The 57671-nt window shown below is 60.5% G+C and carries 53 protein-coding genes (2 of these 53 running past the window's edge); 22 read left to right on the top strand and 31 right to left on the bottom strand.

What is annotated here, in order from left to right; genetic code table 11:
• The 5 genes from FCS96_RS07775 to FCS96_RS07755 form a co-directional block, all read right to left on the bottom strand.
• Positions 1-418 carry the 5' portion of a TRAP transporter large permease gene (locus tag FCS96_RS07775; protein WP_138439796.1) on the bottom strand. The gene continues 947 nt to the left of window position 1, outside the view, so 418 of the gene's 1365 nt are visible here — the first part of the coding sequence; the start codon lies at positions 416-418; its stop codon lies beyond the left edge, outside the window.
• Positions 418-1056, bottom strand: a complete 639-nt coding sequence (locus tag FCS96_RS07770; protein WP_138439795.1) for a TRAP transporter small permease subunit — start codon at positions 1054-1056, stop codon at positions 418-420. Before FCS96_RS07770 ends, FCS96_RS07775 begins: the two co-directional genes overlap by 1 nt.
• Before the next feature lie 116 nt (positions 1057-1172).
• Positions 1173-2225, bottom strand: coding sequence for a TRAP transporter substrate-binding protein (locus tag FCS96_RS07765; protein WP_138439794.1), 1053 nt, complete (start codon positions 2223-2225; stop codon positions 1173-1175).
• Positions 2226-2554: 329 nt separating this feature from the next.
• On the bottom strand, positions 2555-4003 hold the full coding sequence (locus tag FCS96_RS07760) for a sigma-54 interaction domain-containing protein (protein WP_273429339.1): 1449 nt from the start codon (positions 4001-4003) through the stop codon (positions 2555-2557).
• A 113-nt stretch (positions 4004-4116) separates the two neighbouring features.
• A complete protein-coding gene (locus tag FCS96_RS07755; RefSeq protein ID WP_138439793.1) occupies positions 4117-6222 on the bottom strand; it encodes a 3-hydroxybutyrate oligomer hydrolase family protein in 2106 nt (701 codons plus the stop codon).
• A 360-nt stretch (positions 6223-6582) separates the two neighbouring features.
• On the opposite strand from FCS96_RS07755, the gene FCS96_RS07750 reads away from it, so the two are divergent.
• Positions 6583-7485: an alpha/beta hydrolase gene (locus FCS96_RS07750; RefSeq protein ID WP_138439792.1), complete on the top strand. Its 903-nt coding sequence runs from the start codon at positions 6583-6585 to the stop codon at positions 7483-7485.
• A 6-nt stretch (positions 7486-7491) separates the two neighbouring features.
• On the opposite strand, the gene FCS96_RS07745 is transcribed toward FCS96_RS07750, so the two are convergent.
• Complete coding sequence (locus tag FCS96_RS07745) at positions 7492-7854, bottom strand: DUF6164 family protein (RefSeq protein WP_138439791.1); 363 nt, start codon at positions 7852-7854, stop codon at positions 7492-7494.
• Between the two features lie 87 nt (positions 7855-7941).
• Between FCS96_RS07745 and FCS96_RS07740 the strand changes: the two genes are divergently transcribed.
• The 4 genes from FCS96_RS07740 to FCS96_RS07725 are packed head-to-tail and all read left to right on the top strand — an operon-like array spanning position 7942 to position 12475.
• A complete protein-coding gene (locus tag FCS96_RS07740) occupies positions 7942-9390 on the top strand; it encodes a DUF2868 domain-containing protein (RefSeq protein ID WP_138439790.1) in 1449 nt (482 codons plus the stop codon).
• Positions 9387-10817 (top strand): GTPase/DUF3482 domain-containing protein, encoded by a 1431-nt coding sequence (locus FCS96_RS07735; protein WP_138439789.1) that lies wholly within the window; start codon positions 9387-9389, stop codon positions 10815-10817. Before FCS96_RS07740 ends, FCS96_RS07735 begins: the two co-directional genes overlap by 4 nt.
• Positions 10818-10867: 50 nt before the next feature.
• Positions 10868-11263 carry an ectoine synthase gene (locus FCS96_RS07730; protein WP_138439788.1) on the top strand — a complete coding sequence of 132 codons (396 nt, stop codon included), beginning with the start codon at positions 10868-10870 and terminating at the stop codon, positions 11261-11263.
• Positions 11264-11272: 9 nt separating this feature from the next.
• On the top strand, positions 11273-12475 hold the full coding sequence (locus FCS96_RS07725; RefSeq protein WP_138439787.1) for an MFS transporter: 1203 nt from the start codon (positions 11273-11275) through the stop codon (positions 12473-12475).
• Between the two features lie 169 nt (positions 12476-12644).
• Here FCS96_RS07725 and FCS96_RS07720 read toward each other — a convergent pair whose 3' ends face one another.
• Both FCS96_RS07720 and FCS96_RS07715 read right to left on the bottom strand, forming a co-directional pair.
• On the bottom strand, positions 12645-13820 hold the full coding sequence (locus FCS96_RS07720) for a type III PLP-dependent enzyme (protein WP_138439786.1): 1176 nt from the start codon (positions 13818-13820) through the stop codon (positions 12645-12647).
• Positions 13821-14081: 261 nt separating this feature from the next.
• Positions 14082-14900, bottom strand: a complete 819-nt coding sequence (locus tag FCS96_RS07715) for an ATP-grasp domain-containing protein (RefSeq protein ID WP_138439785.1) — start codon at positions 14898-14900, stop codon at positions 14082-14084.
• Positions 14901-15051: 151 nt separating this feature from the next.
• On the opposite strand from FCS96_RS07715, the gene FCS96_RS07710 reads away from it, so the two are divergent.
• Entirely contained in the window at positions 15052-15897 is an 846-nt protein-coding gene (locus tag FCS96_RS07710) for a translation initiation factor eIF-2B (protein ID WP_138439784.1), read from the top strand.
• Here FCS96_RS07710 and hrpB read toward each other — a convergent pair.
• The 6 genes from hrpB to FCS96_RS07680 form a co-directional block, all read right to left on the bottom strand.
• The gene (gene hrpB, locus FCS96_RS07705) at positions 15860-18370 is read right to left on the bottom strand and encodes an ATP-dependent helicase HrpB (protein ID WP_138439783.1); all 2511 of its coding nucleotides are present in this window, start codon (positions 18368-18370) and stop codon (positions 15860-15862) included. The genes FCS96_RS07710 and hrpB overlap by 38 nt on opposite strands.
• Positions 18371-18539: 169 nt before the next feature.
• Positions 18540-19205 carry an SCO family protein gene (locus FCS96_RS07700; RefSeq protein WP_138439782.1) on the bottom strand — a complete coding sequence of 222 codons (666 nt, stop codon included), beginning with the start codon at positions 19203-19205 and terminating at the stop codon, positions 18540-18542.
• 148 nt (positions 19206-19353) lie between these two features.
• Positions 19354-20265, bottom strand: a complete 912-nt coding sequence (gene cyoE, locus FCS96_RS07695) for a heme o synthase (protein ID WP_138439781.1) — start codon at positions 20263-20265, stop codon at positions 19354-19356.
• Positions 20262-21293: a COX15/CtaA family protein gene (locus FCS96_RS07690; protein WP_407658088.1), complete on the bottom strand. Its 1032-nt coding sequence runs from the start codon at positions 21291-21293 to the stop codon at positions 20262-20264. Before FCS96_RS07690 ends, cyoE begins: the two co-directional genes overlap by 4 nt.
• A gap of 112 nt (positions 21294-21405) precedes the next feature.
• Positions 21406-22050: a hypothetical protein gene (locus tag FCS96_RS07685; protein ID WP_228264051.1), complete on the bottom strand. Its 645-nt coding sequence runs from the start codon at positions 22048-22050 to the stop codon at positions 21406-21408.
• The gene (locus FCS96_RS07680) at positions 22031-22768 is read right to left on the bottom strand and encodes an SURF1 family protein (RefSeq protein WP_138439779.1); all 738 of its coding nucleotides are present in this window, start codon (positions 22766-22768) and stop codon (positions 22031-22033) included. Before FCS96_RS07680 ends, FCS96_RS07685 begins: the two co-directional genes overlap by 20 nt.
• 80 nt (positions 22769-22848) lie before the next feature.
• Between FCS96_RS07680 and FCS96_RS07675 the strand changes: the two genes are divergently transcribed.
• Entirely contained in the window at positions 22849-23055 is a 207-nt protein-coding gene (locus tag FCS96_RS07675) for a twin transmembrane helix small protein (protein WP_138439778.1), read from the top strand.
• A 6-nt stretch (positions 23056-23061) separates the two neighbouring features.
• Here the strand turns inward: FCS96_RS07675 and FCS96_RS07670 are convergent, their stop codons facing one another.
• From FCS96_RS07670 to coxB, 4 genes are read right to left on the bottom strand one after another with little or no spacing between them, the layout of a single operon-like run.
• A complete protein-coding gene (locus tag FCS96_RS07670) occupies positions 23062-23949 on the bottom strand; it encodes a cytochrome c oxidase subunit 3 (protein ID WP_138439777.1) in 888 nt (295 codons plus the stop codon).
• Positions 23950-23965: 16 nt separating this feature from the next.
• Complete coding sequence (locus FCS96_RS07665) at positions 23966-24568, bottom strand: cytochrome c oxidase assembly protein (protein ID WP_138439776.1); 603 nt, start codon at positions 24566-24568, stop codon at positions 23966-23968.
• 12 nt (positions 24569-24580) lie between these two features.
• A complete protein-coding gene (gene ctaD / locus FCS96_RS07660; protein WP_138439775.1) occupies positions 24581-26164 on the bottom strand; it encodes a cytochrome c oxidase subunit I in 1584 nt (527 codons plus the stop codon).
• Between the two features lie 57 nt (positions 26165-26221).
• Positions 26222-27346 carry a cytochrome c oxidase subunit II gene (coxB, locus tag FCS96_RS07655; protein WP_138439774.1) on the bottom strand — a complete coding sequence of 375 codons (1125 nt, stop codon included), beginning with the start codon at positions 27344-27346 and terminating at the stop codon, positions 26222-26224.
• Positions 27347-27551: 205 nt separating this feature from the next.
• On the opposite strand from coxB, the gene FCS96_RS07650 reads away from it, so the two are divergent.
• The 7 genes from FCS96_RS07650 to FCS96_RS07620 all read left to right on the top strand — a co-directional run bounded on the left by FCS96_RS07650 (position 27552) and on the right by FCS96_RS07620 (position 34562).
• Positions 27552-28877 (top strand): MATE family efflux transporter, encoded by a 1326-nt coding sequence (locus FCS96_RS07650; RefSeq protein WP_138439773.1) that lies wholly within the window; start codon positions 27552-27554, stop codon positions 28875-28877.
• A gap of 199 nt (positions 28878-29076) precedes the next feature.
• Positions 29077-29727: a hypothetical protein gene (locus FCS96_RS07645; RefSeq protein ID WP_138439772.1), complete on the top strand. Its 651-nt coding sequence runs from the start codon at positions 29077-29079 to the stop codon at positions 29725-29727.
• Positions 29728-29743: 16 nt separating this feature from the next.
• Positions 29744-30379, top strand: coding sequence for a methylamine utilization protein (locus FCS96_RS07640; protein ID WP_138439771.1), 636 nt, complete (start codon positions 29744-29746; stop codon positions 30377-30379).
• Positions 30379-32733: a putative bifunctional diguanylate cyclase/phosphodiesterase gene (locus FCS96_RS07635; protein WP_138439770.1), complete on the top strand. Its 2355-nt coding sequence runs from the start codon at positions 30379-30381 to the stop codon at positions 32731-32733. The genes FCS96_RS07640 and FCS96_RS07635 overlap by 1 nt, the downstream gene beginning before the upstream one ends.
• A complete protein-coding gene (locus FCS96_RS07630) occupies positions 32733-33608 on the top strand; it encodes a DUF3034 family protein (protein ID WP_138439769.1) in 876 nt (291 codons plus the stop codon). The genes FCS96_RS07635 and FCS96_RS07630 overlap by 1 nt, the downstream gene beginning before the upstream one ends.
• Before the next feature lies 1 nt (position 33609).
• Positions 33610-34113: a group I truncated hemoglobin gene (locus FCS96_RS07625; protein WP_138439768.1), complete on the top strand. Its 504-nt coding sequence runs from the start codon at positions 33610-33612 to the stop codon at positions 34111-34113.
• A gap of 62 nt (positions 34114-34175) precedes the next feature.
• The gene (locus FCS96_RS07620; RefSeq protein ID WP_138439767.1) at positions 34176-34562 is read left to right on the top strand and encodes a DoxX family protein; all 387 of its coding nucleotides are present in this window, start codon (positions 34176-34178) and stop codon (positions 34560-34562) included.
• Between the two features lie 5 nt (positions 34563-34567).
• Here FCS96_RS07620 and FCS96_RS07615 read toward each other — a convergent pair whose 3' ends face one another.
• The gene (locus FCS96_RS07615; RefSeq protein ID WP_138439766.1) at positions 34568-36367 is read right to left on the bottom strand and encodes a sensor domain-containing diguanylate cyclase; all 1800 of its coding nucleotides are present in this window, start codon (positions 36365-36367) and stop codon (positions 34568-34570) included.
• Between the two features lie 162 nt (positions 36368-36529).
• On the opposite strand from FCS96_RS07615, the gene FCS96_RS07610 reads away from it, so the two are divergent.
• Entirely contained in the window at positions 36530-36760 is a 231-nt protein-coding gene (locus FCS96_RS07610) for a DUF1653 domain-containing protein (RefSeq protein ID WP_138439765.1), read from the top strand.
• Positions 36761-36874: 114 nt separating this feature from the next.
• Positions 36875-38197: a Na+/H+ antiporter family protein gene (locus tag FCS96_RS07605; protein ID WP_138439764.1), complete on the top strand. Its 1323-nt coding sequence runs from the start codon at positions 36875-36877 to the stop codon at positions 38195-38197.
• Positions 38198-38564: 367 nt separating this feature from the next.
• Here FCS96_RS07605 and FCS96_RS07600 read toward each other — a convergent pair whose 3' ends face one another.
• Together FCS96_RS07600 and prlC are read right to left on the bottom strand one after the other, a co-directional pair.
• Positions 38565-38819, bottom strand: a complete 255-nt coding sequence (locus tag FCS96_RS07600; RefSeq protein WP_138439763.1) for a YheV family putative zinc ribbon protein — start codon at positions 38817-38819, stop codon at positions 38565-38567.
• 57 nt (positions 38820-38876) lie between these two features.
• Positions 38877-40922 carry an oligopeptidase A gene (gene prlC / locus FCS96_RS07595; RefSeq protein ID WP_138439762.1) on the bottom strand — a complete coding sequence of 682 codons (2046 nt, stop codon included), beginning with the start codon at positions 40920-40922 and terminating at the stop codon, positions 38877-38879.
• 206 nt (positions 40923-41128) lie between these two features.
• On the opposite strand from prlC, the gene FCS96_RS07590 reads away from it, so the two are divergent.
• Both FCS96_RS07590 and FCS96_RS07585 read left to right on the top strand, forming a co-directional pair.
• Positions 41129-41671: a gamma carbonic anhydrase family protein gene (locus tag FCS96_RS07590; RefSeq protein WP_138439761.1), complete on the top strand. Its 543-nt coding sequence runs from the start codon at positions 41129-41131 to the stop codon at positions 41669-41671.
• Positions 41672-41847: 176 nt separating this feature from the next.
• Positions 41848-42300, top strand: a complete 453-nt coding sequence (locus FCS96_RS07585) for an Hsp20/alpha crystallin family protein (protein WP_138439760.1) — start codon at positions 41848-41850, stop codon at positions 42298-42300.
• A 33-nt stretch (positions 42301-42333) separates the two neighbouring features.
• On the opposite strand, the gene FCS96_RS07580 is transcribed toward FCS96_RS07585, so the two are convergent.
• Complete coding sequence (locus FCS96_RS07580; protein ID WP_138439759.1) at positions 42334-42651, bottom strand: PA4642 family protein; 318 nt, start codon at positions 42649-42651, stop codon at positions 42334-42336.
• Positions 42652-42892: 241 nt separating this feature from the next.
• Here FCS96_RS07580 and FCS96_RS07575 point away from each other — a divergent pair, with 241 nt between their 5' ends.
• Genes FCS96_RS07575 through FCS96_RS07565 form a run of 3 tightly spaced genes read left to right on the top strand, consistent with a single transcriptional unit; the run spans position 42893 to position 46851 of the window.
• A complete protein-coding gene (locus FCS96_RS07575; protein ID WP_138439758.1) occupies positions 42893-44254 on the top strand; it encodes a glycine cleavage T C-terminal barrel domain-containing protein in 1362 nt (453 codons plus the stop codon).
• Positions 44226-45110 (top strand): methylenetetrahydrofolate reductase, encoded by an 885-nt coding sequence (locus FCS96_RS07570; protein ID WP_228264050.1) that lies wholly within the window; start codon positions 44226-44228, stop codon positions 45108-45110. Before FCS96_RS07575 ends, FCS96_RS07570 begins: the two co-directional genes overlap by 29 nt.
• Positions 45111-45114: 4 nt before the next feature.
• Positions 45115-46851: a formate--tetrahydrofolate ligase gene (locus tag FCS96_RS07565; RefSeq protein ID WP_138439756.1), complete on the top strand. Its 1737-nt coding sequence runs from the start codon at positions 45115-45117 to the stop codon at positions 46849-46851.
• Here the strand turns inward: FCS96_RS07565 and gbdR are convergent.
• The 9 genes from gbdR to FCS96_RS07520 all read right to left on the bottom strand — a co-directional run bounded on the left by gbdR (position 46843) and on the right by FCS96_RS07520 (position 57071).
• Positions 46843-47958: a choline metabolism transcriptional regulator GbdR gene (gbdR, locus tag FCS96_RS07560; RefSeq protein WP_228264049.1), complete on the bottom strand. Its 1116-nt coding sequence runs from the start codon at positions 47956-47958 to the stop codon at positions 46843-46845. The genes FCS96_RS07565 and gbdR overlap by 9 nt on opposite strands.
• 84 nt (positions 47959-48042) lie before the next feature.
• Entirely contained in the window at positions 48043-50613 is a 2571-nt protein-coding gene (locus tag FCS96_RS07555; protein ID WP_138439754.1) for a GcvT family protein, read from the bottom strand.
• Between the two features lie 109 nt (positions 50614-50722).
• Entirely contained in the window at positions 50723-51568 is an 846-nt protein-coding gene (locus tag FCS96_RS07550) for a flagellar motor protein MotB (RefSeq protein ID WP_138439753.1), read from the bottom strand.
• Between the two features lie 4 nt (positions 51569-51572).
• Positions 51573-52346, bottom strand: a complete 774-nt coding sequence (locus FCS96_RS07545) for a motility protein A (RefSeq protein WP_138439752.1) — start codon at positions 52344-52346, stop codon at positions 51573-51575.
• Between the two features lie 54 nt (positions 52347-52400).
• Positions 52401-53228, bottom strand: coding sequence for a shikimate dehydrogenase (gene aroE, locus FCS96_RS07540; protein WP_138439751.1), 828 nt, complete (start codon positions 53226-53228; stop codon positions 52401-52403).
• The gene (hemF, locus tag FCS96_RS07535) at positions 53218-54147 is read right to left on the bottom strand and encodes an oxygen-dependent coproporphyrinogen oxidase (RefSeq protein WP_138439750.1); all 930 of its coding nucleotides are present in this window, start codon (positions 54145-54147) and stop codon (positions 53218-53220) included. Before hemF ends, aroE begins: the two co-directional genes overlap by 11 nt.
• An 8-nt stretch (positions 54148-54155) precedes the next feature.
• A complete protein-coding gene (locus FCS96_RS07530) occupies positions 54156-54728 on the bottom strand; it encodes an L-threonylcarbamoyladenylate synthase (RefSeq protein ID WP_138439749.1) in 573 nt (190 codons plus the stop codon).
• 45 nt (positions 54729-54773) lie between these two features.
• On the bottom strand, positions 54774-55970 hold the full coding sequence (dprA, locus tag FCS96_RS07525; RefSeq protein WP_228264048.1) for a DNA-processing protein DprA: 1197 nt from the start codon (positions 55968-55970) through the stop codon (positions 54774-54776).
• Positions 55971-56054: 84 nt separating this feature from the next.
• Positions 56055-57071 carry a LysM peptidoglycan-binding domain-containing protein gene (locus FCS96_RS07520; protein WP_138439747.1) on the bottom strand — a complete coding sequence of 339 codons (1017 nt, stop codon included), beginning with the start codon at positions 57069-57071 and terminating at the stop codon, positions 56055-56057.
• A 434-nt stretch (positions 57072-57505) separates the two neighbouring features.
• On the opposite strand from FCS96_RS07520, the gene def reads away from it, so the two are divergent.
• Positions 57506-57671: the start of a peptide deformylase gene (def, locus tag FCS96_RS07515; protein ID WP_041339780.1), read on the top strand. The gene runs 338 nt beyond the window's last position; the window shows 166 of its 504 coding nt (coding positions 1-166); it begins with the start codon at positions 57506-57508; its stop codon lies off the right edge, out of view.

Here is a 57671-nt window from a genome sequence, read left to right as displayed (position 1 = left end):
GCATGCCAAGCAACACGACGGACGCACCGATGATACCTGTGGTCGCTGCCAACAGTACGCCGATAACAATGACGGTAACCGCATAACCGCCGCGAACAGCTCCAAACAGCTTGACCATGCTGTTCATCAGTCGCTCCGCGACTCCGGACTGGTCAAGCATGATGCCCATGAAGATAAACATGGGCAGAGCAACAAGGGTCTCGCTGTTGACAACCTTCCATATCCTCTCAGGCACAAGCCCCATGGAGGAGGAATAATCAAACCACAGGTTCGCACCAAAATTCTCGACGGCGATGACACCGACGACTGTCCAGATAACCGCGGTGCCACCCAACACCCACGCAACCGGAAAACCGGTCATCAACAATGCCCCGAACGTCAGGAACATGCCGATCACAAAAAGGGTTTCAAGCTCCATCAGGACGCATCCTCTTTCTTATTGTCCCCGGACTCGATCCGGATTGGCTTTGGAAAACCGAACAGCAAAGCCGTTACCTTCAGCAGACGGGATAACGCAGCCAGAATCAGCAGAATAAAAGACACGGCCAGAATGCTCTTTAGAATCCAGCGGTAGGGAAGCCCGGCAGGCGCCTGGCTGGTCTCGCCCTGTTCCCAGGAACTGAAGGCGTAAGGAATCATTTCGTAAACTGCCAGCCCCAGAAACGGTAACAGCAGCAATAACAAGCCAAGCAGTTCAATCCAGGCCTGGCCTTTGAGAGACAGGCGCTCATGGATAACGTCCACCCTGACATGATCATCGGTTACCAGGGTATAGCCCAGGCCCAACAGCCAACCTGCACCAGCGAGATGCCACTGGACTTCTTCCAGCGTCACCGACCCGGCGCCAAAGGCGTAGCGGCCCACCACTGCATAGATGATCACACCGGTGACCACTACCCAAAGCCAGGAAGCGCTCTTGCCTATCGCAGAAATCACACCATCCATAAACTGGCTGAGCCAGGTGGTCGGAAACTCGGTGTGATGATGAATAAATTGACCGGCGTCCGACACCGATACATGCACATCGGGCGGTGCGCCTTTATCAGACACTGTCATACAACAGTTCCTCGTTCAGAAAGCCTGCCGTGAAACAAGGATGGCCCCGTAGGGCCATCCAGACTATGTGCGAGAGCACCGGAAATGTGCCCGGTGCTCTGGGTCAGCCCCGAACCTTAAAGGTCCGCTGGAACATAGGCGCGGGTATCCCACACCTTGTAAGTTTCCATGAACTCCTGCTGACTCTCGTAAACACGCTTGAAGTCAGCATCCTTGGACGCTTCTTCTTCGAGCACTTCATTAGTCACGTCTCGCAGCTTGAGCAGAACGTCGCGGGGAATCTGGTCAGCCTGAACACCCTTGTCCTGGAACTCGGCCAGAACCTTACCGTTCTTGTACTCGCCTTCGGCCAGGCCGCGGGTTGTGGCGGCGGTGCAGGAAGCTTCAACCAGTGCCTTCTGGGCATCGGTAGTCTTGGCCCACTCATCCTGGTTGATCAGCATGTACTGAGCGGTGAACTGCTGGTGCCAGCCCGGGAACAGGTTGTACTTGACTACCTGATTGAAGCCCAGAATCTGGTCGATGGCGGGCATCGAGAACTCAGTGGCATCAATCGTGCCTTTTTCCAGGGCCTGGTAGAGTTCGCCGCCGGGCATCATGGTGACGGAAGCGCCCAGTTTCTCGAGTACCTTGCCACCCAGACCCGCGAAGCGAATCTTCAAGCCTTGATAATCCTCAAGCGATTCGATGGGCTTGGAATACCAGCCTGCTGTTTCGGGCCCGATAATGCCGCAAAGCTGTGCATGCACCTTGAAGCCCTTGTTGGCGTAGGTTTCCTGCAGCATTTCATGGCCGCCACCGTAGTAATACCAGCCAATATACGCCCAGGGCTTCATGCCAAAGGGGACAGCGGCGAACAGAGGAATCGCAGGGACTTTGCCCTGATCGTAGCCGATCCAGGTGTAACCGGCTGAGACTTTGCCGTCAGAAACCGATTGCAGAATGTCGAAGGGAGGAACCAGCTTGCCTGGCTCATAAACGCGAACCTGAATGCTGCCGTCTGAAGCGGTGGTGAGATTATCGGCAACCCAGGCAGCCGGTGAACCGAGACCGGGCAGGTTGGTGGCGAAGGCAACAGGCATCTTCCATCGTAGATCGTCTGCTACCGCGGAACCCGTCGTCAGGGCAATCGCACCGGCGATCCCGGTGATGGCCTTCAAGAGTTTCATTGGCAAGTCTCCTAGCATTGTTATTTTGGCTGGCCTGCCGGGTATAACCCCGGACAGGCCTAGTCTGAGTATAGCCAGACATCGCAGGAAACAGACGGACACGGGTAATTTGGGGTCCAACGAAAGGCGTCAATCTTGTTTTCTGCGTTGTTCTGACGTCCTGCACGTCAGCCTTTGCAGACAACATGCCAAAGGCTAATTTATTATATTTTTCAGATAGTTAACTTCGATATGGGGAAATTGTTCGGGATGATTTTGTCCGGAAAACCGGACAAAATTAGACATCAGTCGTAGGGGTTTGTACGGATGTCGGGACACATGTCCGGAAATCAGGACAGCTTCGCCAGCTTTTCGTACAGCACTGACCGGGAGATTCCCAGCAATTTAGCAGCACGCGTGCGATTGCCACGGCTGGCCACCAACGCCTCTTCGATGGCCTGGGCTTCGGCGTCTGCCAATGTTTGGGCCAGCGGGCGCACCGGTTGGGGGGTCAGGGAAGAAATCGGCCGGGCGCTGCTACGGGGAAGCACCTTGAACACCGCATCGGCGTCCAGTATTCCGCCTTCTTCGCCCATGGTCATGGCCCGTTCCAGGACATTGCGCAGTTCCCGGATGTTGCCCGGCCAGTCATAGCTACCCAGGGCCGACACGCCGGCGTCGGTGATCTCGCCGCGAAATTCAAGGCCTTCGCAGATCTCGCCTAACAGCGCCTCGCACAGCACGCCCAGATCGGCCAACCGGTCCCGCAGCGGCGGAATCGGGATCTCCAGCACATTGAGCCGGTAGTACAGATCCGAGCGAAAGCTGCCCTCGGCAATCATCGCTTCCAGATTGCGGCTGGTGGCGGCGATGACCCGCACATCCACCCGCTCGACCTTGTTCGAGCCCAGGGGCTCGATCTCGCCTTCCTGCAGGGCGCGCAGCAACTTGGCCTGCAGCGGCAGGGGCATGTCACCGACCTCATCCAGGAACAGGGTGCCGCCATTAGCGAGCTGAAACTTGCCGTCCCGGGTACGGCGATCGGCCCCAGTGTAGGCGCCCGGGGCGACCCCGAAAAACTCCGCCTCCAGCAGATTGTCCGGAATAGCAGCGACGTTGACTCCGACAAAGGGCTTATCGGCGCGGGCAGACACGGTGTGAATCGCTTGGGCCAACACTTCCTTGCCGGTGCCGGTTTCACCCAACAGCAGTACCGGCATCTCGCGACCAGCAGCCAGACGGGCCCGGCGCTTGACCTCCAGGGCCGCGGGACTGGCGCCGACAAAATCACCCAGGCTGTAGCGGGTACCACGCACCTTCTTGGCCAATGCCTTGCGGGCGGCGGCCAGATCCTGGTGCAGGCGGCGGTATTTGGAAACCAGTGGGGTCAGGGGCTGCAAGTCGTCATACAACACAAACGCCACCGCACCCACAATGCGGCCAGATTCGTCGTAATAAGGCAGTCGGGTCACCACCAGCTGCTGCTGGTTGTGCTCCATGATATCGAGCAGCAACGGCTTACCCGACTCAACCACCTCCGGCATCCGGGTATGCGGGATCAGTTGGCGTACCGGCTTGCCGATCACCCGGGCCGGATCGCCCAGGCCAAGCAGGTGCGAATAACTGCTGTTGATCCAGGTGATGCGACTTTCACCGTCCACCGCAATGGCACCGGCGCTGGCTTCCTCGAACATCGGGAACAGGGCTTCAATCAGGTCACGGGTCAGTCCGTTTTTGTTCTTTTCAGAAAACAGCTCTGTCATGTACCGCGCACCATCACCGGCTTGAATGTCATTCATCGTGAAAAACCCCAGCATCCGGCGGCCCGGATGCAATCAGGAAGTATATGGGGCCCCTTCGGTGGGGGCAAACTAAGCCGCTCCGAAACCAGCCGGAGCGGCTGAGCGCCGGTTTAATCCGGGATCCGCAGCTGGTTGCCCACAAACTGGATGCGATCGGAATCAGCCGGATCCGGGTTAATGGCCGGTAAGTTCAGCTCGGACAGCGGTGTGCCGATGTCACCGCGGGGCTGGGTTCGAACCACCTGGCTCGGAGGCAGGGGCTGACGGTACTTCAGCTTCGCCCACACCAGATCCAAAGCCTGGAAGTAGTAGTGATGCAAGGGCACGTAGCGGTCGGCGAAACCAGGGAAGCCATTCAGCACATCCAGATGATGGGCATTCAGGATCTCGTAGTAGCGCAGGTTACTCCGGCGGCCCTCAACCTTCTGGTTCAGGCCCACGTACGGCCGTGACGTGTGGTTGATAGGCAGGATGGCATCGGCACGGCCGGTGACGAACACCGCGGGTTTACGGCGCAGGTTGCCAGAGGCCCGAACCCGGGCAATACCCTTGGCAATGGCATCGGCCTGCGCGCCAGCGTCGCCGCCCAGTTCACTGCCGGTAACGGCGTCACGGCCCTCGGCAAGGCTGCGCAGACACAGCAGGGCATCCAGGCCATAGTCCTGCTGACTGGAACTGGGGGAGGCGCTGACCGCCAGGTTGGTGGGTTGTCCCGCTGCTCCGTCGTAAACCAGATTCACCCCGGCGGTTGGCGGAATACCGTTACTGACGGAGAACAGCGCCGCTTCTGTGGCCGGCGCCAGCGGTGTCACCGCACCGGCGACATCGGTCGCGGCCAGGCTGAGATCACAGAGCCGGTCCTCAACCCCGGCCCGGGCGTAGGCATTGGCGTAGGTCATGGAAATTCCCTGGGCTACCGCGAGACCAAAGTGCACCGGTGCCAACAGGTTCTGCTCCGGCTGAATGCCAAAGTCCTCGTTGAGAATCCGCAACGCATCGGTGGCACGCTCGTCCAGGGTGGCGCCCGAGACCAGGCCTTTGTTCGCCAGGGCATGGCAGATGTTCTCGCCAATGCCCGGCGGGTTGAACACCGCGTTCAAGGGAGCGCTATCGCGGACCGCCGGTGCCTGGTTGGCACAACCCTGGTACACCGCCAGGGCGGTGGTGTAGTCCAGCAGGCTGCGGCTGTGTTCGGTGATCACCGGCCCGTCACCCTGGCGAATGGTGAAGCGCCGATCCACCTGCGGGTTCACATTGGGCTCGGACACCGCAACGCCATCAATGAGGCCCCACCAGTCCTGTTCTGCGGCACGCACCGAAGCACCGCCACCGTTGGAGACACTGGAGGCAATCACCAGGGTGTTTCTCGGTTTGAGGGTAATCAGGGTTTTGCCGTTACGCAGCGGGCGGCCAAATTTTTCATTCAGCACGTAGAAGCCGAAGCGGATGGACTGGAGCACGTGTAGCCCCCAGCGCTCTTCCGGATTGGCTTTGGAGTGGGCGTGCTTGAACGCCATCCGGTCGGGCCAGAGGGCGCTGAAATCCGCCCGCGCCGAATCGGACAGATCGGCCCGGAACTGCACCGGCTGCCCGGTCTCGGTCAGGGTGCCATTCAATTGCTGGGCCGCGTTGGTCTCCAGGTTATGAGAGCCGGTGCCGGTGCCCTTGTCGGTGTAGACCACGGCACAACCCTTTTTCAGGCCCCACTCACCGGCGGTGCCAATGGCGCCATAGATACCCCGGGACCCGGACGACGGTGCGGTGATCATGCAGGCGTTGCGCGGATCAAAACTGGCCGGTACCTGAACCATCACCGTCACGGGCACATCGGTGCCGCGAACTTTCATGAAGGCGCGGTATTCGTCACCGGCAATCAACCCCTCACCGGCGGCATCGACACCGGGGCCAAAAAACACCCCGTAGCCACCACCAGGGGCGGTATCCACCAGGGCCCGGTAGTTGTTGTAAATGGCCAATCGGCGCAGTTCCGCCGGTGTCGGTGCCAGCGGATCATCGAATGCCGGCGCGGGTCCGGCCAGCCCGGATGCGCCGAGACCGGCGGTGAGCAGGTCATCGGTGACACCATCGAAAGAGGTCTGCTCAACGTCACCCTGAATAAATCTGGGCAAGGTGTTGAACGGGAAGTAGCCTTTGGCCCAGGCACTAGAGGCAAACACGGAGGCACCGAGCACGATGCCCAGCAGGATTCGTTTCATTGTCGTTCCTTGTTTGTTGTTGTTAACGAACGGGTCATGCCCGTGGGCTCCAGCCCAACAAGGGTTATGCGTATCCTGTGCCAACCGTTCAACTCGCTGTTTTTAAGTAATAAATTCGGTCTGACCCTGAAGTCAGGCAGGAAAAAAGCGAAAACAATCCGGAAATCCGGACAATTACAGACCAACCGGGGCTCGCGAAAGCCCCGGCCAGGGCGGCAAGGCGCACTGTCCTGGATTCCGGACACCGTATGGATATTCGGACAGTGGGGTGCCATCAACGAGAAAAGAACGCTGGCCGCATCCGGTCGACAGCCAAAGTCGTACTATTGATCATTGACCATTAGGGACGAGAGGCAAACGATGATTCAGAACCGATCCAGGCTGGCCCGCCGGATGCTGACCGGGCTGCTGGGCAGTGTGGCGCTATTGGCCGGCTGTTCAACCCACACCAACGCGCCCGGCACCGAGGTGGCCCTTGACGAAACCGGCTACACCGTGGAGCGGGATCTACGCTTCTCCCCCGACGGTTGGCCCCAGGCCCTGTACGCCGACCTGTACCTGCCGGAACAATCGACACCGAGACCGGTAGTGCTGATGGTGCACGGCGGCGGCTGGGAACGCCGGTCCCGGGAGGACATGGACTGGATCGCCGAGGAGCTGGCCGGTCATGGCTTCGCGGTGCTGAACATCGACTACCGTTTTGCTCCCGACTTTACCTTCCCGGCCCAGTTGCATGATTTGCAGGTGGCTCGGACCTGGTTGAACCAAGCCGCCGACCGCTACCGTCTGGACACCTCGAAGGTCAGTGGCTTTGGTTTTTCCTCCGGCGCGCATCTGGTGGCGTTGCTGGCCGTGGTTGCCAGTACCGACAGTGAACTGAACCAGCCCTATGGCGGGCCGGACACTGCGCTGGAAGCGGTGGCGGTGGGCGGGCTGCCTTCTGATCTGATGGCATTCGGCTCGGGCCGTTTGATCCGCCAGTTCCTGGGTGGCAGAGCACAGGACATTCCGGAGACGTACCGCAAGGCGTCTCCTATCGCCCATATCTCGCGCCACGCGCCGCCATTCTTCCTGTTCCACGGCACCATGGATTCACTGGTGCCGATCCGGCAAGCAGAATCCTTTCGCGACACCCTGGCCGAACACAGCGTCGACACCGAACTGTTCCGGATGCACCTGCGCGGCCACATCACCAGCTTTCTCACTGCCGGTGATGCCGTGGACGCGGCTATCCGTTTCCTGGCTCGGAAAGGCGATAGCTAACCTGGATCAGCCCAGGCGCACGAAAGGCAGCAGGCTGACCCCGGCAATCACCACGATGGCAACCACCGCCGCCAGGGTGCGGACCGGGCGCCGTCGGATCATCGCCCAGATGCCCCCGGTTTCACCGGCGGCCAGACTGGCCTCATAGGCTTGTCGCTGGGTCTGCAGACGCTGGCGCTGGTATTCGTCCAACAGCGCCCGGGCGCGGGCAGCCTCGTCGTCATCATGGACCCAGAAGCCCCCCATGCTGATGCCCCACTTGCTCGGCGGAGTCTCGTAGTAGCGAATCTCGTGGTCTTCAAACAGCGCCCGGATTTCGTCGGCCTCGTCGTCGGGCACGTGACGCAGGTTCATCAGGTGATGGGGCATGGCAGCTCGTTAATTGGTATCGGTGGCCGGAATCCCTATATCCTAACATCAACGGATAAGACACCGAATTCACCACCGGGATACTGCATGACGGACAGCCCCCTCCGACTGCTGCTGGATTTCGACGCCCGCAGCCAGCGAGACCAGAATCAGCCACCGGCATTCCTGCACCGCCGCGATCGCAAATTCGCCCTGACCTGCGCGGAGCAGGACCAGGCCCCGAATGCCCGGCGCTGGCTCGAGCACATGGCGCGTCTGAGCGGCCCCGGCAGCAAAGCCAGCGCCGGCCAGAAAACCCTGCGTATCTGGCGCCGGATCAATACCGGCTTTGCCCTCGGGGGTGCGGTGTTCGGCTGCCTGACCATGCTCGGACTGCTGTTCTACGAGGGCGGCCAGCGCATCAATATCACCGTCATTCTGGCGTTTGTCGGGCTCCAGTTGCTGCTGGCCCTGTTTACCACCGCCCAGTCCCTGGCCGGCTGGCAGCCCTGGCGCTGGCTGGTGCGTCGGCTAGCATCAGAGCGCAATTCCGGAACGGCTGCCCGACTGCAGCCGCTGCTGATGGCCCGGGCTGCCCACCTGGGCGGCATAAGCTTCGCGGTGGCGGGCGTACTGACCCTGGTACTGATGGTGGTGGTTCAGGACCTGGCCTTTGGCTGGAGCACCACGCTCGACACCGGCGCCAGCGGCTACCATCAACTGCTGACCACCCTGGCTGCGCCCTGGGCGGCATTCTGGCCTGCCGCGGTGCCGGATCTGGCCCTGGTGGAGGCAACCCGGTTCTTTCGGGCCGAGGCTGGCACCGGTGCCATTGCACCTGAACGCTGGGGCCACTGGTGGCCCTTTGTCACCATGCTGTGGATTAGCTGGGTGCTGGTTCCGAGACTGCTGCTGTTCCTGGCCTCAATCCTGTTGCTGCGGCGCAAGGCACGCCAACTCCTGGCCAACCATCCGGCCATGCACGCGCTGCTGTACCGGATGGAAACGCCAACCCTGGATACCGGCAACCACCACAACGATGCCGACGACCTGCCCGACACCGACACCCACATAAGCCTGCAGCCGCTGCCCGATAGCAATCTGCTGTTGTGCTGGGCCGGCGCCGGCGAACCGGCGCTGCCGCAAACCCTGGTCGGCGAGTACACCCAACTGTTCCCGGCCGGGGGCCGGGCCAGCCTGGCCGAGGACCAGGCGGCACTGGCCAACATTGCCAATCAACTGGCCACAAGTCCGAAACCGGCAGTGATTGTAATAACCCGCAGCTGGGAGCCGCCCACCGGTGAACTGGAGGACTTTCTTGCCAGCGCCCGCGAGCTCTGGCCCACCGGAACCCGGGTCGCACTGGTGCCCCTGAGCCTGGACAGCGAACGGGAACCAGAGCCGCACCAGCTCAGCCAATGGCTGCGCTTTGCCGATCGGCTGGGCCCGGGCTTTGTCAGTGTCAGTGCGCCGCGCCTGCACTGGCGCGATCCGCACGCCGACCTGCTCCCCGAACCGGGCTTCGAGCCAGGTACAGAATCGAGGAAGCTGCCGTGACTGCCGCCCCGGTCTTTGCCGTCGTCGGCCACCCCAACAAGGGCAAATCCAGTGTCGTGGCCACCCTGTCCCAGAACGATGCCATCGCTATCGCTCTTGAGCCAGGCACCACCCGCCAGCGCCAGGCCTACCCATTGAGCGTCGACGGCCACACCCTGTATACCCTCGTGGACACTCCAGGCTTCCAGCGCCCACGCCGGGTCCTGGAATGGCTGCAGGCCCACAGCGTGTCGGCTTCCGATCATGCCCAGACCGTGCAGGCCTTTGTGACCCAGCACCAGGGCGATGGCCGGTTTACCGACGAATGCGAGCTGCTGGCGCCATTGATAGACGGCGCCGGTATTATCTACGTGGTCGATGGCTCGGTGCCCTACAGCGCCGAGCACGAGGCCGAAATGACCATCCTGCGCTGGACCGGTCGCCCCAGCCTGGCGCTGATCAACAGTATCGGAAGCGACGACTACAGTGGCACCTGGCAGGCTGCGCTCGGCCAATTCTTCCAGGTCGTCCGGAAATTCGACGCTGTTCGCGCTCCTTTCGAGCAACATCTCGGACTTTTACGCGCGTTCGGGCAATTGGAGCCGGACTGGGAAGTGCCCCTTGAGCAGGCCACGGATTTCCTCTCAGACCAGCGCCTGAAACGCCGCAATCAGTCGGCGGCGATCATCGCCCGGGCGCTGGAAGACCTGATGGCGTACCAGGAGAAACGCACCCTGACCCAGAACCAGAGCGCCGGTACCAGTGATGACACCCTGGCCGAACAACTCCGCCAACGCTGGTACCGGCACCAACGGCAACGGGAACAAAGTCTGCGCATCGACATTGAGCACCTGTACCAGCATCAGTGCATCCAGCGCCAGGAAGCGGAACTGGAATGGCACAACGAGCACGACCTGTTTTCCGAGGACAGCCGCCGGGCCTGGTCGGTGAGCAAACGCTACCTGGCTACCGCCGGCTTCGGTGCCGGCGCGGTTGGTGGGGCCGGCCTCGACGCCCTGACTCTGGGCCACTCCCTCGGGGCCGGGGCCTTGGTCGGAGGGCTGATCGGTGCCGCCGGCAGTTATTTCTACGGCGACCGGCTGATGCTGCCGGCCGTGCACATCGGGGTACTGCAGAATGGCCTGCGAACCGCCACCTTCGGACCTGTACAGGACAGTCAGTTCGGCTATGTTGTATTGGGTAGGGCGGTGGATCACTGGTGGCACATCAGCCAGCGCAACCACGCCGGACGAGAGCTTCTGGATCTGGAACCGGCGGACCATCACTGGCTCGAACAGCTCGACAGGAGCAGCCGTCAGATCATTCAGCAGGTCTTCGACAAACGCCGAAAACTGCGGCCACTGGACGACCGACAGCGACAGAAATTCATCACTGCCATCGAGCAGAGCATGACCGCCTACGACCACTGGCGGTTGAATCGGACGTAACAGGGATGTTTATACTGTTAGGCTGTTCCATCACACAATGGGGAATGTGAATGAAAATTGTACGAGTGCAAGACATCATTGGTACCGAACGCGAAGTCACCGGCCCAGGCTGGACCAGCCGCCGGATGCTGTTGAAAAAAGACGGCATGGGTTTCTCATTCCACGAGACCATCATTCCCGCCGGTGCCGTACTGAACCTCTGGTACAAGCACCACCTGGAAGCCGTTTACTGCGTTGCTGGCAACGGCAAGATCCTGGACAAAGCCACCGGTGAGACCCACGAGATCACCGACGGCACTCTGTACGCACTCGACAAGCACGATCAGCACACCCTGTACGGCGGCACCGAAGACATGCGCCTGATCTGCTCCTTCAACCCGCCGGTTACCGGCCGCGAAGTGCACGACGAAGACGGCGCCTACCTGCCGGATACCAGCGAAGACTGATCTTTAACTGTGGCTGAACCACGCGCCACAACCACACCGCCACCGCCAGCGCGACTGCTGCCGGTGGCGGTGTTGCTTTGGTTGGCCGGGGTTTACCTGCGCGTTCCGGTGCTGGTGGCGCCGCCGCTGGCACCGTTCATCAGCGACGAACTGGCCCTGTCCCAGGCTCTGACCGGCGCCCTGACCACCCTGCCAATCCTGATGCTGGCCGTCGGCTCCATGCCCGGCTCCCTCTCCATCGCCCGCATCGGCCCCCGCAACACCCTGGCGCTGGCCATGGTAATCATGGTGATCGGCTCCGCCGGCCGAGGCCTGGTGCCCGACACCCTGAGCCTGATGATTGCCAGCGCGGTGATGGGATTCGGAGTGTCCATGATGCAACCGGCACTGCCGGCACTGCTGCCGCGCTGGCTGGAACCGCACCACCTGGCGCTGGGCTCGGCGATCTACATGAACGGCATGCTGATGGGCGAGTTCATCGGCGCCGGCATTACCCTGCCGGTACTGATGCCCCTGCTCGACAACAGCTGGCGCGCCACCCTTGTGGCCTGGTCGTTACCGGCCCTGCTGGTGGCCGCCGCCCTGTTCCTGCCCAAACGGGACCGCGCCCGACCGGTGCGCAAACCCGCCTGGCTACCGGACTGGCACAACCCGCTCACGCTCCGGCTGGGCCTGCTACTGGGCCTGTCCGGCACCCTGTTCTTCGGCCTCAACGCCTACATGGCCAACCTGCTGGAATCCCAGGGCCAACTCGACAAACTGCCCGAAGCCCTGTTCTGGTACAACCTGGCCCAAGTGGCAGCGTCCCTGATCATGCTCAAAATGGCCCGGCGCTGGGTCGGCCGCAGTGAAGTCATCGCCACCCTGGCCAGCATCGCCATCATCGGCGCCATCGTTGCAGTCGTCGCCAGCGGCTGGTGGTCCATCATCAGCGCCACCCTCATGAGCCTCGTCGCCGGCATGCTGCTGATCCTACTGGTGGCCATCCCGCCACTGGTCGTCTCCGCCTCTGAAACCGGCCGCCTGTCCGCCGGCACCTTCCTGGTCGGCTACACCGTCGCCTTCGTTGTCCCCATGACCGGCGGCCTCGTTGCCGACTGGACCGGCGACGCTCGCCACGCCCTGCTGATAATGATCGGCTATGGCCTACTGGTGCTGCCCCTGGCCTTCACCCTCGACCTGGAACGAAAAAAGGGCCAGCCCGAAAGCTGACCCTTTCAAAAGAACGCCCCACCCAAGCCAAAAAGCCGTGGGGTGGGGGTTCATTTCCCGCCAGAAATGGATGTCTGAGCGCAGCGAGTTCCATTTCCAAGGGAAATTAACCCCCGCCCCGCGGCCCTCTCTGTATTGGAAGGCCACTCCAGCCCGAGCGACTACCGCCTCAGATGTAGTAATCCTTCAACGGAGGAAACCCATTGAACTCCACCGCACTGTAAGTCGTGGTGTAGGCACCAGTCGACAACCAGTACATCCGGTCACCAATCGCCAAGTTTAACGGCAGCGGGTACTTGTGATGCTCGTACATGATGTCCGCACTATCGCAAGTCGGCCCCGCAATCACACAGTCCTCGCCTTCACCCACCTTGTCAGTCCAGATCGGAAACTTGATCGCCTCATCCAGCGTCTCAATCAGGCCCGAAAACTTACCGACATCGGTAAACACCCAGCGGTGCAGGGCAGTACGCGACTTACGGGAAATCAGCACCACCTCACTCACCAGCACACCGGCGTTGGAAATCAGCGACCGGCCCGGCTCAATAATGATCTCCGGCAGATCGGCACCAAAATCCTCGTGCAGGAATCGGGCAATCTCCTCCGCGTACACCTTCAGTTCGTTGGTACGCGTGATGTAGTTGGCCGGAAAACCGCCGCCCATGTTGATCATCTTCAACTCGATGCCGTCTTCTTCACGCAAACGCTCGAAAATCACCTTCACCTTGCTCAGAGCCGCGTCCCAGGCACCGATTTCGCGCTGTTGCGAACCCACGTGGAACGACACACCGTAAGGCACCAGGCCCAGATCACGAGCCAGGATCAGCAGATCCATGGCCATATCGGTCTGACAACCAAACTTGCGGGACAGCGGCCAATCTGCCGTCAGCGTGCCTTCGGTCAGGATACGCACATACACCCTGGAGCCCGGAGCCGCCTTGGCAATGTTGCGCAGATCCGCCTCCGAATCAGTGGCAAACATACGCACACCCTTCTCGTAAAAGGTGCGAATGTCCTTCGACTTCTTGATGGTGTTGCCGTAGCTGATGCGATCACCGGTCACGCCCAGAGCCAGCACCTTATCCAACTCGTACACCGACGCTATATCGAAACTGGCACCTTTGTCCCGCAACATGGTCAGAATCGGTTGGGCCGGATTGGCTTTTACCGCGTAATAGACCTTGGCGTACGGAAAACCTTCCACCAGCTCGTTGTACTGACGATCAATAGTGGCGGTGTCGATCACCACAAACGGCGTTTCCTTGCCGTCAGCAAAGGTTTTGATGCGCTTAAACGTCTCGGCGTCGTAGTAATCGGCGATATTGGCGTTGGCTGACTCGGTCATGGATAGTGTTTCCCTCCAATGGGCACACAGACATAAAAAAGGGGCACCACAGCCTGACTGCAGTCCCCCGGAATTGGCGCGATCATCGGGCTTTTTTCGGGTTCCAGATATGAGCATATCTACCCATAACAGACCGGTTCCAGCGCCCTGACAGTGGGCGTCGGTCAAGGCTCCAAAAACTTGTTAATAACAGGTTGATTTAGAAAGGCATTTTTAGCGCGGCCAAAACATTATCATTGGCGTTTCTGGGCCTGCCGACGCTCAGACCGCCGTTGGCCAGGCCGGTCTCGGGTCCGAGGGCTCCCGGGGTCCGGATGGCTCGCTGGACTGACGCAGGTAGCCAAGGATGGCGTCCTGCAGCTCACGCCCGGCCACCAGCCCTTTATTGCCAAACAGGCGGTTGAACTCCAGGACATAGGGGTAACCGTCGACCAGGGCGATATCGAAACCGGCGTGATCCACCCCCAGTTCCTTGGCCAGACTCAGGGCCAGATCGGTCATCACCGCAGGCACCGGGCTGGTGTCGATGTGCCCACCCCGGGACACATTGTTGTAAAAACCCTGGTCGGCCTGAGTCCGCCAGTAGGCGGTCAGCACCCGATCACCAATCACCACCACCCGGGCATCCCGGTCGATGGGCAGGTATTCCTGGGCGTAGAGCACATCGGTGACATAGCAATACCGTTGCCAGTCGGCCCGGGATTCAATCAGCCACACCCCCTCACCCATACTGGCCTTGGGCAGCTTGGCGACAAAAGGATGCGGCATGGCCTGCCAGATCCGCTCCCGCTCGACCGGGCCATTGGCCTCGATCAGGGTCCAGGGCGTGTGCGCCGGCGCAACGGTCTGGAACGCCCGGGTCATCTCCACCTTATCGTGCCCGATGCGATAACTGGCCACGCTCGGAAACACCCGGCACTTGAGCCCATGCACCAGGGCATTGAGCTGCCAGTATTCCGGAAAGAGCACCCAGTCCGCTTCTTGCAGCAACTGCCGGTGTTGCAGGAACTGGTCCGGTTTCAAAACGGTGGTGTTGGGCAGACCCAGGGTACGAAATACATTAAACGAAACGAGGTGCATGGTTACCGCCGCACGGTAGAAAAGTGAGCACATTTTATCCAGTCCGGTCCGGCTGGCAAGCGTTTTATCACCGCTTCAGCCGAGCCCGGCAATCGTCGCGATTTGGCCTTAGCCTGCTACGCTTTGTGTATAGCCACCACGGACCGTGACCATGGCCAGACTCGACTCTCCTGCCCAAGCGCTGCTTGATACGCTCCATGCCGATCATCAATCGGGCGCTACCGAGCTGGCTCTGAAAACCCTGCGTAACCTGGCAGATTATGTCCGCCTCCAACGTCCCAAACCTGCACTGCTGACCGATCTGGTGAACAAACTTCGGGACGCACGACCGAGCATGGTGGTCATCGCCAGCGCGATGATCCGGGTCCAGGAGCGGTTACAGGCGAAAGACGGTGAGCCGGTGGCAGCGATTGAAGCGGTGTACCGGGAGCTGACCGACGCCACTGACGCCCTTATAAACCATGCCCGCAGTCAGATCCCCGAAGGCGCAGTCATCATGACCCACAGCGCCAGCTCGGTGCTGGAGCGGTTGTTCCAGCGCTTGATGGAAGAACATGTCGGGTTCTCAGTGATCTGCACCCAGAGCAGTCCGGGCCATGAAGGGCATCAACTCGCCAACCTGCTTAATAAGCTGGGTGTGCCAGTGACCCTGATCACCGATGCCCAGATGGGCGTGTTCGTAGCCACCGCGGATCTGGTACTGACCGGTTGCGACAGCTGGCTGACCGATGGTCATTTCGTCAACAAGAGTGGTACTCGGCTGCTGGCTTTGGCAGCCAGGGAACGCAGCGTGCCGTTCTGGGTCTTGGCCGACAGTTTCCGGGACAGCACTGAGAGCAGCGACCGGGTGATTCTGGAAGAGCTGCCAGCACAGCAACTCGGGGCACCCAAAGGGCAATGGATCACGGTGCGCAATCTCTACTTTGAGACCATCCCACAACACCTGGTGACCGGCCGGATCAGCGAACAGGGCGTTTTTTCGTATCCTTTTCCATAGCCTTTTTAGTACCCCGTTGCGCCTCCGCAGTGAACGGATCCTCCGGCCAGGGGTGTTTCGGGTAGCGGCCTCGCATGTCCTTGCGCACTTCCGGGTAGGCATTGCGCCAGAAACTGGCCAGGTCGGCGGTGACTGCCAGTGGTCTCTGGGCCGGTGACAGCAGGTGAATCACCACCGGCACCTGGCCATCGGCCAGTCTTGGGGTTTCGGACCAGCCAAACAGGGCCTGGAGCTTGGCGGCCAGGACCGGGCCATTGCCGGTGGTGTAATCCAGCGCAACCGACTGACCGGTGGGTATGGTCAACGCCTTCGGAGCCAGCTCCTCCAGCTGCTGTTGCTGGCTGTAATCCAACAGGCTTTGCAACGCCTGCTGCAGATTCAGGCCCTGCAGGTCGGACCAGCGCTTCAGCCCGGGCAGGAAAGGGGCAAGCCAGGATCCCAGACTGGTCAGCAAAGCGGCATCACTGACATCGGGCCAATCACCGGACCCTGTATTCGCCAACATCTGCACCCGCGCCTGCCACTGCCGGGCCGACTTGGACCAGGGCAGGCTGGCCAGACCTTTCTGCCGCACGGCATTGAGCAAGCCCTGCTGGATCAATGCCGGGTCCGGTTGCGGCAGCGCCTGTTCCGCCAGCACCAGCTCTCCCAGTTTACGGACCCGACGCGCAATCACCGTGCCGCGTTTATCGTCCCAGACCGCTTCCTCAGCCTCATGGATGTGGCTAACAAGATCCTGCTCCAGATCCGCCAGGTCGACGGGTGCAGCCAGATAAATTGTGGCTTCCCGGGACTGGCCATCGAGCTCCGCCGCCACCAGCCAATCATGACGGGCGAGTGCGTCGTCTTCCCGCAGGCTGGCACCTTTGCCATTACTGAGCTGATACCGGGGCACCTGACCCGCCCGACGCCGGCCAATCCGGTCCGGGTAGGCCTGGGCCAGCAAGCGCCCGACTTCGGACTCGGTTGGTGGCTTTTGGGAGCGACCGACGCTGCCATCGAGGCGCTTGGCGGCCTGACGAACCGACTGCAGTCGCGCCGGATCGACACTGCCATGTCCACGCTCGCCGTGCAGCAGCCGAACCCGCTCGTGCAAATCCGCACCGGCGCCGGGGCCCAACAGATCCCGATCCCCCAGCAATGCAGCCAAATCGGCCGCCAAGCCACCCAACCCCTGGGCCCGGCCCCGCAACACCATGTGCGCAAGGCGCGGGTGCACCCCCAGCTCCCGGGCCGCCTTGCCATGCTCGGTGATGGCACCGTCGGGGGCCAGCATATCCAGCCACTGCAACAACGCCACGGCCTGGTGCCAGTGCGCCTGGGGCGGCGTATCGATCCAGGCCACCTGATCCGGTGAACGCGCGCCCCATTGGGCCAGCTCCAGCACCAGCGGCGCCAGATCCGCTTCCTGAATTTCCGGCGGGGTAAAATCGGCCAGCCCAAACTGCTCGGCCTCACTCCAGAGCCGGTAACAGACACCCGGTTCAACCCGACCGGCTCGCCCCTTACGCTGCTCCGCCGAAGCCTTGGACACCCGACCGGTAATGAGCCGGGTCATGCCGCTGTTAGCATCGAACACCGCCCGGCGCTGCTGACCGCTGTCGATTACTACCCGCACGCCCTCAATGGTCAGACTGGTCTCAGCAATGGCGGTCGCCAACACCACCTTGCGCTGACCCGGCATGGCAGGGGCAATGGCCCGATCCTGCTCGTCCGACTTCAGGTTGCCGAACAACGGCGTTACCACCACATCGTCCGGGACCGCACCCCGCAATTGCTGAGCGACCCGACGAATCTCCCCAGCACCGGGCAGAAACACCAGCACCGAACCGGGTTGGTCCTGCAGCGCCTCGTGAATAACCGCAACCACCCGATCAGCCATCCACACCCGGCGGGCCTGAGCCGGCGCCGGCCGGTACAGCACCTCCACCGGAAACGCCCGACCTTCGCTGCGCAGCACCGGCACCTCACCAAGCACCCGGGCAATGGGCCCGGTATCCAGTGTCGCCGACATCACCAACACCCGCAGATCCTCCCGAAGTGCCTGCTGGGATTCCCGCACCAGTGCCAGCCCCAGATCCGCCTGCAACGAACGCTCATGGAATTCATCGAACAGCACCGCGGCGTAGTCTTCGAGCATCGGATCGGCCTGAATCAACCGGGTCAGAATACCCTCAGTCACCACCTCAATCCGGGTGGCCGAAGACACCTTGGTATCCAGCCGGGTCCGATACCCAACCGTCTGCCCCGGCTTCTCGCCCAGCTGCTTGGCCATAAACCGAGCCGCCGACCGAGCCGCCAGCCGCCGCGGTTCCAGCATCAGAATAGTCTTGTCATCCCGCCAGGGCGCATCCAATAACGCCAGCGGCACTCGCGTAGTCTTACCGGCACCCGGCGGCGCCTGCAGCAGCAAGGTGGCGGACTGTTCCAGGGTTTTCTTGAGTTCCGGAAGGATTTCATCGATCGGGAGCATTAAGTAGCTCGGTAGTCTTTTTTGTCAACGATATCGGTATTGTCAGCTAGAGAGGGGTGGTGGGGTATTTTTCCGCCAGAAATGGATGCCTGAGCGCAGCGAGTTCCATTTCCAAGGAAAAATACCCCGCCACCCCGATCAATCCCGTACCCAACCAGTCCTAAAAAAATCAGGACGACAACCGCTCCCGATTCTCCCGAGCCCACTCATAAATCCGCTCAAAAGCCTCAGCCAGATCCTCCGGCTTATGCGGCGGCTGCAGCACCGCGGCCAACTTGCCATCGGGGTTCAGCAGCGCGAAGTGGCCACTGTGGTCCACCAACAGCTCGCCATCCACATCGCGGTGAATGAACACCGCATTCAGGCTCTTGGCCAAAGAACGCAGAGTATCCAGATCGCCGGTCAGGCCGTGGAAGTTGTCCCCGAAGAAGTCGGTGTAGGCCTTCAGCTTGTCCGGAGTGTCGTGGTCCGGGTCGGCAGTGACCAGCAGGTAGTCCGGTTGCGGCAGTTCGGGTGACAGCAGCTGATCAGTCCGGCGCAGGTTGGCCATGGCCGCCGGGCAGATGTCCGGGCAATTGGTGTAGCCCACAAAGGCAAAGGTCCAGCGGCCCCGTAGGCTTTCCCGGGTGACCGTTTCGCCCTGTTCATTAGTGAGGGTGAACTCCACCAGCTCCCGGGGCTGGTCATAGACGTAGGTATTCAGCTCGGCCAAGACCGGCGCCGGCTCAGGCTCCTGGCCGCCGACCATATAGACCTGACGCCCGATCACCAGTCCAAAGATCAGAATAACCAGGAGCAGAAGCAGAAACAGTGTCAGGCGAATAGGGCTGTTCATCAGGGTTCCAATACCGAAGTCAGAAAAGCAGGCGGGAAGCGCCATCCGAAACCGTGCGGAGCCATGGATGGCGGAGCCGAGCGTACACGGACGTATTTACAGCGTGTTTCGGATGGCGCTTCCCGCGTGCGCAGGCACAACGCCTGCGTTAGAAGAATACAAAATGATCGACCAGCAATACCACAAATAGTGCCATCAGATAGGTAATCGAGTACTTGAAGGTATTAAGCGCTACCCGGCGATCGTCACCTTTCCACAGGCGGATGGCATAGTGCAGGAACCGCAGGCCCAGGACCAGGGCACCGATCAGGTAAATCCCGCCAGACATGCCGGTGACAAACGGCAGCAGACTCACTGCCAGCAGCATGAAGGTGTACAGCAAGATGTGCAGCTCGGTGTAGTGGTTGCCGTGGGTGACCGGCAGCATCGGGATACCGGCCTTGGCGTATTCTTCCTTACGGTGAATCGCCAGGGCCCAGAAATGCGGCGGGGTCCAGGCGAAAATGATCAACACCAGCAGCAGGGCGTGGCCTTCCACCTGACCGGTGACCGCCGTCCAACCCAGCAGGGGCGGCATGGCGCCGGCAAGACCGCCGATGGTGATGTTCTGGGGTGTCGCGCGCTTGAGGAACAGGGTGTAAACCCCGGCGTAGCCCACCAGCGAGGCCAGGGTCAGCCAGGCGGTCAGGGCGTTGACCTGCCACATCAACACCACCATGCCCACGCAGGCCAGCAGCGTGGCGAACAGCAGGGCGTCTACGGGGGCAATCTTGCCGGTGGCCACCGGGCGTTTTCGGGTGCGGGCCATCACGGTATCGATCTTTTGGTCCACCACATGGTTCACTACCGCGGCGGCACCGGCCAGCAGGGCTATGCCCAGGTTGCCATAGAGCAAAACCTCCCAGCCCGGAACCCCGGGTGCCGCCAGCAGCATGCCGATCACCGAGGTGAGGATCATCAGCGCTACCACTCTGGGCTTGGTCAGCTCCAGGAAATCGCGCCAGGTGATGGATTCGTTCGCAGTTGTCTGGGCCGGCAATGCGTCCACTCGTTCACTCATGCCGTAACCTCCCGGTTAATTGTTGTTGTGTGTGTTGCACTCGCGGTGTTCAGTTCTGGTAACCGATGGTGGCGCCAGATCAGGTGCACCACCGTCAGCAGCAGCCCCGCGCCCATGGCGTTGTGGGCAACGGCTATGGCCAGGGGAATGTTCAGGATCACGTTGGCCAGCCCGAGCAGGATCTGAGCGCCAAGTGCCAGCGCCACCAGAGCGATAGCCTGGGTCAGGCCGTATGCCTGCCGTTGCCGCCACATCAGCGCCAGCAGGACAGTGAAGTAACCGAGTACGACCATTGCTCCCACCCGGTGAGTCATATGAATGGCCACCCGGCCGTCGGCAGTCAGCTGGCCGCCCAGATAATTGGGGCCCACCTGCTGGGTAACATCAAAACCGTGCCGGAAATCCATGCCTTCCGGCCACCACTGGCCCTGACAGGTGGGCAGGTCAGTGCAGGCCACGGCGGCGTAATTGGCGGCAGTCCAGGCACCAAGGGCGATCTGCATCACCACCAGCAGCAGGCCGCCATAGAGCCAGGGCCTGAAGCCTTGCAGCACGGCACCGGCGGTCTGGGGTTTGGGTTTGGGTTTGGGTTTGGGTTTGGGTTTGGGTTTGGGATGTCGGAGCCGAAGGGTGAGCAGGGCCAGCATACTCAAGGTGGTGAAGCCGCCCAGGAGGTGCATGGCGACCACCTGGGGCCAGAGTTTGAGGGTAACGGTCCACATGCCGAAAGCACCCTGCAGGACAATAAAGCCGGCAATGAATAGCGGCAGTTTGACCGGGACACCGAGCTTACGATGACGAACCGCATAGGCCGCCAGGCCAAAGACCACCAGGCCGAGGGTGCCGGCGGCATAGCGATGGATCATTTCTGGCCAGCCTTTCTCCACATCCACCGGGGTGTCCGGGAACCGGGCATTGGCGATGGCAATGCTGGACTCGCTCTGGGGCACGGTGAGAAAACCGTAGCAACCGGGCCAGTCCGGGCAACCCAGCCCGGCATGCACCAGTCGGGTCCAGGCGCCGAGCATAATCACCACCACTGCCAGCAGAGTGGCAAACAGGGCCCAGTTAAACAGGCGCCGGGCCTGGGGCGAGGAAGCTGACGACTGCTGATTCACACGCGAGTCCTCCACGGTGCGGTCATCCGATCTGGGAAATCTTGAGCAGGTGCTTGAGATCCTTGAGCAGTTCTTTGCCGGTATCGTCGGAGCCGTAGTGCATCATCAGATTGCCAAACGGGTCGACCAGAAGAATGCGTGGCTGGGACTGCGGATCAATGCCCTCGGGCCAGTCTGGCGTGGTGCCGGGTGCCGGAACCAGCCGTTCCATCAGACTGTATTCCTTCTGCCAGCGGGCTTCCAGCTCCGCCGGCACACTGCCCAACACCGCCGCACGGGACACCCGGTTGGCGTTCTTGCCCAGGGCAATGTTGACCTGTCGTGCCAGGTACAGCAGTTTCTCGCACTCACTGGCGCACTCGCCGGCGGCCACCAGCAGCAACCACTCGGGCTCGACCTCGTCCGGGCCAAACCGGTCGGCCAGGGGCTTGCCCGATGCGGTTTCAAGGTTCAGGGTTTGCACCGACACCACCGGCTGGATCAGGGTGCCATTGTTGGTATGACCGGCGGGATTCAGCCAGCCGGTGTAGAACATGATGGTGGCGAACACCATGGGGCCGAACCCGATCGCAAACAGCAGAATCGCGGTACGCCGACCCCGCCGGACCTGCTCGGGAGAGGGTCCGTTGTTGTTGTCGGATGCCTGGTTAGCCATTGTCGTTGTCATTATTGGCTCCTGTCTTTCGGTAGCTCGCAGCTACCGTCAATATACCCAGTGCGAGCGCCAACGCAAACCATTGTGTGGCGTACCCGTAATGAGTTTGTGGTCCCATCCGATCGGGCACCCAATCGGCGCGGAAAGCACCGGGCTGATCACTGTCGGCCAATCGGATGATGGCCTCGGGAAGGTCGGTAATTTCGTCGGCCGCTACCGCCCTGGGCAGGCTTTGCACGCGCCGGGGCCAGCTGGTTTCAGGCGGGATCTGATCATTCAGCACGGGCGGTTCCGGATACTCACTGATGCGGCCGGACACCTCCAGCACGCGCTCGGGCGACGGCACCCTTGGCAGCTCATCCCGGTGCCGCGGCGCCTGAATCCAGCCCCGATTGACCACCACGGGCGGGCCTTGCAACGGAAAGAACAGGGTCAGGACCTCATAGCCGGGCATACCGTCCCGGGTGCGGTTGTCCAGTAGCCAATTATAGTCACCGAAGCGCCCGGTCAACGTCACCGGCCGTCCCGAATCCAGGCCCCGACCGACCAGCTCGGGCCAGCTCAGGTCCAGCGCCTGCTGCTGCCACTGTTCCAGCTGTGCCTGCTTTTGCCCGGCCCGGTCCAGCTGCCACAGCCCCAGACCGATCAGCAGCGGCAGGAAAATCCCGGTGAACAGCATCAGCCGCCAGTCGAAGTGCCAGTGACGAGCTCTGCCCTGCGGATCAGACATGCTCTGCTATAGTGATCTCTGGGGTTGCGTATATGCCACCGGCCCATCCTTTCATTTTTGGTGCAGCACCGGGATATTCCATGTTAAAAGCCGTAATCGTTGTATTAATGTTGGCCGTGGTGGTCAGTCTGTTCAGTGGCCTGTTTTTTCTGATCAAGGATGGCGGTAAAACCAATCGGGTGGTGAACTCCCTGGCAGTCCGCGTCACACTTAGCATATTGCTCCTGGCGGTTATTCTGATTGCACTGTGGCAAGGGAGCCTGACCCTGAATCCGACTCCCTTTTAATCCTGGTCAGATGATGTATACGAAGATGAACAACCCCAACCAGACCACGTCCACGAAGTGCCAATACCAGGCTGCGGCTTCAAATCCAAAGTGGTTTTCAGCGGTAAAATGACCCTTGTTGATGCGTAGCAGCATGATGATGAGCATCAGTGAGCCGAGCAGGACGTGGGCGCCGTGGAAACCCGTAAGCATGAAGAACGTGCTGCCATAAATCCCAGATGCCAGAGTTAAGTCCAGATCGCGATAGGCGTGGATGTACTCGTAGCCCTGAACAAACAGGAACACCAGGGCAAGAGCGATGGTCAGGCCGAGCCAGAGCTTGGTTTTTGCTCGATTGCCAGCCTTCAAGGCATGGTGGGCAATAGTAACGGTAAATGAGGAGGTCACCAGCAATATGGTATTAACCAAGGGCAGGCCCCAGGCACTGATGACCTCTTTGGGTCCGGGGAAAGCCTCAGGATTCGGGTTTTCTACCAGTGGCCAGGCTGCCCGGAAGCCGTCCCAAAGCATGGCCGAACTGCCCCGGTCACCTTCACCGCCCAGCCAGGGCACGGCAAACACCCGAACGTAAAACAGGGCGCCAAAGAACGCGGCAAAGAACATCACTTCCGAGAAAATGAACCAGCTCATGCCCCAGCGAAAGGACCGATCCATCTGATCACTGTAGAGCCCGGCCCGGCTTTCCTGGATGACATTGCCGAACCAGCCAAACAGCATATACGCCATAATCACGGCACCTATCATGAACAGGAACCAGGAGCCGTCAGTGCTCTCGCCCTGCTTGCTGTTCACCATGATCGATGCCACCCCGTAGAGGGTTAAACCCAGGCCGACGGTGGCAATGATCGGCCATTTGCTCTGTTCCGGAACGTAGTAGCTCTGGTTATCCGCCATGACAATCTCCGATGGCTTAGCCGTTTTCGTTTGTTGTTGTGATGGGTCGATCCATGTCTGACACCGTGGCCGTTTTACTCTGATCGTAGAGCGTGTAGGACAGGGTCAGCTTGGTTATGTGCTCGGGCAGATCCCGGTCAACGATAAACACCAGCGGCATCTCTGTGCTTTCACCCGCCGCCAGGGGTTGCTGGTTAAAGCAGAAACACTCGGTCTTATGGAAATACAGGGTGCCTTCGGACGGCGACAGGCTCGGAACTGCCTGGCCTACCATCGCTGCACCGGTCGGGTTCTGGGCGAAGAAGGCGACGGTGACCAGCTCACCGGGATGAACGTCGATGCTCCGGGTGACCGGCCGGAAGGTCCAGGGCATGCCCGGACCGTTCTGGGCCAGGAACTGCACCTGCACCGTGCGGGTGACATCGGCCTCGGCCGCCGCTACTGCCTCGTAGCGGCCACCGGTCTTGCCGTTGATGCCGGTGATTTCGCAGAACACGTCGTACAGCGGCACCAGGGCAAAGCCAAAGGCAAACATGCCCACCACCCCGGCCAGGCACCAGGACACCACCCGCGCATTGGTGCGGGGGCGTGCTTCGGCTTCCGGAGTGCGCTCGTCCATCTCGGGCCTCGCCTACTTCACTTCCGGGGGCGTGGCGAAGGTGTGGTAAGGCGCGGGGGACGGTACCGTCCACTCCAGGCCTTCGGCACCATCCCAGGGCTGGGCGGCAGCCGCCTTACCACCACGAACGCATTTCACCACAATGAACAGGAACAGCAGCTGGGTAGCCCCGAACATGAAGGCGCCGACACTGGAGACCATGTTGAAATCGGCGAACTGCAGGGCGTAATCCGGAATCCGCCGCGGCATGCCCGCCAGCCCCAAGAAGTGCATAGGGAAAAATGCCAGGTTCATGCCGATGAACGACAGCCAGAAATGGGTCTGGGCCAGAGTCTCGTCGTACATGTGGCCAGTCCACTTGGGCAGCCAGAAGTAGGCGGAGGCAAAGATGCCGAAGATCGCGCCGGGCACCAGCACGTAGTGGAAGTGCGCCACCACAAAATAGGTGTCGTGGTACTGAAAGTCAGCCGGGGCAATGGCCAGCATCAGACCGGAGAAACCACCGATGGTGAACAGGATCACGAAGGCAACCGCAAACAGCATGGGGGCCTCGAAGCTGAGCGCACCGCGGAACATGGTGGCCACCCAGTTAAATACCTTCACCCCGGTGGGCACGGCAATCAGCATGGTGGCGTACATGAAGAACAGCTGGCCGGCGATGGGGATGCCCACGGTGAACATGTGGTGAGCCCAGACCACGAACGACAGCAGGGCGATGGCACCCACCGCGTACACCATGGAGGCGTAGCCAAACAGCGGTTTTCGGGAGAACGCCGGGATGATGTGGGAGACCGCGCCGAAGGCGGGCAGGATCATGATGTAGACCTCGGGGTGGCCGAAGAACCAGAACACATGCTGGAACAGCACCGGGTCGCCGCCGCCGGAGGCGTCAAAGAAGCTGGTGCCGAAGTTGATATCCATCAGCATCATGGTGACCACACCCGCCAGCACCGGCATCACCGCAATCAGCAGGAACGCGGTGATCAGCCAGGTCCAGACGAACAGGGGCATTTTCATCAGGGTCATGCCCGGGGCACGCAGGTTCAGAATGGTGGCAATGACGTTGATCGCGCCCATGATCGAGGAGATCCCCATGATATGGACGGCGAAGATAAAGAAGGTGGTACTCGGCGGGCCATAGGTCGTCGACAGGGGTGCGTAGAAGGTCCAGCCGAAGTTGGGCGCACCGCCTTCCATGAACAGGGTTGAAACCAGGATCAGGAAGGCACAGGGCAGCAGCCAGAAACTCCAGTTGTTCATCCGCGGCAGCGCCATGTCGGGGGCACCGATCATCAGCGGCAGCATCCAGTTGGCCAGGCCGACAAACGCCGGCATGACCGCCCCGAACACCATGATCAGTCCGTGCATGGTGGTCATCTGGTTGAAGAATTCCGGTTGCACAATCTGCAACCCGGGCTGGAACAGTTCGGCCCGAATGACCATCGCCATGGTTCCACCGAGCAGGAACATGGCAAAACTGAAGATCAGGTACATGGTACCTATATCTTTGTGGTTGGTGGTCAACAGCCAGCGGCTGAAGCCTTTAGCCGGGCCGTGATGATGATCCTGGGCGTGGGTATCTGCAACCGCACTCATGAAAACCCCCGTTACCGCCATTTATTGTGGCTGGTGATATCTGTTATCTGGCGTTGATTACTGCTCGTTCTTGTAATCAAAGATCTCTTTGGGCGTGACCATCTCGCCGGTGTTATTACCCCAGGCATTACGCTCGTAGGTAATCACCGCGGCCAGGTCGACCTCGCTCAGCTGATTGCCGAAGGCCTGCATAGCAGTACCGGACTTGCCGTTAACCACGATATCGATGTGGGCGGCCATGTCCTCGATGGCAATCTTGCTACCCTTGAGGGCCGGGAAGGCCGGGGGCGCACCGCTGCCGTCCGCCTGGTGACAGGCCGCGCAGGCGGTCTGATAGGCTTTCTCGCCGCGCTCCATCAGCTCGGCCATGGTCCAGTCTTTCTGGGTCAACTCACGCTCTTTTTCGGCCGCAACTTTCTGCTCCGCCACCCAGGTGTCGTATTCCTCCTGGGGCACCGCCTTGACCACCACCGGCATGAAGCCGTGGTCCTTGCCGCAAAGTTCGGTGCACTGGCCACGATAGGTGCCGGGCTCGTCGACCCGGGTCCAGGTTTCGTTGATGAAGCCGGGGATGGCGTCTTTCTTGACGCCAAAGGCCGGCACCCACCAGGAGTGGATCACGTCATTCGCCGTCACCAGGAAACGTACTTTCTTGCCCACGGGGATGATCAGGGGGTTATCCACTTCCAGCAGGTAGTTCTTACCTTTGGCCTGCCGGTTGTTGATCTGGTCACGAGGTGTGGAGAGATTGGAGAAATAGCCAAAATCTTCATCGATGTATTCGTACTGCCATTTCCACTGATAGCCGGTGACCTTGATGTCGACATCGGATTCAGTGGTGTCGTACATGTCCACCAGGGTGGCGGTGGCCGGAATCGCCATTACCACCAGGATGACAAAGGGGATGATCGTCCAGAGAATCTCCACCAGCGTGTTCTCGTGAAAATTCGCAGGCTTGTAACCCTGGGATTTTCGATGGGCGAAGATGGACCAGAACATGACTCCGAACACCACGACGCCAATGGCGACACAGATCCAGAGAATGATCATGTGAAGGCTGAATATTTCGTTACTGGTGCCGGTCACCCCGGGGGTCATGTTCAACGTCCAGTCCGCCAGGGACACGGCCGGGAACATCAGACCACCTAACAGGGCACCTGCCCGCTGAGCGTGCACGCGCATACTGTGTCTCCACAGAGTGTTATTCTTGTCGGATTTGCGTTATCCCACTGATTTTTCGGGCGCTCGCATACACCCTGGAATCAGTGTGGAAGCCTGCTTATGGATACCTCAGAAACGAGTATAGACACAGATCCGAAAAAGGCTAAAAAATCAGTTAAATCCAAAAATGCTAACCACGCATTTCTAAAAAACAGAGCGATATAGGATGTTCCACCTGCCCGCCATTGACCGACGCCTCTGGGCCCTGGCCTGGCCCCTGATGCTAACCAATCTGACCGTCCCGCTGCTCGGCCTGGTGGATACTGCCGTGCTGGGCCACCTGGACAGTCCGGAATACCTCGGCGCGGTAGCCGTCGGCGCCAACCTGTTCAGCATCCTGTACTGGACTTTTGGCTTCATGCGCATGGGCACAACCGGCCTGGCGGCCCAGGCCTGGGGCAAGCGCGACCGGTTTGGTCAGGTCGCCCTGCTGCTGCGCTCGGTGCTGCTGTCGGTGGCCATCGGGCTGTTGCTGATCCTGTTGCACCAGCCGCTGATTGGCCTGGGCCTGAATCTGATGAACCCCAGCCCGGACGTCAGCAGCCTGGCCGCCGAGTACGCCGCCATCCGGATCTGGAGTGCGCCGGCGGTGCTGTGCCAGTACACCCTGGTGGGCTGGCTGATCGGCACCCAGTTCGCACGCGGCCCGATGATCATGCTGATCGTCGCCAATGGCCTGAACATTGTGCTGGATATCCTGTTTGTTACCGGCCTGGGCTGGAACAGCCGGGGCGTTGCCATCGCCACAGTGATTGCCGAATACGGCGCCGCCGGCATCGGTTTTGCCATCGTGCTGACCCGGCTGCCGGAAGACCAGCGTCTGACCCGGGCCCTGTTCGGCCAACTGAGCGACTACCTGGCCATTCTCCAGGTCAACCGGTTCATCATGGTTCGCACCATTGCCCTGCTATTGGTGCTGGCGTTTTTTACCGCCCAGGGCGCCCGCCAGGGCGACACCATCCTGGCCGCCAACGCGGTGCTGCTGACCTTCCTGCTGCTCATCTCCAATGCCCTGGATGGCTTTGCCAATGCCGCCGAGGCCCTGATTGGTGAAGCCATCGGCAAGGGCAGTCGGATTCGGTTCCGGGCGGTGTTCCGCAGTGCCCTGCGCTGGTCGCTCTGGGGCGCCCTGTTGCTGACCGTGGTGTTTGTCGCGGGGGGACGAGGGCTGATTGCCCTGCTGACTGGCATCGAAGAGGTGCGCACTACCGCCTGGCAATACCTGCCCTGGCTCTGGCTGCTGCCGTTTGCCGCGGTCTGGGGTTTTCTACTGGACGGTATTTTCATCGGTGCCACGCGCACCCGGGACATGCAGAACACCATGCTGTTTTCGGCGCTGGTGGTGTTCCTGCCGGTGTGGTGGCTCACCACCGGTTGGGGCAACCACGGCCTGTGGTTTTCACTGATCTGCCTGATGCTGGCACGGGCGTTCAGCATGGGCTGGTTGTGCTGGTCCCACAGCCGACATCAGCGCTGGTTTGAACGCGCCTGAACACCCGGCCGGAGCGTAATAACGGGCACCTGTTTTTTCCTGACATTGCACCGGCAAGGCCCGAAATGTCGACTACACTTGTCGGAAATGGCAGGCCTGTAGTGGATCGTCCGCCGCTGCTTACCTACCCATATAAGGTATTCGGACAACGGGAGGGGCCTTGCGACCTCAATTCGTTAAAACATCGGCATCTCCTGGCATGACACCACAGGTGGTTCTCGAGATCATTGATCAAGCACGACGCAAGGAAGCACGTTCTGGCATCTTTCTCCACCAACTCAGGGAGAAGGCGGCCTGCCTGCCTTCGTCCGTGACTATTGACGGCTATCAACCGGCCACGTCGCTGTTCCAGTTTGCGGTGGAATACATTGAGATGGCGCCCCGCCTGATCGAATGTGTCGAAGCCTGCGCCCGGGAAGCAGGCAAGGCCGAGCTGTTCGCCCCCTTTGTGGATGCGGCCACCCAATACTTCACACGGCCGTCGGCGCTGATTGTGAAATACGACGGTCTCGATGGCTTACTGATTCGGGCTTATCTGTGCCACCGCCTGATGGAGGAAATGTACGAGAACAATCGCTCCATTCGCGCCAGCGATTTGGTGGATATCGAGGCCACCCGTGCTAACCTACTGACCCATCAGCTTATTGGCGAACCCTTCTCAAATGAGCTGGACGATGCAATCACCGTCACCGTGCTCCAGATCGCCGGTACGCCTGACTACTATGAGCTGAACCTGGATCCGTTCGTAGAACAGGTAAACAACGCCGCCTGGGACTGGATGCGGCATTACTGGGAAAATTTACTGGTTCGGAACCACATTCGATTTTCCCTGGGGTCAGGAATAGCCTGATAGGTTCAGAGGATTCATGAGAAAAGTAACAGCCGCAGTGCTGGCGTTCTTGTTGTGGCCCATGTCGGCACTGGCAGCTAATCTGAGCCTCACCATCACCGCCTCAGACGACAACACACCGGTCGCCGATGCCGTAGTTTATCTGGACCGAGTCGATGAGGTGGTCCCGGTAACCGCCGAAATCTACCAGAAAGATCGCGAATTCCACCCCAAGATCCTGATCCTGCCGGTCGGTTCACAGGTCGAATTTCCCAACCGCGACAACACCCAGCACCACGTGTACTCGTTTTCCCCGGCGAAAACCTTCAACATAGAGCTGTATGCTGGAAAGCCCCAGGTTCCGGTGCTGTTCGACCAGCCAGGTATTGTTGAACTGGGCTGCAACATTCACGACCACATGCAGGCGTTCATCGTGATCAGCCAAACCGCTGCTATTGGCCAAACTGATGTCACCGGCCGCGTAACCCTACCGGTGACGGCCGCTGAGCCGGTAACACTCAAGATCTGGCATCCGCGCCTGCCGGACAATACCCAGCCAATTACCCGGACTTGGGATAGCGGCAGCGAACACTCACTGTCCATTGATCTGGTTCCTGAGCCTGAAATGGACGACTCCATAAACCTTTTGCAACGGCGCTTCCAAGAGCTTTGATGAAACTGCAGACATACATGGGCTTTAGGGGCCGATTGATCGCCGTCATGATTGCACTGGTGGTCGTAGTCAGCCTGATCATGGCCGCCCTGTTCATGATCTACTTGTTTGAAGACGAAAAGAGTCGCGCCAACGAGCAACTAACCATCGGCGAACGAATGTCTCGTGAAATTCTGGACCGCAGAACCGAACTGATCCTGTCGCGACTCAGAGTGGTGGTTCAAGATTTTGGCTTTCGCTCAGCAGTAGCCAGCGGTGATCCAGACACCATTTACAGTGCCCTGGAAAACCACAGCCGGCGTGCCCAAGCTGATTTTTCGGTGCTGATCGACAACGACGGCGCACTGATAGCCTCCACTGTGAAACAGAAGTCCCCGGAGATGCGCGACGCTCTCATCAGTCTCGGAACCAGCCAGGGCATTGACCGCGCCTTCGCTTACCTGGATGGTCGAGGCTATGAGGTATTAGAGGTCCCAGTTGAGGGCGCCGGACTTCGGGCCCGGCTAGTTGCCGGCTTTGCCCTCGATCAATCGCTGGCGCTGGTTATTGCCCGCCTGAGTGGGACCCAAGTCACATTCCGGGCGCGTCCCGACAGCAACACACCCTATGAGGTCATTGCCACCACCTCGGCAGATGACATGGACATTGAGAACGAGCTGGCCGAAAGCACCGACAACCCGGGAATGCTGCTGAATCGTCAGCACTATTTCAGCCGCGCCATTGATCTTGGGAACTCCAACACCGGCGATATCCAGGCGGTGTTAATGATTAGCCGGCAAGCCACCCTTGAGAACTATTACACCCGAGCCAAGGTTATCGCCCTTTTTGTAGGTGGCATCCTGGTGCTCGCCATCGTTCTGGCTCTGATTATCGCCCGCATGCTCGGCAAGCCAGTGTTGCAGCTGGCCGACTATGCCCGCGCCGTAGGCGATGGCCAGAATCCGACTCCGCCCGATATCCGCACCGGAGGGGAATTGAAACAATTGCGAAATGCCCTTCGTGACATGCTGGTCCGACTGCGGGAGCGGGAAGCTCAAATTCGGTATGCTGCCACCCACGATGACGTAACAGGCCTCGGCAACCGCAACGCGCTGATGCAGTCGGCTCAGGCCCTGTTCGAGAACGGTGAGGCCTGCACGCTGATCGGAGTTCAGTTGAACGACCTGGCCGATATCAACGACACCCTTGGCCTGGAGTTTGGTGACGCTGTGCTCGTAGGCGTTGGCCGACGCTTAAGCAAAGAACTCCCCGATGCTCGAATGATTGCACGGACCGGGGGAGGTGAATTCCTGGCCTTGGTGCCAGCAAGCAGTCCAGAGCAAGTCGATGCCCTCGCTCGACACCTCTTACACATGGTCCAGTCACCCCAACAAATCAACAACAGCCCATTTTCAGTACGCGCCATCATGGTCACTATGGAATTACCTGCCGACGCGTCCAACACTAACGAACTGCGCCGGCGCCTGAACCTGACCTTCGAGCAAGCTGAGGATCACCCGGAGCCCGTTACCCGGTACCACCCAGGCCAGGACGAAAGCCACCTGCGTGAACTGCAGCTGACCGCCGATTTGCACACCGCCATCAGCAATCGTGGCCTGCACATGAACTACCAGCCTAAGCTGGACCTCCGAACCGGTGAACTGGTTCAGGTTGAGGCTCTGGTGCGTTGGATTCACCCGGAGCTCGGTTTTGTCTCCCCGGAGGAGTTCATTTTCCTGGCTGAGCAGTCTGGTCAGATTCACGACCTGACCGCCCATATCCTTGAGCGCGTCGCCGAGGACGCACGGGCCTGGGCCGGGCAGGGTGTCGACGCCGGTGTCGCCATCAACCTGTCGGCCATGGACCTGACCTGGCCGGAGCTGACCGATCACCTCACCAAGGCCTTCGCCAACTGGCACCACGGCATGGAACGAATCACCCTGGAGGTGACGGAAAGTGCCCTGATGAAGGATCCCGAAGAGGCCATGGCGACCCTAAACCGGCTCAAAGCACTGGGCATGACCCTGTCAGTGGACGATTTCGGCACCGGTTACTCCTCCCTGTCACAGCTGCGCAAGCTACCGGTGCAGGAGCTGAAAATCGACAAATCCTTTGTCCTGAACCTGGACACCGAACCCCAGGACCAGCTGATCGTGAAGTCGACCATCGACATGGCCCATGGTCTGGGCCTGAAAGTGGTGGCCGAGGGCATCGAGAACCTGGCCGCCTGGCAGCTGCTGCAACAGTGGCGGTGTGATCTCGCCCAAGGCTTCTATCTGTGCCGGCCGGTGCCTGCTAACCAGTTGGTCGAAACCGCCCAGGCGCTGGCGACCCGCCGCCAGGACTTAACTGCACACCTGCTGGAAGATCATTGATGACCTACCGCCTGCTCATGCTGGCCATGGTTGTATCCCTTGCCTGCCCATCCGCGTCCGCCGCCATTGGCAGCCGAATCTGGGCCACCGGTGGCGTATCCACCATCGAAGGCAGCGCCGGCGGTGGTCTGGTGCCCTGGGCCCTGTTAGGCAGTTACGCCAGTGATCAGGAGTGGGGCGGCACCCTCGCGCTCAGCCGGGCCGAAACCGACGACTACAGCCTGTCGGTCACCGGCGCCGGGCTGAACTGGAACAACCGGGTTGAGCTGACCCTGGCCCGCCAATCCCTGGATCTGGATGCGCTTGTGTTCGCCCTGAAGGATGGCTTTGACCTGGAGCAGGATGAGCTCAATCAGGACATTATCGGTGCCAAGGTGCGACTGGTCGGCGACGTACTGTACAGTCCCTGGGGACAATGGAGTGCCGGCATTCAGTACAAGCGTCAGCGCGATTTTACCGTGCCCGAGGCCATCGGCGCCCGGGATGACAGTGGTACCGACGTGCTACTTAGCGCCAGCAAGCTGTTTTTCGCCGCGGTATTCAATCGCAACCTGCTGGTGAACGGGACCGCCCGTGCCACCAAGGCCAACCAGGGCGGCCTGCTGGGCTTTGGCGGCGATCGCAATAACGGTTATGAGGTGATGGCGGAGGCCAGTGTCGGAGTGTTCGTAAACCGCCAATGGCTAGTGGGCGCTGAGTACCGACAAAAGCCCGACAACCTGAACTTTGCCAGCGAGGACGATTGGTGGGACCTTTTTGTAGCCTGGGTCCCGGACCGTCGAATGGCGGTAACTGTCGCCCTGATTAATCTGGGCGACATCGCCACACTGGACGACCAGCAGGGCCTGTACCTGTCGCTGCAGGGGAGTTTCTGACATGCGCCAATACACTACACCGTTGTTCACCCCTCTATTCCGCCGTGCCCTGATGCTGATCGCCGGATTTGCCCTGGCCGGCTGCCAGGGCATGAACACCACCCCCGCACCGGCGATCGACACTGACACCAGTACCGGCACCAGCGCCGAACCGACGCTGTATCAGCAGTTGGGCGGGCGGGCTGGACTGGCACAGATTGTCGAGGACCTGCTCTACCTGATCGTGGACGACGAGCGCATCAACCACCAGTTCAAGGGCGTGAACGTGGCCCAATTCCATAGTCACCTGACCGATCAGCTGTGCCAGCTTAGCGGCGGCCCCTGTACCTACAGCGGTCGGTCCATGCGGAAAGTCCACGCCGACATGGCAATCACCGAGACCCAGTTCAATGCCCTGGCGGAGAACCTGATCCTGGCCATGGAGCAGAACGAGGTCGGCACCGGCGCCCAGAACCGCCTGTTGAAACGACTAATTCCGATGCACCCCGACATTCGTAATCTGTAAGCCGCCCCCACAACCGGGTATGCTTGCGCCCCTTCACACACTGACACTGGGAGACCCTGACCTTGCTGGAAAATGTCGATCTGGGAAAACTGATCATTCGCCTGACTCTGGGCGGGCTCATGCTGTTCCACGGCGTCGCCAAACTGCTTAATGGTATCGGCTTCATTGAAGGCGAGCTGGTTAGCCATGGCTTACCCGCGATCCTGGCCTACGGCGTGTTCATCGGGGAGTTACTGGCACCGCTGATGGTAATCCTGGGTTATCACACCCGTATTGGCGCGCTGCTGATCATCTTCAACATGCTGGTTGCCATAGCCCTGGTGCATGGTCATCAGTTGCTGACACTGGGCAGCAACGGCGGCTGGGCACTGGAACTGCAAGGTTTCTTTCTGTTCACCGCGGTCGCGGTCATTTTCCTTGGCCCGGGCCGCTACAAACTGAAAAACTGAGGCTGCTATTGATCGCCCGCGGACACCGTACGAAGTCCGCGGTAGGTCATCACCCGATTCCGTCCGGCGCCCTTGGCGCCATAGAGCGCGGCATCGGCACGGCGGATCAACTCACCCGAGGACTCATCCTGGGTGGGCACAACGGTGGCAACGCCAATACTGACGCTGAGACTGACCGCCGTCTCCTGGGCGCCCGGGTACACCGTGGCGTTCTCCACCGCCTGCCGAAGCCGCTCCGCCACGCGCTCGGCACCCTCTGCCGGGGTGGCCGGTAACAGCACCGCAAACTCCTCACCACCATAGCGCGCAAGCAGGTCTCCGGAACGCTGGATTTCGTTGGCGCATATGGCGGCAACGGTAATCAGGCAGTCATCCCCCACCAGGTGACCATAGCGGTCGTTTACTGACTTGAAGTAATCGATGTCCAGCAGCAACAGACTGATGGGCAACCCTTGGCGACCAACCCGGCACCACTCCTCCTTCAGACGCCCATCGAACTGGCGCCGGTTGGCGACCTGGGTCAGGCCATCGGTCAGGCTGATCGCTTCCAGCCGGCGATTGGCCCGCTCCAGTTCCTCGGTGCGCTCCCGAACCCGCTCCTCCAGCGTCTGGTTGGCCTGACGCTGAATACCCAAAGCCCGTTCCTGGGCCCGGAGCCGGCGCTGGCGTTCGAGATTGATCCGGTAGGCCAGGGCAAACGACAGCAGGATGACCTCGACGGCGACGCCAATCTGGGGCCCGAATTCAGTCAGGAAAGTCGTCGGCAGGTAGCCCAGCTTGCTGACGGCCAGAATCAGGTGGCCCAGCAACAATGGTGCCCAAGCCAGCACATAGATGCCCGCCAATCTCTGGCCTCGAGACCAGACGTAAATGCCAATAAACCAGGCGGCCGGGGTGGCGATAGCCGCCAGTACCGCAACCAGGGTGATGGCTGTCTGGTAAGCGCCAAAGGCGCCGATCACAATGCCGATCCCGGCACCCACCATCAAGACCTGGAGGAACCGGTAGCTGGCCTTGCTGTAGCGGGACACCGCCAGAAACTGGAGACTGAACACCAGCGCCGCGATCATGGTCAGGCCGGTGAGCGGAATGGTGACGTATCGGTTCAGCCCCGGCAATTCCGGCCACAACCACTGGAACAGAATGCCTTTGAAATGCAGGTGAACCAGTCCGGACAGCACCACGGTCAGCACGTACCATAAATAGGTGGGCTGCCGGATAATGGCGAACAGAAACAGGTTGTACAGCGCCAGCGCCACGATAATGCCCAGGAACATGGTCTGCCAGCCATAGGACAGTTGTTCACCGGCCAGGAACTCAGCTGCGGTTTCGACCTCCACCGGCACCTGAACCGCGCCTTGGGTTTTCACCCGCACGTAGGCGGTAATCGGTTCGGTGTTGGAAGGTACCGGAAAGACGAAATTACGATGGTCCACCGGACGATTGGAAAAAGGCCGGGCATCGCCGGTTTCGTAGCTACGGATGACTCGGCCGTTGAGCACCCAGAACAGGTCCACCTCATCCAGCAGCGGGTAGCTGATCTCCAGCACCTGATTCTCCGATTCCGGGGCCACCACCACCTGAATCCAGTAGGTGCTGTCACTGAATCCGAGGTTCAGCCCGCGACCAGCACCAATCGATTGCCATCGATCGGGCTCCCGGGCCAGGACCTCATCGATATTCGATAGCTGGCCGGCATCCTGGAACCAGCGAATGACCGCAGCGTCAGCATTGGCCTGGTTCACGCTCAACAGCGCGACCAGTGCCAACCAAAACAGGGCGACGGGATTAGCGGTGTGCTTCATAGACAGGTTCCGGTTTTCGGGCCCAATGCCTTAAACTACACTGCGTGGGCCCTAAACAAGTTTTAGCGCGTCCGCTCAGGATGTGTTGTTAGTCTAGACCCTCGGGGCGATACCGTCCCGTGTCCGCCGTTCCAATCCGGTTTGTTTTCAAAGAGGCCGCACATGACCGATCCCCGACACCCGATCCAACCCGGTCGCTACCGCCACTACAAGGGTAAGGACTACCAGGTCATCGACCTGGCACGGCACAGTGAAACCGAAGAATGGCTGGTGGTTTATCGCTGCCTGTACGGCGATCACAGCCTCTGGGTCCGCCCCCTGTCCATGTTTCGGGAAACCGTGGAACTGGCCGGTGAGCAGGTGCCCCGGTTTTCCCGCATCGGTGACGACTGAGGGCGCCACCCCGCTTTGACTGTAGCCGTCATTTCCTGCACATTAGCCCGCTTTTCGTGAACCCGGTCCCCTGAACGGACCGGACAAACCTGTTATTCCTATTCGGAGTCTGCCATGAATGCCGTTGTTGCCGCGGTTGCGATCATGCTCGTCCTGAGTTTGAGCCGCATCCACGTTGTTGTTGCCCTGATCATTGGTGCCATTTCCGGCGGTCTGATTGCCGGCATGTCGCTGGAAGCCACCATTGAAGCCTTCAACAGTGGCCTCGGCGGCGGCGCCACCGTAGCCCTGTCCTATGCCACCCTCGGTGCCTTTGCCGTTGCCATTGGCAAGTCCGGCCTGGCCCACGCCCTGGCTGATCGCGCCCTGGCTCTGGTTGGCAGGCATGAAGATGGTTCAGCCGTCACCGGCATGCGGTTCCTGATCATTGGCCTACTGCTGGCGATTGCCATCTCGTCCCAGAACATCCTGCCGATCCACATTGCCTTCATTCCGCTGGTGGTTCCGCCGCTGCTGTACGTGATGGCCAAACTGAACATGGACCGCCGCCTGATTGCCTGCGTACTGACCTTCGGCCTGATCACCCCGTACATGTTCCTGCCCATCGGCTTTGGTGGCATCTACCTGAACGAAATCCTGGTTGCCAAAATCAATGCCAACGGCGTCGACGCCTCTGATCTGAACGTGATGAAGGCCATGGCACTGCCGGCGCTGGGCATGCTCTGCGGCCTGTTGATAGCGGTCTTCTTCAGCTACCGCGGAGGCCGTAACTACGATATGGACGTACTGGCAAAAGCCGAGCGTGTCGACGCCAGCTACAGCCCGCGAACCCTGGTGATGGCACTGGTCGCCATTGTCACCGCATTCGTGGTACAGCTCTGGCTCGGCTCGATGATCCTCGGCGCCCTGGCCGGTTTCGTGCTGTTCAACCTGTCCGGGGTAGTGCGCTGGAAAGAAGCCGATGACCTGTTCACCGAGGGCATGAAGATGCTGGCGATGATCGGCTTCATCATGATCGCCGCCTCCGGCTTTGCCGAAGTCATGCGCGAGACCGGTGAAATCGCCACCCTGGTGGACAGCTCCGTCGCCACCATTGGCGAGAACAAGGCCCTGGCGGCCCTGCTGATGCTGGTAGTCGGCCTGCTGATCACCATGGGTATTGGCTCGTCCTTCTCGACCATTCCCATCATCGCCGCCCTGTACGTGCCGCTGGCCCTGCAACTGGGCTTCAGCCCCCTGGCCATCGTCGCCCTGGTCGGCACCGCCGGCGCCCTGGGTGATGCCGGCTCCCCGGCCTCCGATTCCACCCTCGGCCCTACGGCTGGCCTAAACGTCGACGGCCAGCACAACCACATCTGGGACACCGTGGTGCCCACGTTCCTGCACTACAACCTGCCGCTGCTGGGCTTTGGCTGGTTGGCGGCTATGGTTCTCTGACCTTGGGCAAATGGTGCTAAAAACGTAGCCTGCTGAATTGGCGGGCTGCGAGGTCGCGGGGGTACTTTTCTTCTGGGAAAAACAACTCGCTTCGCTCAGACATCTTTTTCCCGGCAGAAAAGTACCCCCACACCCTCGTGGTCGGACTACACAAATATGTCTTTGATGATTGAAGCTAAGCTAGGTGGGTATCTGGCGCTGAAAAGTCTTTAAACCAGAGATATCTTGAAAGTCTGACGTGAGGGGGTAGGGGGATTTTTTACCGCCAGAAATGGATGTCTGAGCGCAGCGAGTTCCATTTCCAAGGGAAAAACATCCCCCTGCTTCCTCGCAGCCCCCAAACCAACCAGTCTTCGAGAACTAGACCTCAGTCATCATCCCCAGACTTAAAGAAAACCACCTGCTTCACCGTGTGGTCATCCTCATTCTTACGCTTATTCACCCGCGTCTCCAACTCAGGATTGGTGGACGGCGGCTCGGCATCCGACACCGCGTCGGTAAAGCCGCAGGCCACGCACTCGCGCACCTGGTCGTCGTCATCGGTGGTGTACATCATGATCTTGTCCATCTCCGCGCAGCGGGGGCAGACAGCGCCGGCGATGAAGCGTTTTGGACTCGCCATAACTAAACTCCGGAAATAGGTAACCGACAGTCTTTACGACTGCCGGAACACATTGGCTCAGGCGGCTTCGTCCGTGATGCCGGATTGTTTCAACAGGGCATCCACCTGGGGTTCCCGACCACGGAAGGCCTTGAACAGCTCCATCGGCTCCTGGGAACCGCCTTTCTCCAGGATATTATGGAGGAAGGAGGTACCGGTCTCGGCGTCAAAGATGCCTTTTTCCTCAAACAGTGAGAAGGCATCCGCCGCCAGCACTTCGGCCCACTTGTAGCTGTAATAGCCAGCTGCGTAACCGCCCGCGAAGATATGCGAAAACGCGTTCGGGAAGCGGTTGAATTCCGGGGCCTCGATCACCGCAATTTCTTCCCGCACCTTACGGTGCATGTCCAGCGGGTTAGTGGGTGCCTCCTCGCTGAATTCCGCGTGCAGGCGGAAATCGAACAGGGAGAACTCCAACTGCCGAACCATGCCCATACCGGACTGGAAGTTCTTCGCCGCCAGCAACTTCTGCAGCAGATCCTCTGGCAGCGGTTCACCGGTTTCGTGGTGCGAGGCAATCAGCGCCAGCGACTCCGGATTCCAGCACCAGTTCTCCAGGAACTGGCTCGGCAGCTCGACCGCATCCCAGGCCACACCATTGATGCCAGAGACATCCAGCACGTCGACCTGGGTCAGCATGTGGTGCAGCCCGTGGCCAAATTCGTGGAACAGGGTGGTGACCTCATCGTGGGTCAGCAGCGACGGCTTGCCGTCCACCGGCGGCGTGAAATTACAGGTCAGGAAGGCTACCGGCAACTGCAACTGGCCACGCAGATTGCGCCAGCGCACCCGGCAATCCGCCATCCAGGCACCGCCACGCTTGCCCTGACGGGCAAACAGGTCGAAGTAGAACCAGGCCAGCGGCTCACCGTTACGACTGATGCAGTAGGCGGTAGCGTCTTCGTGCCAGGTCTCTACCTCTGGTTTGGCTTCAATCTGCACGTCGAACAGTTTCTCCGCCACCCGGAACAGCCCCGGCACCACCTTATCGACCGGGAACCAGGGCCGCAGGGTTTCCGGCGAGATGTCGTAGCGCTGCTGGCGCAGTTTCTCGCTGTAGTAGCCAACATCCCAGGCCTGCAGATCGTCGACGCCGTACTCGTCACGGGCGAAGGCCTTGAGTTCGGCGTACTCCTGCTCGGCTACCGGCTTGGACTTGTCCGCCAGCTGGTTCAGGAAATCCAGCACTTCATCGGTGTTGCGGGCCATCTTGGTGGCCAGCGACCGCTCGGCGTAGTTATTGAAGCCCAGCAGCTTGGACAGGGAGTGACGACGCTTAAGGATTTCCGCCATCAGCGGCGTGTTGTCCCAGGTGCCGGCGTCCGGGCCCTGATCCGATGCGCGGGTGACAAACGCCTCGTAGACTTCCCGACGCAGGTCGCGGTTGTCGCAGTAGGTCATGACCGGGAAGAAGCTGGGGAAATCCAGGGTGATGACATAACCGTCCAGCTCTTTCTGCCGGGCCGCCTGCTTGGCGCCGTCGATGGCACTCTCCGGCACGCCGGCCAGCTCACTGGCATCGGTGATGTGTTTGTGCCAGTTCTGGGTCGCGTCCAGCACGTTGTCGCTGAAGCGGTTGGACAGCTCCGCCAGCTCCCGGGACAGAGCGGCGTACTGCTGTTTCTGTTCTTCCGGCAGGTCCACACCACCGAGATGGAAATCGCGCAGGGTGTTTCCCACCGACTTGCGCTGGGCTTCACTCAGGTCCCTGAAATCATCGCGTGCGGCCAGTTTCTTGTAAGCCTCGCACAGGGCAGCGTTCTGGCTCACCTCGGTGCTGTACTCAGTGATTTTTTCCAGGCAGTTCTTGTAGACCTTGCGCAGGTCATCCGAGTTCTTCACCCCGTTCAGGTGCGAAATCACCGACCAGGCATTACTCAGGTGGTCGTCCAGAGCCTGCATCGGCTGCGCCAGGGTTTCCCAGGTCGGATCGTCCTGCTGCGCCAGGGTGGCGATTTTCATCCGGTTCTCACTGAGAATCTGATCAATGGCCGTTTCCATGTGCTCGATACGGACATGGTCGAACTTCGGCAGAAGATCTTGAGTCAGTAACGGGTTATTCATAGGTCCCCTTCTCAGCTATTCGTGGGTAAGGTAGTTTCTTAAAATCTTGCCTCGGGGCAAGGCACCTGTGGGAAGATCTTTTCAAAACCCGCTCAAGCACGTCCATGTGACGCTTGAGCTCCGCCATCCATGGCTCCGCACAGTTTTGAAAAGATCTTCCCACAGGCACCCCGATCCACCGGGTAATTCCAGTAAGGATATATGTAATGACGAATGTACGTTCTCACAAGGGCAAAGCACCACAATTTGGTGAACGCAGCTGGATAGATCCCAGCGCCGTGGTGATTGGCGATGTCCAGACCGGCGACGATTGTTCGATCTGGCCAATGACCGTGGTGCGTGGTGACATGCACCAGATCCGCATCGGCGACCGCTGCAGCGTCCAGGACGGCTCGGTGCTCCACATCACCCACGCCAGCGACTACAACCCCGGTGGCTACCCGCTGACCATCGGTGACGACGTCACCATCGGCCACAAAGCCCTGCTGCACGGCTGCACCGTAGGTAACCGGGTACTGGTGGGCATGGGCTGCATCATTATGGACGGCGCCGTGGTGGAAGACGAGGTTATCGTGGCGGCCGGGTGCCTGGTGCCACCCGGCAAGACCCTGGAATCCGGTCACCTGTACGTCGGGTCACCAGCGAAAAAGGCGCGGGCGCTGACCGACAAGGAGCGGGGTTTCTTCACCTACACCGCCGGGAATTACGTTCGGCTGAAAGATGATTACCGGGCGGAGCAAGAAGTCTGACCCAGGTCAAAAAATGGACAACAAGGTCCTTGAAAACGGTTTGGGTGATCCTACATTCGCTAATAGCAGGAGTTCACGGATAACCATCCGGCTGGCGCCACCGGTGTTGGGCAGTTCCGCGAGCGAAGCTGAGACGCAGTATGCAGATTCGTAATCGTGAATGAGGAGGTATCGCCATGAGCAACCTTACCCGCTGGAATCCGGTCCGAGAATTCGACGACCTGATGAACCGTTACAACCGTATGTTCGGCCCGAATTGGGGCGGCGAACGTGAAGGCAAGGATCTGTTCAGTCGGAGCGACTGGGCACCGGCTGTGGACATCAAGGAGACCGCCGAAGCCTTCACCATCGATGCCGAGCTCCCGGGCATGGCAAAGGACGACGTCAAGGTGACCGTACACGACGGTGTGCTGACCATCGAAGGTGAACGCAAGCACGAAGAGGAAACCAAGGACAAGAAGCAGCATCGTATCGAACGCTTCTACGGCAGCTTCATGCGCCGATTCACCTTGCCGGAAAATGTCGATGAAAACAGCGTGAAAGCCAACTTCAAGGACGGCCTGTTGACGCTAACGCTGCAAAAGTCTGAGCCTAGAGAGCCCAAGGCCATCGAGGTGGATGTCCAATAAGCTCAACCGGGCTCAAGTGGTGACGCCGGGAACTCAGTTCCCGGCCGTCGCCGACCGTTTAGCACCAGCCTGTTCCAGGGCCTGGGCGTAATCAACACTGCGGCGATGCTCGGAAATCAGGTCGAGAATAGTCTCACCCTGCTCGTTCACCGCGTTCAGATCCCGGCCTGCCGCCACGAAGAAGCCGATAAATCGCTCGAAGTCCCCGGCACGCATGGCCTGATAGGCTTTGAACAGGGCATTGAAATCGGCATTCTTGCTGCTGTCATAGGGATCAAGGGCGAGAAAGCTCTTTACACGCTCATCGCTCCATTCCTCACCGATGACTTTAGGCTTGTCGGGTCCGCTCATAATCGCTCTCTCATTGCCGGATTCGTTAGCGACTGGCTTCATTGCTATGGCGAGCCAGTCTCGGGCGAAACAGTATAAGGATCTGAAACCAAGTCAGTTATATAAATTCAGCATGAGAGTGTTCGCCCAGGCTATAAGAGCTTGACGCTTTTGGTCGCTTCCATGTCGTAATGGTCCCACCCGCCCGCATCAAACGCAGTCACATTGAAGCTATCAGCAACCCGCCCAAGGGGAGTTAGCCATGGCTGTCAATATCGAGCAAGCACTGCAGGACCACCCACAACAGCGCGCCGGAGCTGCACGGCAACCCGACACCGTCGACCAGACCGACCGCAAGGTTCCGATTAACCTGCGCCAGTCCGGGCCAACGCCGGTGGAAATGCTCATTTCCACCCGGGTACGCAAGTCGCCGTACTGGCACCTTGCCTACGAGGCCGGTTGCTGGCGCGCCACCGTCTACAACCGGATGTACCACCCACGGGGATACGTCCGGCCCGAGCATGGCGGCGCCATGGTCGAGTACGACTCCCTGGTCAACGACGTGACCCTGTGGAATGTCGCCGTGGAACGTCAGATCCAGGTCAAAGGTCCGGATGCCGAACGTTTCGTGAATTACGTGATCACCCGCGACGCCACCAAAATCAAACCCATGCGGGGCAAATACGTCATCCTCTGCAACGAGGACGGCGGCATTCTCAACGATCCGGTGCTGTTGCGGGTAGCAGAGGACGAGTTCTGGTTTTCACTGTCCGACAGTGACCTGGAGCTGTGGCTGCGCGGTGTCAATATCGGCATGGGCTTCAACGTCAGCATTGCCGAGATCGATGTGGCTCCCGTGCAGATTCAGGGGCCGAAATCCGAAGCCCTAATGGTCGACCTGTTTGGTGAGAGCGTCCGCGAGCTTCCCTTCTACGGCCTGATGGAGGGCCAGGTGGCGGGACATGATGTGATCGTATCCCAGACCGGATTTACCGGCGAGAAGGGCTATGAAATCTACCTCAAGGACGCCACCAAACACGCCGAGGATCTCTGGTACACCGTGCTTGCGGCGGGTGTGCCCCACAACCTCCGGGTAATCGCCCCGGCTCACCATCGACGAATTGCCGCTGGCATTCTGTCCTGGGGCCAGGACGTGGACGCCGAGACACTGCCATTCCAGTGCAATCTGGCCTACCAGGTGCCGCGCAACAAAGACGCAGACTACATTGGCAAACGGAGGCTGGAGGAAGTGCGCGGGCAATTGGAGGCAGGGCGTCCACCATTCACTCACACCATGGTGGGAATCCGGTTCGGCGGCGGCCAGGTCACCGATTATGCCAACGATTTCTGGCTAATCAGCAGACCGGACGGCGGCGCGGCCGAAGGATATGTGACCTCGCCCTGGTATTCGCCGGAACTGGAAACCAACATTGCGCTGGCCTATGTGCCATTCGACCAGCGCGCACTCGGCACACGTCTCCTGGTGCACCTGCCCGTCGAGTATGCCGGCGCAGATGGCTCTACAGAGGTCGAGGCCGAAGTAGTGGAAGTGCCCTTCCGCCCGTCTGTTAACCCGAATGCCAGGGAGCGCGCCCGTGCCAAGGGCATCGATTTTGCCGACTGACAGCCGGTGTCTGCAGGCGCTGGTGCGCTCGGCGTCGATTGAAGCGACGCCGCGCCAGATCCTGACGGCTGAGCATCTGCCAGAGCTGTTACCGGCAGGCACCCCGGTGTATGTGCCCTTCCTCCCGAGGGGGCAGTTCAGTGACAGTCTTGCGGCCTGCCGCCGGCTGTCGGAACTGGGTATGCAGCCGGTGCCTCACCTGCCGGCCCGGATGGTAGAGAGCCGAGGACAACTGGACGACTGGTTGGCTCAGCTGCACGAAAGCCAGGTTGACCGCTTACTGCTGATCGCCGGCGACCGCGATTCGGTTGCCGGTCCTTTTCCGGATACCCTGGCGGTGCTCGAATCCGGCATCCTGACCCGGTTCGGTTTTCAGGGTATCGGGTTCGCCGCCCATCCGGACGGCCATCCCAGGGTCGACCGCAGCTCGTTGACCCGCGCCCTCGAACTCAAACAGGAATATGCCCGCACGAGTGGAACACACCTGTGGGTGGTCACCCAGTTTACCTTCGATGCCCAGGTCATCATCGACTGGCTGCAAAAGCTGGGCACCCTCCTGCAAGAGGTGCCGGTTTACATTGGCCTGGCCGGCCCAACCCGGGTCCGTACCCTGCTGGCTTACGCCAGCCAATGTGGCATCGGCGCCTCGACCGTCGCACTGTTGCGCCAGCCCGGCAGCGCCCGACTACTCCGGGCCTGGCGCCCCGATGCCATGGTGCGATCCCTGGTGCAGTATTGTCAGGAAAACCCGGAAACGCTTCTGAAGGGCATACACCTATTCCCATTCGGCGGTTTGCACCAGTCGGCGCAATGGATTCAAGATCACGGCCGGTCCCTGGAGGACCATAGGAGATAGGCCAATGGGCTCTCAATACAGTGAGCAGACCGCCAACACGCCGGTGCTGGAGAGCCTTCCAATGGCGCCAGCGACGGACATCGAGATCGCGCGTTCGGTGCAGCCTCAGTCGATCCTGCTCCTGGCTCAGCAGCGATTCGGATTGCCGGCCGAAAGCCTGGTGCCCTTTGGCCACTACAAGGCCAAGCTGGATATGGCCTATGTGGACACCACCGATACCGCATCCCGTGGCAAGCTGGTGCTCGTCACCGCGATGACACCGACGCCAGCAGGCGAAGGCAAGACCACCACAAGCGTGGGCCTGAACGACGGTCTCAATCGTCTGGGTGTGAGTTCGTCGGTCTGCCTGCGGGAACCCTCCCTCGGGCCCTGCTTTGGCATGAAGGGCGGTGCCGCTGGCGGGGGCTGGGCTCAGGTCATCCCGATGGAAGATATCAACCTGCACTTCAACGGCGACTTCCACGCCATCACCACCGCCCATAACCTGCTGGCCTCGCTGATCGACAATCACATCCACTGGGGTAACGAAGCCGGACTGGACCCGCGCCTGATCAACTGGCGCCGTGTGCTGGATCTGACCGACCGTTCGCTGCGGAACCTGGTCTGCGGACTGGGCGGCAAGGCCCATGGAGTGCCCCGTGAAACTGGTTTCGACATTACTGTGTCGTCCGAAATCATGGCCATTCTCTGTCTGGCAGAGGGCCACCTGGATCTGCGCCGGCGACTGGGCAACATGATTATTGGCCAGCGATCCGACCACTCCCCGGTCACCGTCCATGACCTCGGTATGGAAGGGGCCCTGTCGGTCATTCTGAAAGACGCCCTGCAGCCTAACCTCGTGCAGAGCCTCGAACACAACCCCGTGTTCATCCATGGTGGGCCGTTCGCCAACATCGCCCACGGCTGCAACTCGGTCAACGCGACCCGGGCCGCACTGGCCCTGAACGACGTCGTCGTGACCGAAGCAGGCTTCGGGGCGGATCTGGGGGCGGAAAAGTTCATCGACATCAAGTGCCGGCACTCGGGCCTGCAGCCCGATGCCGCCGTTCTGGTGTGCACCGTCCGGGCCCTGAAACTCCAGGGCGGGGTGGCCCGTAGCCGGCTGTCAGAGCCCGACCTGGACGCGCTTCGCGCTGGCTCCGCGAATCTGGAACGCCACATCATGAACCTGCAGCAGTTCGGACTTACTCCGGTCGTCTGCATCAATCGCTTCCCCGGGGACACCGCGGAGGAAATCACGCTGATACAGGCCATCTGCCGGGACCTGGGCGTGCGCGCTGTGCCGGCGGATCACTGGGCCGCCGGCAGCGATGGCGCCACAGAGCTCGCTCAAGCCGTGCTCGATCAGCTTAGAGACGAGGTGCCCGCTGTGCGTTTTCTGTACGACGACAGCCTGCCGCTGGCGGAGAAGATTGAAACCATCGCCACCCGAATCTATCACGCCGGCCAGGTCGAGTTCTCGGCACAGGCCAGTCGACAGCTGCGGGAGTACGAGGCCCTCGGCTTCGGGTATCTGCCGGTCTGCATTGCCAAGACCCAGTTCAGTTTCTCCGTGGATGCCGGGTTACTGGGAGCGCCGTCCGGCCATACGCTGCCGGTCAGGGAAGTGCGGCTGGCGGCCGGTGCCGGGTTTGTGGTGGCGGTCTGTGGCGACATCATGACCATGCCGGGACTGCCACGGCGGCCCGCCGCCCTGGATATCCGGCTGGACGAGGATGGCCAGGTCGTCGGATTAACCTGAGCCGACGTGTTGTTCGCAGGTACCGTAGGTTGACTCGGTACTGGCGCGTCTGAGTGCCTCGCGCGAGGCCGATGGCAGCTGAGGTCCGGTGTCGGTCAGCGCTTGACCGGCCATGGCCGGAGCACAGATATCCACACGCTCCTGTCTCGGTGCCCGGCCCATGGTTTTGCGGTAACAGCGGCTGAAATGCGTGGCCGAAACGAAGCCACACATGGAAGCAATCTCGACGATTGAGCAGGACGTCTGTTTCAGCAACCGTCGGGCACGGTTGAGACGGACCCGCAGATAGTACCGAGAAGGTGTGCACCCGAGGTGTTTCAGGAACAATCTTTCAAGCTGGCGGCGGGAAAATCCGGCCAGAGCGGCCAATTCATCGAGCTCGATCGGCTCCTCGATGTTGGCCTCCATCAGTTGCGCGACCTCCGCAAGCCTGGGTTGCGAACTGGCCAGTCTGGGCAGCATCGGCACCGGCTGGGAGTCAGACTCCTCACGAACCCGATCACAGACAAACATATGCGATACCGCGGTGCTCAATTCGCGACCATGACGGCGGGCCAGAAAACTCAGCATCATGTGCATGGGGACTGTGCCCCCGGTGCAGGTCATACGGTCCTGTTGCAGGGTGAACAGACGGTTGTTGGTCTGTACCCGTGGGAACCGTTCCTGTATCGCTTCCAGGCATTCCCAGTGGGCGCTACAGGAATACCCGTTGAGCAGCCCGGCGCTGGCCAGGACATAGGCCCCGGTGCACACGGCGCCCAGCCGGACCTGCAGGCGCGCCTGCCGTTTCAGCCAGGCCACTTCTCCGGATGAAAAGCTGTGAAAAACGTCTATACCGGCCACGACAATAACCAGATCGAACCGGTTATCGCCCCGCGTGCCCTCATCGGGCATCACCGTCAGGCCGTCACTGGCACGTACCACTCCGCCGTCAATCGACAGCAGCTTCCAGGTGTAGAGTTCCGTGCCGGCCAGCTGGTTCGCCATGCGTAGCGGTTCCAGGGCCGTCGCGAGGGCAATCAGCGTGAAGTTATCGATCAGCAGAAAGCCGACCCGATAGGGTGTCGGAGCAGACCTGGGTGCAGATAAACCTGGATCGTTGGACACAATACATCCTCCTGACCCTAACACTAGTTGACTCTGTTTGATCGGACAACGTCGCCACGGTTCCATTGTAGTCGCGTTCGCGGGTCAGGACTTCACCCGCTCATTATCCGGATCGAACAGTGCCCGATAGCCAACAGATTCCACTCGTATCGGATAATGCTCCTGGAAATACTCCAGAATCAGTTCCCGACCCTCCTGGGCGTACTCCTGGGGCAGATAACCCAGCAGGATGTTCTTTCCCACCGACGGTCCCCAGACAATGCTGGTGTTATAAGAGCGTCGCCCGTGGCTGTCCACCAGTACCTCACCGGTTTGGGGGTCCAGGATCGGCCACTGCCCCACCGGGTAACGCGATACGCCCGCGGCATCTCGATGCTCGGTCATGGTCATGGTGCACAGATAAGCGGCCTGTCGGGGTAGTTCCCGCTGTTGCAGGTAGGCGCTCTTGCCAAAAAAATCCGCGTCCTTGACCTTGGGCCGGGCCAGTCCGGCTTCGTAAAGATTGTACTCCACCTCCAGATCGACGTTCTGCAGGCGCAGACTCTTCTCAAGCCGACGGGTATTGGCGTAGGTTTCGATGCCAACCGGGACCACACCCGCGTCGTACAACAAGTCCCAGACCTTCAGGCCGTAACTGAACGGAAAATAAAGCTCCCATCCCTGTTCGCCGACGTAGGAAATCCGGAACGCCCATACCGGCACTCCCTGCAGCTCAAGTTCCCGGGCGGTAGCGAAAGGAAAATTGTCATGGGACAACTCGTCCGGGTTACTGACCAGTGCGGCCAGGGTTGCCCGAGCCTTGGGCCCCCAAAGACCCAGAGTGGCCAGGCTGTCGGTGCGATCATCTAAGCGAACATTGTTGAATCCGTGGGCCCGGGCCATACGCGTGATCCAGCAATAATCCCGGTGACCGGTGTCACCCCCGCAGACCACCCGGTAATCGTTATCGCCTCGCCGGATAATAGTCAGGTCAGAGCGGACGCCACCTCGGGCATCCAGAAAGTGGGTATACACACCTTTGCCGTTGGGCGTGCTACCACCGACTTTGGCCACCGACAGGAATTCGAGCAACGCTTCGGCGTCCACACCGGAGACATCGAAAATGGCGAAATGGGACAAGTTGATCATACCCACCGATTCACTCATCTCTAACTGTTCGGCGTTCGACACCTCCCAGAAATGGCGGGCATCCCACTCATTCTCCCGCACAGGGATACGGTCGCGGAACTTCGGCAACAGTCTGGCTTCATTGGCGGCATATCCGTGGGCCCTCTCCCAGCCCGCCGCTTCCATGAAGTAGCCACCGAGTTCCACCTCTCTCGGGTAGAACGGGCTCGTGCGCATCCTGCGACCGGTCTCGTAGGGTTCGCGTGGGTGCACCGCCGGCGTGTATATTTTCTTCGCGGTTTCGTAACAGCGGCCATAAACGTAGGCCGGGGTTTTCTGGAGCGGGTAATGACGGGCAATATCGACGCTGTGCGGATCCATTTCCGGACTGCCGTGGGTCATCCAGTCCGCCAGCACCTTGCCAGCGCCGGGGCCATCCTTGACCCAGACCGCCTCACAGAACCACAGGTTACGCACTTCCGGGGACTCGCCTATGAGCGAGCCACCATCGGGGGTCACCGACAGCAGTCCATTAAACGAGTGTTTCTCTTCCCACCCCAGCTCGCCCAGAATCGGTGTCATTTCGATGGCTTTTTCGTAGGCGCTCATGACCTGATCCAGCGACAGCTCGCGCATGGAGGGGGACATCCGGGCGTCACCGGGTTCGGCGATCGCGCCAGGGTAGACCAGTCTCGGATTGTCGGCCTCGTAATAACCCCATTCGATCCGGCCGCCCTCGGTCGTGGTGGGATCGCCGGTGTCACGTACGTACGCTGAGTTACCCTGGTCGCGGAACAGCGGATATACAATCTGTTTGCCGGTGCCCGCCAATGCCTCATAGGGGCCAAAGAACAGTAACGGGTGCTCCAGCGGCATCAGCGGCAGTGCTGCATTCGCCGTGTTGGCCATGAGTGGCCCCCAGATGCCCATGGCCAGGACCACATACTCAGTCTCGATATAGCCTTTGTCGGTCTCAACCCCACGCACCTGACCGTCCCGTACATCAATGCGGGTGGCCGGCGTATACGGGAACACCTTCAGTTTGCCGGTTGCCACCGCCTCCTCGACCAGATCCCCGGCCACTGTCTGGGAGCGCGGAACGACCAGGCCGGCATCCGGATCCCACATGGCGCCCTGAATCTGACTTTCATCCAGCAGTGGAAACAGCTCCTTGGCCTGTGTTGGTGAAATCATGCTGACGTTGGTACCGAACGCCTTGCCCGACCCGACTTTGCGACGTAGCTCGTCCATGCGCTCGTCGTCGTCCACCCGGGCCACCTCCATGCCGCCACACTTCACGTAATTGCCGCGTTGTTGGTAGAAGGCCTGGCTGTATTTGGTGGTGTAAATGTTCAGTTTGTCGTGAGAGGTAGTAAAGCAGAAATCCGACGCGTGCGACGTGGAGCCGATGTCCGTGGGAATGGCCGATTTTTCCAGGCCTACGAGATCGTCCCAGCCTTGCTCAATCAAATGATGAGCGACCGACGAGCCGACAATCCCACCCTGGCCGATAATAACGACTTTCGCGCGTTTCGGTAGCTGTGCCATCGCTGCCCCCTCCTTTACTCAATCGCGGCCGGTGCGTTCAGGCCATGGCCACCGCACTCTGATTCAATGTGGCCCTGATTGGCTCTCGGAGGTGAATCCAATACGACATTCAGCCGTCCAAAAACGGCACAATCTCCACAGAGGGTTTTTCGTTCGCTTTCAGATCGGCGCACTCTGGGTCACGAATAGCAATTTCGACCCGGCGGTTCAGTGCCCGGTTTTCTGGCGAGTTATTTGGCGCCAGCGGGTTGGTCTCCGCCCGCCCGGCGGCCACCACGCGGTCCGCCGGCACTTGGCGATTGAGCACCAGTTCGTGCACCACCGACACTGCCCGCGCAGCGGACAAATCCCAGTTGGAACGAAACCGGTCGCTGGATATTGGACGGTCATCGGTGAAGCCGGAAACAAAGACATTGCCCTGGCAGTTGGCCAATACCCCCACCACCCGCTCTATGATTGGGATCATCTCTGGCTTGATATCTGCCGCCCCCGAACGGAAGGTCGCCTCTTCGGAAAACCGGATAACCACCTGTTGCTTGTCGTAATTAATGCTTAGGGCATTGGACGCCACCTCTGACTCCAGTTCACTGACCAGTCGACTGGCCAGGTCGATAACCCCGCCCGGAATCTTGGTGTCGGTCTCAGCCACGGCACGTTCGTCAATAAACTCCGGCTCCGCCGGCTGACTGTCACTGGGCTCAGGCTGGGATACGGAGTTCGATTCGACCGGGGTGATCGGCGAGCCCCCCACGTCCTGGCCCACCACGTTGCTGGAGCCCAGAGCCACGGCCATGGAATTGGCCATGGCCCGGTACTTGTCCACATCCATCTCGGCAAATGACAGTAGCAGGATAAAGAAGGTCAGCAGCAGCGTCGCCAGATCGGCGAAGGTAACGATCCAGGCCGGGGTGCGGCTCTTCAGGCGGCTGCGGTTCTTCTGCTGGACAACTTCCAATGCTTCAGGCCTCCCGCTCCGGCGCCAGAGCCATGCGATGATCGGGGTGCACAAACGAGGACAGCAGTTCGGTCATGACCCGCGGGTTCTCCCCGCGCATGATGTTTTTGGTGGAGGTGATGATCAGCATCTGATTGCGGGTTTCGTCTTCCGCCTTGAGTTGGAGCTTGTCCGCCAGGGGCAGCGCGATCAGCTGGGCAATGAAGGCGCCGTAGAGGGTGGTCAGCAGGGCAATGGCCATGGCCGGGCCAATAGCAGAAGGATCGTCGAGGGTATTGAGCATCTGCACCAAGCCGATCAGGGTGCCGAGCATGCCAATCGCCGGGGCTGATTCGCCAATGCCCCGGAACACCCGTTCCGCCACTTCGTAACGCTCGGATATCTGCTGGGCCTCCTGGGCCAGGGCCTCTTCAACCAGCTCCGGCGGGTGGCCATCAACGCACAGGTTGATCGCCTTGCGCAAAAAGCCATCGTCGGTCTCGTGGTTTTCCAGACCAAGTATACCTTCCTTGCGAACCACCAGGGCCAGGGCGCCGACCTCCCGCACCAGCTCCGCCGGCCGCGCCACCCGATCGGTAAAGGCGGCGCTGAACGCGAGCCGGAACGCGCTCATCACCGAGGGCATACGGAACTTGATCAGGGTGACCGCGAAGGTGCCGCCAAGGACGATCGCCAGGCCCGGCAAGTTCAGGAACGTCAGCAGTGAGGCGTTGGCCAGCATGGCCATGGCCACGATCAGTACACCGGCAACCAGCCCGACGAGGGTAAGTATGTCCATTGAAACCCCTTTAGGAAGATGACCTTGAGCCTAGCCCAAAACCCGACCACAGGCTCAGTCGTTTCGTAACTCTTCGATAACCGGTGCGGTTTCCGGCTGCACGCCGCGCCAGACCCGAAACGATTCCGCCGCCTGCTCCACCAGCATGCCCAGGCCATCGAACACCCGCCCAGCCCCATTGTCCAGGGCCCACTGGTTAAACGTGGTGGTCTGCAAAGAGTACATCATGTCGTAGATCACCGTTTCGCTACCGATCACAGTTGGCGACAACGGCGGCAGGTCACCCTGAAGGCTGGCGCTGGTGCCATTGATGATCAGGTCATAGGGCTGATCCGGCCGCTCGAATCCGACCGCGTTTATCTCGACCCCTGGGGCGACCGGTGCGAACAATTGCGCCAGGGCCTCGGCCTTGGCCACGGTTCGGTTGGCGATGGTCACTGAGGCCGGCTGCTGCTGCAGAATCGGACCCAGCACGCCCCGGACCGCACCGCCGGCACCCAGCACCAAAACGCGGGCCCCATTCAGGCGAATACCGTGATTGCGGGTCAGATCCCGAACCAGACCGCAACCATCGGTGTTGTCGGCGGTCAGACGGCCCTGATCATCCCGGTACAGGGTATTAACGGCGCCGGCCTTTTCGGCCCGCTCAGTGCGGACCTCGGCCAGCTGCCAGGCCTGTTCCTTGAACGGCACCGTCACATTCAGACCCTTGCCACCGCGCTCGAAGAATTCCCGGACCGTGTCGGCAAAATCCTCCAGTGGTGCCTGGATCGCGGTGTATTCAACGGCCTGGCCGGTCTGGAGCGCAAACAGACTATGAATGCGGGGCGATTTGCTGTGGCTGATGGGGTGGCCGACAACTGCGTACAGATCATTGTTCATGGTTAGTCTCCAGCCAGTTGCGTCCGGTCAGGAAATATTCGGTCAGCCTTGCTTCCTCGGAGCCCGGTTCAGGCTCTCGGCCATAGTCCCAGCGGACCAGCGGCGGCAGCGACATCAGGATGGACTCGGTGCGGCCCCCGGACTGCAGGCCAAACAGGGTGCCTCGGTCATACACCAGGTTGAACTCGACGTAGCGGCCCCGGCGATAGAGCTGGAAATCCCGCTCACGCTCGGTGTAAGGCAGCGCCATGCGGCGGCGGACAATGGGTTCGTAGGCGTCGATGTAGCTGTTGCCCACCGACTGCATGAGCCCGAAGTCCTGGGCGAAATCACCGGTGTTGTGGTCATCAAAGAACAGGCCACCAATGCCCCGCGGTTCGTCCCGGTGCTTGAGGTAAAAATAGTCGTCACACCAGTGCTTGAAGTGGTGGTAGAGGCCATCGCCGAACGGCTGGCAGGCTGCTCGCGCGGTCTGGTGCCAGTGCACGCAGTCGTCCTCGAAGCCGTAATAGGGGGTGAGGTCGTAACCACCGCCAAACCAGTACACCGGTTCGGCGTTGGGAGGCGTGGCCATGAAAAACCGCACATTGGCGTGGGACGTCGGCACGTAGGGGTTGTTCGGGTGCATCACCAGGGACACGCCCATGGCCTGCCAGGGCGCTCCGGCCAAGTGCGGACGATGGGCGGTGGCAGACGCCGGCATGGTTTCCCCCATTACGTGGGAGAAGTTCACCCCGCCCTTTTCGAAAACCTTGCCATCGGTGATGACCCGGCTGACACCGCCGCCACCCTCGGGCCGGTCCCAGGCGTCACGAACAAAGGTAGCCTCGTCCTCGAACGCCTCCAGACGGCTGCAGATACGCTCCTGCAGGCCCAGCAGGTAGTGTTTGACGGCGTTGATGTCCGGACTTTGTGACATGGATTCTCCTAGCGAAGCTGCTGACCACTGACGATATCAATAATCCGGCTGGGCTGGCGATTGCCACCCAGGGCCCCGGGTACAATCCGGTCCAGTTGGTCGCCAAAGTAGCGGCGAACCTGCCAGGAATACCTGGCCGGCTGGCGGCCGGCGGGGTTGCAGGAGGTCGAGACCAGGGGCCGGCCCGCCTTTTCGCACAGGGCGCGCACCACCGGATGATCGCTGACCCGCACCGCGATGGTGCTATGGCGGCCGCGCACCCACTCGGGCACCTGCTCGTGCACATCCGGCAGCAGACAGGTAACCGGCCCGGGCCAGTGCTGCTCGGCTTCGCGCTGCATCTCTGGGGACAAAGGATCAAGCAGGAACCGGACTTGCTGTACCGACGCGGCGACCAGGATCATGCCCTTGTCCATGGGCCGCTGTTTCAGTTCCAGGATGCGTTCAACCGCGTCCTCGTCCCAGGGATCACAACCCAGGCCCCAGACCGCTTCGGTGGGATAAGCGATGACACCACCGCCAGCAAGGGTCCGATAGGCGCACTGTAACTGCCAGTCACTGAGGGGATTGGGTGCCGTCATGTTGATCTTCGTCAGCTGAAATCGAAAGTGATTCTGACACTGGGTTCAGGCAATGCGCAGGAAGCCGCCCGGAGCCGAGCCCACCAGCCCCTGCAGCTCCAGCAGCAACAGGGCCTGCATGAGCTGATCGGCGGGCAGGCCCGTCGCCGAACTCAGTGCATCGGTTGATTGCGGATCATACCCTAAAGCCTCAAACACCGCGATTTCCCGACTGGCCAGGCCGGCGCCCGGTTTCGCCACAGGAGCGGCCGCAGTCAGGCCATGGTCCGGGCTGGTATCGACCCGGCACTCGCCCTGAAATGACCACCAGGTGCCCAGTTCCTCCAGGATATCATCGACGGTTTCCACCAGCCGTGCGCCCTGCTTGATCAAGTGGTGGCAGCCACGGGCAACAGGGCTGTGCACCGAGCCCGGGATTGCGAACACTTCCCGGCCCTGCTCCAACGCCAGTCGAGCGGTAATCAGGGAGCCGCTTTTCAGCCCGGCCTCGACCACCAGGATACCCCGGCTGAGGCCACTGATGATCCGGTTGCGCTGGGGGAAATGAGCGGCCCGGGCTGGGGTACCGGGCGGGTACTCCGACACCATCAGGCCCTGATCGATCACCCGCGCCGCCAACCGACGATGCTGGCTCGGGTAAACCCGGTCGAGGCCGCACCCGATCACCGCCACGGTGGGCGCGCCGGCATCCAGGGCCCCGGCGTGGGCCGCGCCATCGACCCCCAGAGCCAGACCACTGGTGATCACCAGATTGCGGCGACTGAGTTCCGCGGCGAAAGTCCGAGCATGATCCAGCCCGGCCCGGGTGGCATGGCGACTGCCAACCACCCCGATCTGGTCCTGGCTGAGCAGACTCGAGTCGCCCTGAGTGTAGAGCACCAGGGGCGCATCGTGGATATGACGCAGGGGGTCAGGAAACAGCGGGTCGGCCGAGGCAATCACGGAAATGCCCAGACGTTTGCAGTCCTGCTGAATAGTCGCCACCTTCGCCACCACCGGGTGCTGACTGTCACCGCTTTGCCAGGCCTGGATCGCGGCTGCGGTTTCCGGTGGCAGTCTAAGGGCCTTTAGGGTCGCAGGGTTCAGAGCCAGCACATCGGTGAGATCTGGATAGGCGGCGCTGAGATCGCGGCGCAGACGCCGGCCGAACTTGGGCAGACAGCTCAGCAGTTGCCAATCGGCGGTGTTACAGATGGAGGCACCCGAAACCCGGGTGTCGGGGTGGGATTGATCGGTCAACATTGTCATCCTTGCAAACGAAAAAGCCGGGCCTTCCTGGCCCGGCCAACTTCTAATTTTTAAACTCTGGTTCTTGACCCCTGCGGTTCAGGGGTTGGTTACCTTGTCACCAACAGAGAGCGCACGGGTGGCCTGCAGTACGAGGCCATAACTCATTTTCTCGTAGGCCTGGAAGATCATCATCAGGCCGGCGCGCTCAGAGGGCAGCTCGATGGTTTCCCCGGTGACCGGATCCCGAACCATGTTGCCACTCTTCAGAACCGACATGACGTTGCCCGGCTCCAGACCATCACGCTCACCACGGTTGATGGTGACCACGTCGAACTGGCCGATCTGGCTGACACCGCCGTCCACGGCGATCATCTGGCCATCCACGTCCTGGTCCGGCGCGCTGGGTACGAAACTGGTGGAAATGGGCCGGTTTACGCTGGTCAGCAGACGGTCGCCAATGCGGATTTCCTGGTTGGACTTGGTCAGGCGCAGGGTCAGCACGTCGCCGTTTTCGGCGGTGACATTGCCAGAACCTATGCTGCGTGCTTCCAGGCCCAGGAATTCCCCGGTCTCCGGATCAACAAATTCCTTGGTGCGACGGAAAATCCCGACTTTATCGGCAGGCTTGTCGCCACGGGCGTAAACGCGATCACCGGCACCGGTAATGATGCGGCCATCTTCCCCTTCCAGCACGTAAGGTGCGTCGTTCAGCTCAGCCGGGGTCACAATGCGGGTGTCGGTCAGAAAGCTGCTGATAGCGTCAAGCGGAATGGCCGGAATCGGCGTATCGATGGCTTCGGAGCGAATCTGCGGTGACAGCTTGACGACATCGCTGGTGGCAACCTTGGTCACCCGCGGTTTGCCATCGATGTATACGAGGGCAAGACGATCGCCCGGATAGATCAAGTGCGGGTTCTTGACCTGAGGATTAACGTGCCAGATCTCGGGCCAGTACCAGGGGTTGTTCAGAAATCGGCCTGAAATATCCCACAGCGTATCACCCTTCACGACAGTGTAGCGCTCGGGATGATCGGACCTCAGCTCCGGTGCAGCGTGGGCCCAGGAGGTGAACAGCAGCGTAAATGCTGCCAGAGCGTACAGCAGTTTCCTCATTGTGTAAGTCCTTGATCGCGTGCCTTGAGTCTTTGAGTTCTGTTGGGATGCAGCCAGATGCTTGCAGCTTATTACGTTGTTATTCCTGATACTATAGAAGAAGTCCCGGAATTTGTGATGTTATCTTTTGTTCTTCCAGTAAATTCTACCCGGGCGCCGAAAGATTTTAGCTATTAACTGATCAGTTTGTACTCAATCGACGAATTATTGGATAATAGCAGTATCGCGTTAGCGCGGCCGGCAACCGTTGAATCCTGCGGTTGCATCCCGATTATAGTAGGTAACGGGTGATTTTTTGCGCAGTACGCTGTCGCATTTTAGCGATCAGTTGCACTTGCTTTCAGAAAGTTACACATCCGAATCTGCAAGGACTATGTAAAAGGGACAGTAGCGCCAACACTGAACACAGTCAGACAGGTTTAAACACGAGCGACATGATACTAGATATTCTCGAATACCCGGATCCCCGCCTGCGCACCATTGCCAAGCCGGTGGACGAGGTCACAGACGACATCCGTACGCTGATCGACGACATGTTCGAGACCATGTACGATGCGCCCGGCATAGGCCTGGCGGCGACTCAGGTCAACGTGCACAAGC

This window comes from Marinobacter alexandrii, assembly GCF_005871205.1.
GTDB lineage: Bacteria > Pseudomonadota > Gammaproteobacteria > Pseudomonadales > Oleiphilaceae > Marinobacter > Marinobacter alexandrii.
The sequence above is the reverse complement of the archived record's forward strand: the minus strand, read 5'-3'. Positions and strand labels throughout refer to the sequence as shown.

What these genes read in the sequence shown, in the direction of transcription:
- FCS96_RS07770 (WP_138439795.1), bottom strand. Translation starts at nt 1,056, where the DNA reads ATGACAGTGTCTGATAAAGGCGCACCGCCCGATGTGCATGTATCGGTG.
- FCS96_RS07765 (WP_138439794.1), bottom strand. Translation starts at nt 2,225, where the DNA reads ATGAAACTCTTGAAGGCCATCACCGGGATCGCCGGTGCGATTGCCCTG.
- FCS96_RS07760 (WP_273429339.1), bottom strand. Translation starts at nt 4,003, where the DNA reads ATGAATGACATTCAAGCCGGTGATGGTGCGCGGTACATGACAGAGCTG.
- FCS96_RS07755 (WP_138439793.1), bottom strand. Translation starts at nt 6,222, where the DNA reads ATGAAACGAATCCTGCTGGGCATCGTGCTCGGTGCCTCCGTGTTTGCC.
- FCS96_RS07750 (WP_138439792.1), top strand. Translation starts at nt 6,583, where the DNA reads ATGATTCAGAACCGATCCAGGCTGGCCCGCCGGATGCTGACCGGGCTG.
- FCS96_RS07745 (WP_138439791.1), bottom strand. Translation starts at nt 7,854, where the DNA reads ATGCCCCATCACCTGATGAACCTGCGTCACGTGCCCGACGACGAGGCC.
- FCS96_RS07740 (WP_138439790.1), top strand. Translation starts at nt 7,942, where the DNA reads ATGACGGACAGCCCCCTCCGACTGCTGCTGGATTTCGACGCCCGCAGC.
- FCS96_RS07730 (WP_138439788.1), top strand. Translation starts at nt 10,868, where the DNA reads ATGAAAATTGTACGAGTGCAAGACATCATTGGTACCGAACGCGAAGTC.
- FCS96_RS07720 (WP_138439786.1), bottom strand. Translation starts at nt 13,820, where the DNA reads ATGACCGAGTCAGCCAACGCCAATATCGCCGATTACTACGACGCCGAG.
- FCS96_RS07715 (WP_138439785.1), bottom strand. Translation starts at nt 14,900, where the DNA reads ATGCACCTCGTTTCGTTTAATGTATTTCGTACCCTGGGTCTGCCCAAC.
- FCS96_RS07710 (WP_138439784.1), top strand. Translation starts at nt 15,052, where the DNA reads ATGGCCAGACTCGACTCTCCTGCCCAAGCGCTGCTTGATACGCTCCAT.
- hrpB (WP_138439783.1), bottom strand. Translation starts at nt 18,370, where the DNA reads ATGCTCCCGATCGATGAAATCCTTCCGGAACTCAAGAAAACCCTGGAA.
- FCS96_RS07700 (WP_138439782.1), bottom strand. Translation starts at nt 19,205, where the DNA reads ATGAACAGCCCTATTCGCCTGACACTGTTTCTGCTTCTGCTCCTGGTT.
- cyoE (WP_138439781.1), bottom strand. Translation starts at nt 20,265, where the DNA reads ATGAGTGAACGAGTGGACGCATTGCCGGCCCAGACAACTGCGAACGAA.
- FCS96_RS07690 (WP_407658088.1), bottom strand. Translation starts at nt 21,293, where the DNA reads ATGCTCGGCGCCTGGACCCGACTGGTGCATGCCGGGCTGGGTTGCCCG.
- FCS96_RS07685 (WP_228264051.1), bottom strand. Translation starts at nt 22,050, where the DNA reads ATGACAACGACAATGGCTAACCAGGCATCCGACAACAACAACGGACCC.
- FCS96_RS07680 (WP_138439779.1), bottom strand. Translation starts at nt 22,768, where the DNA reads ATGTCTGATCCGCAGGGCAGAGCTCGTCACTGGCACTTCGACTGGCGG.
- FCS96_RS07675 (WP_138439778.1), top strand. Translation starts at nt 22,849, where the DNA reads ATGTTAAAAGCCGTAATCGTTGTATTAATGTTGGCCGTGGTGGTCAGT.
- FCS96_RS07670 (WP_138439777.1), bottom strand. Translation starts at nt 23,949, where the DNA reads ATGGCGGATAACCAGAGCTACTACGTTCCGGAACAGAGCAAATGGCCG.
- FCS96_RS07665 (WP_138439776.1), bottom strand. Translation starts at nt 24,568, where the DNA reads ATGGACGAGCGCACTCCGGAAGCCGAAGCACGCCCCCGCACCAATGCG.
- ctaD (WP_138439775.1), bottom strand. Translation starts at nt 26,164, where the DNA reads ATGAGTGCGGTTGCAGATACCCACGCCCAGGATCATCATCACGGCCCG.
- coxB (WP_138439774.1), bottom strand. Translation starts at nt 27,346, where the DNA reads ATGCGCGTGCACGCTCAGCGGGCAGGTGCCCTGTTAGGTGGTCTGATG.
- FCS96_RS07650 (WP_138439773.1), top strand. Translation starts at nt 27,552, where the DNA reads ATGTTCCACCTGCCCGCCATTGACCGACGCCTCTGGGCCCTGGCCTGG.
- FCS96_RS07645 (WP_138439772.1), top strand. Translation starts at nt 29,077, where the DNA reads ATGACACCACAGGTGGTTCTCGAGATCATTGATCAAGCACGACGCAAG.
- FCS96_RS07640 (WP_138439771.1), top strand. Translation starts at nt 29,744, where the DNA reads ATGAGAAAAGTAACAGCCGCAGTGCTGGCGTTCTTGTTGTGGCCCATG.
- FCS96_RS07635 (WP_138439770.1), top strand. Translation starts at nt 30,379, where the DNA reads ATGAAACTGCAGACATACATGGGCTTTAGGGGCCGATTGATCGCCGTC.
- FCS96_RS07630 (WP_138439769.1), top strand. Translation starts at nt 32,733, where the DNA reads ATGACCTACCGCCTGCTCATGCTGGCCATGGTTGTATCCCTTGCCTGC.
- FCS96_RS07625 (WP_138439768.1), top strand. Translation starts at nt 33,610, where the DNA reads ATGCGCCAATACACTACACCGTTGTTCACCCCTCTATTCCGCCGTGCC.
- FCS96_RS07615 (WP_138439766.1), bottom strand. Translation starts at nt 36,367, where the DNA reads ATGAAGCACACCGCTAATCCCGTCGCCCTGTTTTGGTTGGCACTGGTC.
- FCS96_RS07610 (WP_138439765.1), top strand. Translation starts at nt 36,530, where the DNA reads ATGACCGATCCCCGACACCCGATCCAACCCGGTCGCTACCGCCACTAC.
- FCS96_RS07605 (WP_138439764.1), top strand. Translation starts at nt 36,875, where the DNA reads ATGAATGCCGTTGTTGCCGCGGTTGCGATCATGCTCGTCCTGAGTTTG.
- FCS96_RS07600 (WP_138439763.1), bottom strand. Translation starts at nt 38,819, where the DNA reads ATGGCGAGTCCAAAACGCTTCATCGCCGGCGCTGTCTGCCCCCGCTGC.
- prlC (WP_138439762.1), bottom strand. Translation starts at nt 40,922, where the DNA reads ATGAATAACCCGTTACTGACTCAAGATCTTCTGCCGAAGTTCGACCAT.
- FCS96_RS07590 (WP_138439761.1), top strand. Translation starts at nt 41,129, where the DNA reads ATGACGAATGTACGTTCTCACAAGGGCAAAGCACCACAATTTGGTGAA.
- FCS96_RS07585 (WP_138439760.1), top strand. Translation starts at nt 41,848, where the DNA reads ATGAGCAACCTTACCCGCTGGAATCCGGTCCGAGAATTCGACGACCTG.
- FCS96_RS07580 (WP_138439759.1), bottom strand. Translation starts at nt 42,651, where the DNA reads ATGAGCGGACCCGACAAGCCTAAAGTCATCGGTGAGGAATGGAGCGAT.
- FCS96_RS07575 (WP_138439758.1), top strand. Translation starts at nt 42,893, where the DNA reads ATGGCTGTCAATATCGAGCAAGCACTGCAGGACCACCCACAACAGCGC.
- FCS96_RS07565 (WP_138439756.1), top strand. Translation starts at nt 45,115, where the DNA reads ATGGGCTCTCAATACAGTGAGCAGACCGCCAACACGCCGGTGCTGGAG.
- FCS96_RS07555 (WP_138439754.1), bottom strand. Translation starts at nt 50,613, where the DNA reads ATGGCACAGCTACCGAAACGCGCGAAAGTCGTTATTATCGGCCAGGGT.
- FCS96_RS07545 (WP_138439752.1), bottom strand. Translation starts at nt 52,346, where the DNA reads ATGGACATACTTACCCTCGTCGGGCTGGTTGCCGGTGTACTGATCGTG.
- aroE (WP_138439751.1), bottom strand. Translation starts at nt 53,228, where the DNA reads ATGAACAATGATCTGTACGCAGTTGTCGGCCACCCCATCAGCCACAGC.
- hemF (WP_138439750.1), bottom strand. Translation starts at nt 54,147, where the DNA reads ATGTCACAAAGTCCGGACATCAACGCCGTCAAACACTACCTGCTGGGC.
- FCS96_RS07530 (WP_138439749.1), bottom strand. Translation starts at nt 54,728, where the DNA reads ATGACGGCACCCAATCCCCTCAGTGACTGGCAGTTACAGTGCGCCTAT.
- dprA (WP_228264048.1), bottom strand. Translation starts at nt 55,970, where the DNA reads ATGTTGACCGATCAATCCCACCCCGACACCCGGGTTTCGGGTGCCTCC.
- FCS96_RS07520 (WP_138439747.1), bottom strand. Translation starts at nt 57,071, where the DNA reads ATGAGGAAACTGCTGTACGCTCTGGCAGCATTTACGCTGCTGTTCACC.